Below are 57,671 nucleotides of genomic sequence, written 5' to 3' on the forward strand. Positions count from 1 at the left end.
GCGTTATTTTACTGAGCGCAGGCGGCTTGTGCGCTCCGTGCCGGCCCGCCCGTCAAACGTTGCGCGAAGGTGACACAAACTTACGAAACGTAATGCTCGCCAACGCCTTGCCGCCGCCGCTCGCCGGCCGGCCCGACCCGGCCGGCCGGCGCGTTCAGGCCGAGGTTTCGGCTTCCTGCCCCGCGCCACGCCGTGTCGCGAAGTAACGATTCGGCGGTCTGCCGAGCGCACGGCGGAACATCGCGGTGAATGCGCTCGGACTGGCGTAGCCCAGTTGTCGCGCGCCGTCCCGGATCGGCGAGGATGGCGGAGCACATCGCCACCAGCCGACGATCGCGCGGCCACGGGATGTCGATCGGCACGGTGTCGGCCGCCTCGATTTCGGACAGCACCAGCGCGGCGAGATGGCTGCCGCGCCCAGGTTCCGGGTACACGATCGGCAATGCGGTCAGCGCCAGCATCAGTTCGCGCAGCAGACGGCTGACCTCCAGCAGTTGGCAATCGCCGCCCAGCTCGGGGGCCGCGTCGGATTCGATATAGGCGCTGCGCATCGTCACCGGCGTCAGCATCGTCACCGCGTGCCGCACGCCGGCCGGAATCCACAATGCGCGTTGCGGCGGCACCAGCCACAGCGCGGTGTCGGTGCTGACGCGCATCAGGCCGTCGACGGCGTACAGCAATTGCGGTCGCGGATGCACATGTTCGCGGGTGTCGGCGCCTTGCGGATAGTTCTTCGCGATCGCGATCACCGGCCGCGGCATGTGCAGCAAGGTGTTCGAGTCGAATTCAGCGGGCAAGGGTTCTGCGGCCGGCGGTGCGTCGGCCAGGCCGGGCGGCAAGCTGCCCGGCGCGACGCGCAGGGCGCCTGTCACGAACGAAGGAAAGACGACGGGTGGCGACGAGCTTGTCATTTTCTCGACGAAGATTGGCGGAGTGTCGTTGCACGACCAGCTTACACTAGCAGTCCCGTGCGCTTCCCCAAAGCGCGGACGCATTGCCAGTCGCCTCGGCAGCACGCGCGGCAATGCCATGACGAGACCTACGATGCCCATTCAGCAGACCGCGCCAGAGCGCGCCCTCGCCGGCCACAACGGTGCACCCGACACCGCCGCCGCCCCGCTCCCCCCCGCCACCGCGGCACCCGGACAACTGCCGCACCAGACCGGCACCGTCTTGAGCATGATCGGCGCGGTCAGCGTCTCGCATCTGCTGAACGACCTGATCCAGTCGACACTGCCCGCGATCTACCCGATGCTGAAGAGCCAGTTCGCACTGAGCTTCGGACAGGTCGGCATGATCACGGCGATGTTCCAATTGACCGCGTCGCTGCTGCAGCCGTGGGTCGGCCTGTACACCGACCGTCATCCGAAGCCGTATCTGCTGCCGATCGGCACGATCGCGACGCTGGTCGGTCTGTTGGCGCTTTCGATCGCGCCGTCGTTCCCGATGCTGCTGGCGGCAGCGGCGCTGATCGGCATCGGCTCGTCGACATTCCACCCGGAAGCATCGCGAGTTGCGCGGCTCGCCTCGGGCGGCCGCTATGGCCTGGCCCAGTCGTTGTTCCAGGTGGGCGGGAACGCAGGTTCGGCGCTCGGACCCGCCCTCGCGGCCGCGATCATCATGCCGCGCGGCCAAGGCAGCATCGCGTGGTTCGCGGTGTTCGCGGTGATCGCGATCGCAATCCTGACGCGGGTGAGCCGCTGGTATCAAAACCATCTGCAGGCGCTGCAGGCGAAGAAGGCGCGCAGTGCCGGACATGGCCTGACGCGCCGGCAGGTTGCCGCCGCGTTGATCGTGCTGGGCGTGCTGGTCTTCTCGAAATACTTCTACATGGCCAGCCTGACCAGCTACTACACGTTCTATCTCATTTCCCGCTTCGGCCTGAGCGTGCAAAGCGCGCAATTGCACCTGTTCCTGTTCCTCGCCGCGGTCGCCGTCGGGACGCTCGTCGGCGGTCCGATCGGGGACCGCATCGGCCGCAAATACGTGATCTGGGTGTCGATTCTGGGCGTCGCGCCGTTCACGCTGGCCCTGCCCTACGCGAACCTCTTCTGGACCGGCGTGCTGAGCGTCGTGATCGGTCTGGTGCTGGCGTCGGCCTTCTCCGCCATCGTGGTGTTCGCGCAGGAACTGGTGCCGGGCCGCGTGGGCATGGTCGCCGGGGTCTTCTTCGGCCTGATGTTCGGCATCAGCGGCATCGGCGCCGCGCTGCTCGGCCATCTCGCCGACACCACCAGCATCGCCTTCGTCTACAAGGTGTGCAGCTTCCTGCCGCTGATCGGCGTCCTGACCGTGCTGCTGCCGAACATGGAGAAGCTGTCCAAAGGGCGGTGACGGACTGTCCCTGGCGCGCCTGACGCCACTGGCGCGCCGGCTGGTGTCGGTGGCGCCGTGGCCGCCAACAAGGGAACGATGCGAGTGGGGATTCGACGCGCGTGACACGGCGCGCGTGCTACACTGCCCTCGTTCATGGGGAGTAGCCTGCCTTCTTCGAAGGCGCTCGCGTCAACACACTCGGCCGTCACTGGCCGTGGCGCGCGCAGCAAACCTGCCTGGCGAGACCATAGACATGCCGACGCAAGCTGCCCGGGCCGGGCACGCGGCATGTCATGGTCCACCTGCCCGGCCGTGGAATGTTGCGATGAATCTGCTCTCAACCTTCATGCTCGCCTTCGCGATGTCGACCGACGCCTTCGCGGCCTCGATCGGCAAGGGTGCCGCGCTGCACCGGCCATGTCTGCGCGAGGCGTTGCGCACCGGCTTGATCTTCGGCGTCATCGAGGCGCTCACCCCGCTGCTGGGTTGGGCGATCGGCCTTGCCGCCGCGCGCTACGTCGCGCGGTGGGACCACTGGATCGCCTTCAGCCTGCTCGGCGTACTCGGGCTTCGCATGATCTATTCGGGGCTGGCGCGCGCGCGTGCGGACGACGATCCGGCAGCCCGGCCCGGTCGTCATTCGTTCTGGGTACTCGCGCTCACCGCGTTCGCCACGAGCATCGATGCATTGACCGTGGGTGTCGGACTGGCGTTCGTCGACGTCGACATCCTGCGCACGGCGGTAGCGATCGGCACGGCGACGATGATCATGGCGACCACCGGCATCATGCTGGGCCGCATGCTGGGCTCTCGGATCGGCCGCGGCGCCGAGATCGGTGGCGGCGTCATGCTGATCGGCATCGGCGCGACGATCCTCGCGCAACACCTTCATCCGTTCTGACGGCGGCCGACCGCCTCGGCACCACCAGGCCGCCGGTCCGCCCTGCGCGGCTAGCGCGCCGTTCCGGGACTCACCGCGGGCACCGCGCTCGGCACGACGGTCGGTACGGCTGCCGGGACCGCGGCCGACAGCGGCGAGGCGGTCGAGATCACGCCGGCGAATGGCCGGTCGAACGCCACGATCAGGAACAGCAGTGTCCCGAACGAGAACGAGAACAGCGCCAGCGCGTTGACCATCTCGCGACGGCTCTTGCGATTGAGTTCGACGATCACGTAACAGGTCGAGAACATCATCAACAGCAACGCCAGCAGCTTGACCGGATGTACGTGCTCGCGCGCGAGCAGCAACCGCGTATGCCGCGCGCTCGCTGCGTCCTCCAGCCGCTTGCCCATCTCGTTCAATTCATAGCCGTCGGGCGGCGCGCCGGCATTGCCGCGATTCGCGCGAAACCAGGTTTCCTGCAGATCGCGCAGCGCGGCCTCGGACCGCGCGCTGCCCAGGCCAACCCGCATCGCCGGCCAGTCGTCGCGCACCACGCTGCCCGCATATACGCCGAGCGCATCGCCGATCGCGGTCCGATAAACGGCGTTTTCCATCGAGCCGATCAGCGAACGCACTTCCGTCAGCGCCAAGGCCTCGCGGTCGACCGCCGCCTTCGCGTGATCCCGCTGCGACCAGACATCCCCCGACACCGAAGCGAGGATGAAACCCAAGGGAACCAGCAGCCCCGCGAGCATGCCGCCGGCCATCTCGACATTGGCGGTGACAGGCCACACGGAACGGGCGACGCGTGCGACGCCCAATGCCAATGCCGCGACCAGCGCGACTGTCGCGATCGACAGCACGAACAACAACGGCAATGGCAGTTCCAGCAGGCGCTCGTAGACACTCATGTCGGCCCTCGCTCCGATCGACGGGAAGCGCGCCCGGACGAGCGCAGGCGCATGGTAAGGCGCCGCGCGATCGCTGTCGATTCTTGATGGCCGGAGCGGTGCGGCGGCCGCGCGTGGCAACAGGGACGTGGCATTGCGGCCGCACGATACGGCGGTCCGATGCGTGCTCGGCACCAAGCTTGCTTCAAGCAGGTGATCGTGACCGCGATTCGTCACGCATGCCGGGCATGCCGGGCATGCCGGGCATGCCGGCGCTTCGCTCGCAACCCTGATCGCAACCAGCAAGGAGAGGACTCGATGGGCATCTTGAATTTCATCAAAGACGCAGGCGAGAAGTTGTTCGGCGGTAACCACGCGCAAGCCGCGCCGGCTCCCAGCGCCGCGGCACCGGCGGCCGCGCCGGACGTTGCCGCGTTGAACAAGGTCGCCGGCGACGCGATTGCCAACTACGTGCGCACCCAGGGGCTGAACGCCGACAACCTGGACATCAAGTACGACGGCGCGAGCCATACGGCAACTGTCAGCGGTCAGGCGCCCGACCAGGCGACGCGCGAGAAGATCATCATCGCCGCCGGCAACGTACAGCACGTCGAGAAGGTCAACGACCAACTGACCGTCGCGGGCGCGCCAGCGGCGCCGGCCGGTGGCCAGGAAACGCGCTATCACACGGTGGTGGCTGGCGACACGCTCTGGAAGATCGCCGAGAAGTACTACGGCAGCGGCGCGAAGAACAACGTGATCTTCGAGGCCAACCGTCCGATGTTGAGCAGCCCGGACAAGATCTATCCGGGTCAGGTACTGCGCATTCCGGCAGCCTGAGCCCCGGCTCGCGAGCCCGCTTCGTGAGGCGCCCGCAATCAGCCCGGCGCGCCTCGATCGGCGGCTGCTCCGGATGTTCCGGCAGACGCCGGAACCCGGTTCCCTCAACGGTCGTGCCCGGCCTGCCACAGGCCGAGCCGGCCGTTTTGGCTATCGAACGCCACCCTGAAGTGTCGGAAGAATGCCAGACCGGAGTTGGACCGGCGCTCGTGCTTGGCCTTCACCGGCGCCATCGGACCATTGACGAAGCGCCACGCAAGCCGATCGCCGATGCGCATCGCCACCTGTCGCCCGTGGTGCAGATGTCCGCCACGGCCAAGCCAGCCACGGTCCACCGCGGGCATTTCGAAATGCATCGAATCGGCACCTGTGTCGAAAATGACCGGATAGCAGCCTGCGTCGTAGTCGTCGACGCGATAGCAGGCGTTGACCGACGCGCTGTCCCAGGCGGGTGGCGCGGTCGGCCCACGACTGGGCAGTGCCCGCATCGGCCAGAACACGTAGTCGCGCAGATGCTCGGGCGTCAGGCCGACGCGCAGATGGGGACGGTCGCCGAGCAGATCGACGATGAAACCCTGTCCCAGATTGCCGGGCAACTGCGCAAGGGGATTGAAGACAGTATCGCGCGCATGGAAGGCGACGCCCATGATGCCCACGCGGTCGCCGGACAGGCCCGGACAACGCCCGGCTCCCTGCTTGCAGCTGACCTCGGTGATCACTTCGATATCGATCGGTTCGGCCGTCGCGACCGGATGATCCGCCTCGGGAAACGCGATGCGCGCGCGGCCGACGTAGCCGCGCAAGATCGTGCCGTCGCCATATTCATCGTAGGTTTGTCGGTCCGTGCGTTCGACGGCCGGCCCAATTTGCGACGCGAGGATGCGCAGTCCGGTCGAGCCGGTATCGAGCAGCACGCGGGCGGGCGGGCCGTTACCGACGGACACCATCAGCAGATTGGCGGCGGGCTTGCGCGGCTGCCCATACATCGGAATCTCGGCGGTCCGCACCTGTGCGTCCACCCTGTCCGCCACGCCAAGCGGCCCTGCCTTCGCGGCGCCGCAGACCGTCATGCCAGCCAGCACCGCACCGGCGATGCTAGCGATACCTCCGACTGGGCGCCACCGGTCTGGCGCGCGCCAGCCGAGCCGCGCATGATCGCTGCAGCCGCCGTGGCCGAAGCAGCCGCTGCGCGGCGCACCCCATTGCAAGGAAAATGTCATAGTTGTCGTTATCCGCAGCGCATTGCGCGCCTGCCTCGAAATCCAGTCAGGTACCGATCGATGCAACCCGCGCGTAGCGGCTCAAGGCGACCAGCCGCATCCGCCACACGCCCACTACACGCACTACACGCACTACACGCACTGTACGCACCATCCGGAAGGCAATCATGAATGACCGCAGCCTGAACCAAAAATCCTTCCACATCCTGCTGGCTCTCGTCACGATTGCCTTCATCTGGACGCTGTACCCGTTTTTCGGGGCAGTTTTCTGGGGCGCGATTCTCGCAATCATTTTCCAGCCGATGCAGCGTTGGCTGACGCGCCGCTTCAAGGGCCGCCAGAATCTGGCGGCGCTGACCACGCTGCTGATCATCCTCCTCATCGTGATTCTGCCGCTGGCGCTGGTCGGCGTCACCCTCGTGCAGGAAGCCTCGCTGGTCTATCAACGCATCAAGGGCGGGCAGATCGATTTCGCCGGCTACTATCAGAGCGCATTGCACATGCTGCCGAGCGCGCTGCAGCGCATGCTGGCGAGCTTCGGGCTGACCGACATCGGCGCGCTGCAGGAACGGCTGACGGCCGGCGCGGCGCGCATCAGCCAGTACCTGGCCGCGCAGGCGCTCAGCATTGGTCAGAACACCTTCCAGTTCGTCGTCAGCTTTGGCGTGATGCTGTATCTGGTGTTCTTCCTGCTGCGCGACGGGCGTGAGATCGGCGGGCGCATCCGCCGCGCCATTCCGCTCGACGAGGAACACAAGACGCACCTGTTGCGCAAGTTCACCACCGTCGTGCGCGCCACCGTCAAGGGCAACATTGTCGTGGCCGCGGCGCAGGGCCTGCTTGGCGGCATCATCTTTGCGATCCTTGGCATCCAGGGATCCGTGCTGTGGGGCGTGTTGATGGCCTTCCTGTCGCTGCTGCCGGCAATCGGCGCCGCGCTGATCTGGGCACCCGCCGCGGTGTTCTTCCTGATGACCGGCGCGGTCTGGAAGGGCGTCGTGTTGATCTTGTTCTGCGTCTTCGTGATCGGACTGGTCGACAACGTGCTGCGTCCGATCCTGGTTGGCAAGGACACGAAATTGCCCGACTGGGTCGTGCTGATCGCGACACTCGGCGGCATGGCGCTGTTCGGCATCGACGGCTTCGTAATCGGGCCGCTGATCGCCGCCTTGTTCATTTCGAGCTGGGCCCTGTTCTCGCATCAGGGAGAACGCACCGAGGACGCGGGCGGCGAGCCGAAATAACGTCCAGCCGGACGCTGCGGCCCGTCCTCGCGGGCGGCGGCGCGCCTCGCGAGACCGGGGCGGGTGTTGCGTTTTCACCATGCCCTCATCGCTGGCTCAGTATTAATAAGAATCGCTTTCATTTAGAATCGCGTCCGCACCGGTGCTCGATGACCCGGCTGCATAACCTGAAAGACGATTCGAGAGCCAGTTCCGCCCGACGCAGCCGCCATCCGGCCGCCCGTCGTGCGCTTGCGCCATCAACGACCATGCCTTTTCGAGATGGAGATGCGGGCGGCCTCTCGGCTCTCGCCGCTGCTCCCTTTTCCATCTCGATGATGACGACCAGACGTTCACGCCCGCTGCGGCGCTCCACCCTTTCGCTCGCGGTACGGCACGCGCTGTTCCTGTCTGCCGTGCCGCTGGCGGCGGGCTTCGCGGCCCCCGCCTTCGCGCAGAGCAGCGACGCCGGCAACCCGGCAGTGGACGCCAGCGCCCTGCCGACCGTCACCGCCACGGCGCCGGCTGCGCCGAGCGATACCCCGCCGCCCTATCCGGGTGGCCAGGTCGCCAGCGGCGCGCGCCTCGGCATTTTCGGCAATCAGCGCCTGATCGACGTACCGTTCAGCGTGACCAGCTACACCGCGCAGGCGATCGAGGACCAACAGGCCCGCACCCTGGCCGATGTGCTCGACGACGATCCCGCGGTGCGAAGCGCGTTTGGCTACGGCAACTTCAGCCAGACCTTCGTGATCCGCGGCTTCCCGCTCAACGGCGACGACATCGGCCTGAACGGCCTGTTCGGGCTCGCGCCGCGCCAGCTCGTCAATGTCGACGCGGTGGAGCGCGTGCAGGTCTTCAAGGGCGCCAGCGCGTTCGTCAACGGCGTCACGCCGAGCGGCTCGGGGATCGGCGGCAGCATCGATCTGGAACTGAAGCGCGCCACCGACAAGCCGATCACCCGCATCACGGTCGAGGGCACGGCCTCGGGCGAAATCGGCGCCCACGCCGACGTGGGCCGCCGCTTCGGCAGCGAAGGCCAATTCGGGATTCGCGTCAACACCTCTGCGATGGGCGGCGAAACGGCGATCGACGGCGAACACCGCCGCAGCCGTGACACCTCGGTCGCATTGGACTACCGCGGCGACAAGCTGCGCGTGTCCGCCGACTTCATCTACCAGCGTCAGCGCATCACGGATGGACGCTCGGTGGTCTACGTGACCGGCGCCGCGCTGCCAACCGTGCCGTCGGCCACGTACAACTATGCGCAGAACTGGGTCTACAGCGAATTGGAAGACACGGTCGGCATGCTGCGCGCCGAGTACGACTTCGCGCCGAACTGGACCGTATACGCGGCGGGCGGCGCGCATCACACCAACGAACATGGCGACTACTCGTCGCCGAGCTACAACAGCACGACCGGACTGACCACCGCAAGCCGTCTTGGCGTGCCGTACAAGTCTGACTCGCTGGCGGGTGAACTGGGCGTGCGCGGCCGTTTCGCGACCGGCCCGGTCACGCACATGGTCAACGCGGCGGGCTCGATCACGCGCGTCGAAAGCGGTGCGGCCTATGATCTGTCGTACCCGAGCTTCGCGACCAGCCTTTACAACACGCCGCAGGTCGCGCGTCCGGCCGCCGCTTACGTCGGCGGCGACTTCGCCGACCCGAACACGACCAGCCGCGTGCTGATCCGCAGTCTGGCCGTCTCCGACACGCTGGGCTTCCTGAACGACCGCATCCTGTTCACCGCCGGCCTGCGGCGCCAGGAAATCAACGTCAACGGTTATAGCTACACCGGCACGCAGAACGCCGCCTACAACGACGGCATCACCACGCCGATCTTCGGCGTGGTGTTCAAGCCGCTCGACAACGTCGCGATCTATGCGAACCGCAGCGAAGGCCTGGCCCAGGGTGGTACCGCGCCGACCGGCTCGATCAATGTCGGGCAGGCCCTGCCGCCCTACCGGTCGAAGCAGGTCGAGGCCGGCGTGAAGTACGACGCGAAGACCTACGGCGCAACGCTGGCGTTCTTCCAGATCAAGCAGCCGTCGGCATACACCGATCCGACGACCCTGGTCTACGGCACCAACGGCACGCAGCGCCATCGCGGCGTCGAACTGTCGGTCTTTGGCGAACCGGTGCGGGGCGTGCGCCTGCTCGGCGGCGCCAGCTACATCGACGCGAAGCAACAGGAAACCGCCAACGGCGCCACCGACGGCAATAGTCCGATCGGCGTGCCGAACTGGCTGTTCAATCTGCGCGCCGAGTGGGACGTGCCGCAGTTGAGCGGCCTGACCCTGAGCGCGCGCATGATCCACACCGGCAGGCAGTACCTGAACGCGACGAACACCATCGAACTGTCGTCGTGGAACCGTTTCGACCTCGGCGCGCGCTATCGCACGCGCATCGCCAATCACGAGACGACGTTCCGCGCGACCGTGTTCAACGTCGCGAACAAGGCGTACTGGGCATCGAGTCTCGGCGGCTACCTGTCGCAAGGCGCACCGCGTACGCTGATGCTGTCGCTCACGACGGACTTCTGAGTCCGACCGACACCTCGCGGCGGCGCTGGCCGCCGCGAGGTCGTCATCTGGCCCGGCCATGCGCCGGGCTTTTTCTTTTCCTGGATCGGGTGCGCCACGCGCGGCGTGGTGCATTGTCCTGCACGGCGCCGCCGCGGCCGTAGCGCTGGCGTGGTGCCGCGCAGTCGACCACGTCGCGCCGCGCCACCCCCGCTGTCACCAGCACTGTCGTTAGCGCTGTCGTTAGCGCTGTCGTTAGCGCTGTCGTTAGCGCTGTCGTTAGCGCGGTGGGAACGTTCCCGCCGCAGGACGCGAAGGCGTTGACCGCGCCGCCCGAACCGGCCGACGTTATCCGCACCTTCAGGAGACGCTCCGCCCGCCTTCATTAACACAAGAATAATTCTCATTCAGGATGCTGGTTTGCCGTTCCTGACGTGAATCCGACGGCGCAGCCTACGGGCAGACGGGATCGCGCGGCTTGCCGCACGCCTTGCTTACGCCGAGCGCGTGGCACGCGCCGGCTGCCGCGTCGCGCATCGCGGGTCGCCGGCGCTGAACGCAGGCCCGCTGCGCGGCCCGCGACATCGCGACGTAAGCGAGCCAAGGGCACGCAGGGCGGCTTTCCTTCGTTTCCGCTCGATGGCCAATATTTCGCCACGCCCACTGCGGCGCGCCCTCCTGATCGCCCTTCGTCTCGCCACCGGCCCGATGACGGCTGGGCTCGCCGCATCGGCCCTCGCGCAGGTGCGCGTCCCGGACGGGCCACCGGTCGATCTGGATGCGCTGCCTGCTGTCTCGGCCTCGGCCCCCGCGCTGCCCGGCGAGCCGCCGGCCCCCTACGCGGGCGGGCAAATCGCGCGCGATGCCCGTCTCGGCATCCTGGGCAGCCAACGTCTGGTCGACGTGCCCTTCAGCGTCACCAGCTATACCGCCCGTGCCATCGAAAACCAGCAGGCCCGCACGCTCGCGGACGTGCTCGACAACGATCCAGCGGTGCGCAGCACCATCGGCTTCGGCGACTTCAGCCAGGTCTTCAATATCCGCGGCTTCCGACTCAAGGGCGACGATGTCGGCCTCAACGGGCTGTTCGGCCTTGCGCCTCAACAATTGGTCAACGTCGATGCGGTCGAGCGCGTGCAGGTGTTCAAGGGCACGAGTGCCTTCCTCAACGGTGTCACGCCGACCGGCTCCGGTATCGGCGGCACCGTCGATCTGCAAATGAAGCGTGCTGCGGAGCGGCCAGTCGCGCGTCTTACCGTCAACGGAACCGCCTCCGGCGAAGTGGGAGCACATGTGGATCTCGGGCAGCGTTTCGGCGCTGCAGGCCAGTTCGGCATCCGCGTCAACACCTCCGCAATGGGTGGTGAAACAGCGATCCGTGGCGAACACCGGCGCAGCCGGGACGCTTCGGTGTCGCTCGACTATCGCGGCGACAGCGTGCGCCTGTACGCCGATTTTCTGTATCAACGCCAACGCATCACCGGCGGCCGTCCTGGCGTGTTCGTCACTGGCGCGGCGCTGCCGCCGCTGCCGGCGGCCACATACAACTATTCGCAAACCTGGGTCTTCAGCGAATTCGAAAACAGCGTTGCCATGCTGCGCGGCGAATACGATGTGGCACCGGACTGGACCGTGTACGCCGCTGGCGGCATCCATCACGGCAACGAGCACGGCTACCATTCGACACCGAACTACGATGGCAGCACCGGACAGACCACCGCAAACCGCCTCGGCCTGCGGTATAAATCCGATGCCGCCGCTGGCGAGATCGGGATGCGCGGACGCTTTGCGACAGGCGCGATCACGCACAGCGTCAACGCAGCCGCTTCGATCACGCATGTCGAAACCCTGGGCGCCTTCAATCGGTCGCGCTATCCCACCCGCCTGTACGACCCGCCACAGATCGCCCCGCCGGCCGCCGCCGCCGCGCCGCGGACCACCGGCAGAACGCTGCTTCGCAGCGTCGCAATGTCCGACACGTTTGGTTTCCTGAACGACCGGATCCTGCTGACGGTCGGCCTTCGTCGCCAGCAAATCAACGTCAACGGCTACGCGTATGACGGTGGCCAGACCGCCGCATATGACGACGGTGTCACCACGCCGCTTCTCGGCGTCGTGTTCAAGCCGCTCGACCGTCTTGCGGTTTATGCGAATCGCAGCGAAGGGCTGACCCAAGGCGGCACAGCACCGGTTGACGCGATCAACGCCGGTCAAGTCATGCCGCCCTACCGTGCGAAACAGATCGAGGCTGGCGTGAAATACGACGCGAAAACCTACGGTGCGACGCTGGCCTTGTTCCAGATCACGCAACCATCCGCGTACACCGATCCGGTCAGCCTGATCTACGGTAGCCATGGCACCGAACGGCACCGCGGCGTCGAGATCGCGCTGTTCGGCGAACCGCTGCGCGACCTGCGCCTGCTTGGCGGCGCAAGCTATCTCGCCGCCAGGCAACTCGACACCGGCAACCCTGCCACGGATGGCAAACGTCCGATCGGCGTGCCTGACTGGCTGTTCAACCTGGGCGCGGAATGGGACGTGCCGCGCTCCGGCGGTCTGACGTTGACCGTTCGAACGATCTATACCGGCAGGCAGTATGTGGACCCCGCCAATGCGCTCAGCTTGTCGCCGTGGCAACGCCTTGACCTCGGCGCACGGTATCGAACCCGGATCGCGAACCGCGCGACAACGCTACGCGCGACGCTCTTCAATGCTACCAATCGCCCGTACTGGGCCTCCAGCCTGGGCGGCATCCTGTCCCTGGGCGCACCGCGCACCTTGATGCTATCGCTCACCACCGATTTTTGACGACACGTTGCCGGCCGCATGTGGCATCGATCAGGTCGCACGCGAAGGCATGGGCAAAAGCCGCGCGCGTGCCGACCGAAGCCGCAATGCCGTCTCTTTATGCAGCCCAAGCGGCCCGAGCAGCCGACGGTGTTGCCGGCAGTGCGCGACGTCGCGGGGACCTCGGCCCCGGCCGCCGCGGCCTTCGCAGAATCGGTTAGCGCACGGATGCTTGCGTCCGTGCGCCCGGTCGCGAGCCGCGCGGCCAGCGCAGGCGGTGGAGGCGGTGGAGGCGGTGGAGGCGGTGGAGGCGGTGGAGGCGGTGGAGATGGCACGCGCCACCTTCGGCGAGGTAGCGAAAAGGCATCGGCACGCCGGCCAGGTTTGACGGTCTCTGGACACCCGCCACGCGAGCAGGCACACAAGTCCGCGATCGCGTCCCGTCACGGCGCTTGTTCCTCCTTGCCGGACGCATCCTCGCAGAACAGCAGTGGCGTCTCGTCGGCATCGTAACGCTGGCTGCAGTCGCGCACGAGCTTGTATGCACTGCCGTCGTAGGCATGGTAAGCGACCGCATGCTCGCAGCAACTCGTATGCTGCTGGGTACGCAGCACCGGCAGGCCATTGCGCACCACCCCGGTGACCTCCAGCGGACGCAGATAGCCGGCATAGCCGGAGAAGATCGGGTCCCAGCCGCCGCGTCGATTGCGTACCAGAAGCCAGATCGGTCCATTGTGACCGCTGGTTGCAGCGACAGCCAGGATCGCGTGCCGACGGCCGAGCATCATCGGATGGAAGCTGATCGAAGCCTGACCGTCGCCGTCGGACAAGTCGTCGCCACGCGCCGCCGCATCGGCAATCAAACGCTTGCTCAGGCTGGCGCCTAACGAAGCCGTGAGCGGCCGCTCCTCGATGCCGGGCCGTTGCGACGGCGCGCATTGGCGCGTGCCGTCCGCAATCTCGCGCGCAAACGCGTGCATCGCGTCGGCCAGGCATGCGTTGCCGTTACAGTCGGCGATCGCGCGGTCGTACGCCGGACGCATCGCAAGGAACACGTCGGGTAGGCAAGCGCCGGCCTGAGCGCTGCGCCAGGCCTTTTCCGTCGCGCGAGAAAGACGGCGCAACATCGGATCGCCGCAGATCTTCCGGGCCGCGGGCCGTTGGACTGGCTTCTCCTCGGGTTCGGCAGTGGGATCGGGATCGATACAACGATCGAGCGCCTGATCGACCTGATCGATGCCGCCGAGATTCGCAAATTCGGGGAATGCCGTGGCGAAGCGGGTGATCGTCTTGCCGTTCCGGCCCAGCAGAACGACATCGCCGCTCGCGTCGCGGACGACCGCGGCACCATCGCGAAATGGCGCGACCAACTCCGTGAACTGCGGCTCGACAATGATCTGGCCCGTGGCATCGGCAAAGCCGATCTTCGGCTGCGCCCCGGCGGTGGTCAGTGCGATGAATCCGTCGCCGGCATCGGCCAGCGTCTGGTAGGCCGCCGGAATCACGACCTTGCCGCTCATGTCCGCCATGCCGTTGAACAGACGCTTGTCCGCCCCGTCGCGTTCGCGGCGCCAGAACAGGAAGCCGGTCGGCCGTGCCGCGCCTCGCCAGCGCGAGGGCTCGCCGTCGCTGACCAGCGGGAGTGGCTGTCCGTCAGCCGTGAAGAAATTATAACGGTCGTCCGCGTCGCGCATCGCGACCAGATTGGCCGACAGCTCGCGTGCCGCCTTGTACCGCGCGGGGACCCGCCACCTGCCATCCAGCCCGAGCAGCCCGGTGGCGCCTTCGGCCGTGACGCCGAGCAACGCGTCGCGCAGATCCCTGGGGCCGGCGCAACAGCCTGCCGAGTAGTCCTTGATCCGGATCGTATCCAGCGGCAGGACCACGGTGCCAGCGCGGTCCACCAGCCCGAAACGCTTCGGCCGCTGCGCGTCGTCGCCGAACACCAGATAACCATCGCTGACGGCGCGCAACCACGGATACGTCGGGCGGATCAGCACGGTTCCCGAGGCGTCGACGATGCCCTTGCGCCCTTCCTCGTCGCGGATGAACGCATAGCCGAGCGTCTCGACGTATTCGGCGTCGACCGCGCAAACGCCCGAGTGCATCCGCAATGCGCTGCCGTCGGGCCGCACGAAGACCGGGCAATTCGGCTGATCGGCGCGGAAAGCGGTGATTAGCGGCGTGAGCGCCGAAGGATAGAGGCTGATGTAGCGGCCCGCCTTGACCACCTCGCGCCCCGCCCGATCGATCAGGGCAGGGCCTGCCTGCGTTCGCACCTTGGCGACATCGCGGATGAATGGTTCGGCAGCGGTGTAGCGTGGCGGAATCACGAAGCGCAGCGTGGCGTCGACGTAGCCGTAAGTGCGGCCGTCGAGACTGGCCACGGCCAGGCGATCGCGGTCCCGTCCGTCGAACGTCGCGAAGCGCGCGATCTGTTTGCCCTGGCCATCGATGAAGATCGTCGGGCAAGCACTGTCGCCGTTGCAGCGCGACCGGTAATAAACGTGGCCCGCCCACGCGTCGACAGTGAAGCTGCCCTCGAAGCGCAGCAGTGCTTTGCCGCGCTCGTCGAAGACCGTGTAGGCGGCCGGGCCGTCGGCGCCGGCATCCGCGCCCTGCTGCCGGTCCTCGGCGACCAGAACACCATTTGCGGGCGACCATAGTGCGTCGTGCGTGGGCTTTACGATGCGCTGGCCCGCCCGGTCGATCGCGCCGTACTTGCCGTGCCGGCGATAGATCGCTACCGATCCCTTGAAGTCGTCCAACTGCTCGAAGACGCGCTCGGTCACCCGCGCGCCGGTGCCGTCGACAAGCCCGCAGTAGGCACCGCACAGTACGAAACGGGCCGCCGCGCCGGGCGCCGTGGCGTCGCTTCGCGACCACGCTGGCGGCGGCACGAACGCGGTTGCCGCCGCGATCAGCAGCAGACCGATGCGGCGTCTCGCTCGACGCGCGCGACGTCGTCCTGCGTCGGCGTCGGTTGAAATTTGCATGGTTGATTCGTGAATCGTGGAGGGGCGGCTCGAAGTACGTTGCGTCGTATGGCAATGCTGAACTGCTGTAGTGCTGTAGTGCTGTAGTGCTGCCGAGGTGAGCTGCATGGTGGTGCCCATCGTGGTACCACATCGCGGCGCCGCGGTGTGCGCTGTTCGGGGTGGTCCGGTCCGCGCACGCCTGCATCGCCACGTCACCCGTACGCGAATCTGCGAATCTGCGAATCTGCCGACCTGCGACCGCGCCAGCACGCACCACGCCGCCGCGCGACCACGCGCCATCACGGCGCCGACCACGAAGGAAGTCCCGATCGCACCGCTCGAATCGTCAGGCGCGGCCAATGCGGGGGCGTGGCAGGCAGATTGTAATGGTCTGCCTTGTGGTGGTCCAAGCAACGGATCGGCCGTCCATCGGTACGGCAGTGACCGCCGTGCGGCAGATTGGCGCCATCCGCGCCGCCGCTGCGACGGTAAGATCGCTGGCACTGGCGAGCCGAGTAGCGCGCAAGCGCCGATGGTCGATCAGCGCTTTGACGGTACGCGCCGCGGCCGCGCTTCCCTGCCGCCGCAATCCAGCCGATAATCCGCCTTGGCTGCGCACAGCGGTCGCCCGGCGCGACGCGCTATCCTGTACGGCGGGCGAGACTGATCTCTCCTGCCTCGAAGTCGTGCACGACCGGCCTGCCCTCGTTGGCACCGTCGTCCGCACACGCCTGTTCCTGCTCTGGAGTCCCCCGATGATCCGCGGTTTCCCGCGCCCCGGCGCCTGCCGTTACCTGTCCTTGCTGGTTGCACTGCACGTGCTGGCGGGCTGTACGGTGTTCCGGCCATCGGCGGCGCCCGAGCCCGTGTTACCGCCTCCGGCACGCAGCGAAGTGCCGCTCGACGCGCTGCCGGTTCCTCTGGCGCCACCGCCGCCGGCGCCGCCGCAGGCCGCCGCGCCGCCGCCGCCGAAACCCCGGCCCAAGCCGAGGCCGACGCACAAGCGCCCGACGCCAAGCAAGGCGGCGGCGGCGCCGGACGCGCCCGCTTCGAGCAGTGCCGCGGCACCGGCCGGCGCGCTGTCGATCATGACGATGCGCCACGATCAACTGCATGGCCTGCTCGAGAGCCCGGTGCAGCGCGACGGCAAGGTGATCGGACGCGCGATCGACATGGCCATTGACGTGAAGGGCAATCCGCGTGAAATGATCGTGAATCTCAGTGGCTTTCTCGGCGTGGGCGACCGCCGCGTCGCGTTCCCCTGGCGCATCTTCAAGATCGAGCCAAGCCAGAAGGTCGCCATCACGCTAGAAGGCGCGGCCAGCGGCGTGGCGCTCACGTCCGACCGCGAAACCGGCGACGCGGCGCTCGCGCCGCTCATCGACAGCAGCGTCGAGCGGCGCAACGGCGAGAAGATCGGGCGTGTCGTCGATGTGCTGGTCAACGCCGAGGCCCGCCCCCAGGGCATCGTGGTCGACACCAGCCAGAGCCTGGGCGACAGCAAGCGAAACTTCGCCGCGAACTGGACCGCGCTGTCGTTCCGGCATCGCGAGGGCGTACACACCGTCCTGCTCGACCTGAACCGCGCGCAGATCGAAGCGGTCCCGCCCTACGCGGCAACCGCAGCGATTCGTCTGGTCTCACCTCCCGCGCCCGCGGCGGCATCCGCCGCCGCCACCCCGGTCGCCAAAGCAGTCGCCACGTCAGCCGCCTCCGCACCGGCACCGGCCGCTCGCGCGTCCGATGCCGCCGCTCGCCCGAAGGCCGCTGCCCAGGCGGCGCGACCGGCCAGTCCCGCCTCCGCCGCTCGGCGCACGTCTCGCTAGGAAGCTCGAATTCATGGCACTTCCGCGAAGCCTGCGCGCGCTCGACTGGCTGAATTTCTTCGTTGCCGATGTCCAGACCGGATTCGGCCCCTTTGTCGCGTCCTACCTCGCCTCCCACAAGTGGACCCAGGGCGAGATCGGCCTGGCGTTGAGCGTCGGCACCATCACCGCAATGGTCAGCCAGTTGCCTGGCGGCGCGGTCGTCGATGCGATCCGCAGCAAGCATCTGGCCGCCGTGGCGGCCCTGGTCGCGATCACCATCAGCGCGTTGATGCTGGCGGCGAGTCCGACGCTGATGTCGGTACTCGGCGCCGAAGTGCTGCACGGCTTCGCGAGTTGCATGCTGACGCCGGCGATCGCCGCCATCTCGCTGGCCCTGGTCGGCCGGCAAGGCATGGGCGACCGCCTTGGCCGCAATGCCCGCTGGGCCTCGATCGGCGGTGCCCTCGCCGCTGCCGCGATGGGGGCCTGTGCCGAGTATTTCTCGGTGCGCTCGGTGTTCTGGTTGACAGCCGCACTGGCCCTGCCGGCGCTGGTGGCGCTGTGGTTGATCGAGCGCTCGCCCGCGGTCGTGCCCGCGCCGTTGCCACCGGTCGGCCGGACCGGACCACCGGCCGCCCGCGCCGGCGCGCCGCGCGAGAGCCTGCGCGAGCTGCTGCGCGACCGGCGCATGCTGATCTTCGCGGCCTGCGTCGTGCTCTTCCATCTGGCCAATGCCGCGATGCTCAATCTTGCCGCCGGCGAGGTCACCGTCAACATGGGCAACAATGTGCAGTTGGTGATCGCCGCCTGCATCATCGTGCCCCAGGCCGTGGTGGCGATGTTCTCGCCGTGGGTCGGGCGCACCGCGCAGCGTCTGGGCCGCAGGCCGGTGTTGCTGATCGGTTTCGCGGCGCTGCCGCTGCGCGCGCTGCTGTTCGCCGGCGTGCGCGACCCCTACCTGCTGGTACCGATCCAACTGCTCGACGGCATCAGCGCCGCCGTGTTCGGCGTGATGATGCCGTTGATCGCAGCGGACGTCGCAGGCGGCAAGGGCCGGTATAACCTGTGTCTCGGCTTCTTCGGTCTGGCCGCAGGCATCGGTGCGACCCTCAGCACCACCCTCGCCGGCTTCGCGGCCGACCATTTCGGACTGGCCACCAGCTTCTGCGGACTCGCGGTGGCCGGTGGCCTGGCCGTCGCCCTGGTCTGGCTGGCGATGCCCGAAACACGCGACGATCCTGAGCAGGCCGTCGACGGCCCGCAGCGCATCGACGACGAGCCGCGGCCGACCGCCTGAACGGCTGGTGGCCTGCCGCTCATGGCCTGCCGCTCATGGCGTGCCAGTCAAGGGCTGCGGGCCGCGAGCCGTCGGACGCGGGTTCAGCCCTCGATGCCGTCGAGGGCCTTGGCGATCGCGTTCGGATCGCTGGGCCGCACCAGCCGGGACACTTCCCGCCCATCGCGCAGAAACACCAGGGTCGGCCACAACTTGACCGCGAAACTGCGCCCCAGCGGCCGCCCCTTGCCGTCGGCGATTTTCAGGTGGCGCACGCCCGTCCGATCGTCGAACGCCGCCGCGATCGCCGGCTGTGCGGCGCGACAGAAGCCGCACCAGTTGGCACCAAACTCGATGACTGTCGATCCCTGCATCGCTTCGACCTCGGCACGCGTCGGCTCCTGTTCCGTATAGCCCTGATCGCTCATCGTTCCTCCTCCGCGGTTGCTTGAACACCCGTCATCCGTGCATCCGTCGTGCCACCCTGCCGGCGACGCGGCTCGGCCGCCGACCGGGTGCGCGCGTCGACCGCTTCCGCAACCGGTTCAGCGCCCGCTCCAGCGACCGGCTCGGCGACCGGCTCGGCGACCGGCGGCGGCGCGCGCGGCGGCATCCTTACGACGACATGCGCTTCCAGATCGTGCCGCACCACGTTCGCCGGCTGGGCCAAAGCCCGTGCCTGCGCAGGCGAACAAATCGATCCATCGAAGTGCAGCGAGACGTCGCGCGCGATTTCGACCATGCGTCGGGCGGCGTCGTAGCGGTAGCGCGACGCGTAATCGAGATGCGGCACGTGCACCGACACGTCGTCCGGCAGATAGGCCAGCGTCGCGCCCTCGGGCAGGACGATCCGGACCGATGACCGAAGCGCGTCCGACAGGCAGCGGAACGGCTCCGTGCGGACTGCGCGGATCGTCAGCGAGGCCATGGTCGGCGCCAACGAAGCCTGCACGACCGCGTCCGGTCGAATCTCCGTGTTGCCGGCCGGCAGCACCAAGCCTGGCAGCGCGCCATGCATGGCAGCCTGGAAGGCGCCCCGCATCAGCGCGACGTCGGATGTGTCGAAGGTTGCGACGGCCTGGATGCCGTTCTCGGCAAACCAGGCGTTCGCCAAGCTGGGCCTGCTCGCGGCCGGGACGTTGCGGATCGCCGAGCGTTGAAACTCGCTCGCATAGCCATCCCACTCCAGCCGCAACGCAAACTTTGCGTCGCCGCCCGGCTGCAGGTCGATCTCGAAGCGCGATCGGGTCATGCTTTCCTGGCGCGCCGGCAGGTGCACCACGGCCCCGTCGCCGACTCGAACGCCGGCGGCACCGAGCAACTGCGGCGGCAGATAGCCGAAACCCACGGCCGAGCCCGTCAAGTCCGCGTAAGTGCCGCTGTCGGGAAGGTAGGCGATGACGTGATCGAAGAAGGCCAGCGCCGGTACGCGGGGCAGTTGGGCAGCACCCTCGGCGCGCAGCAACACCGCGTCGTGCCGGATGCCGACCGCATCGAGCAGCGCACCGTACAAACCGACCACGTCCTTGCAGTCGCCATAGCCGTCGCGTAGCACATCGACCGGTGCGCGAGGCACCAGGTCGCTGCGTCCGAGATGAATCGCGACATAGCGGATATGCGATCGGACCCAGTCATAAAGCGTCGCGGCGCGAGCATGATCGTCGGCATCGTGGGCGGTAAGCGTCCGCGCCAACGCGACCACCGCGGGGTCCGGCGCCGGCGGAGCGCCCAGCAAAGCCCGGTATGCCGCGGCGAACGCCGCGTAGTCCGGGAAAGTCGAGACGATCAGGTAGTCGCCGACGTTCGGCGCCTGCACCGTATCGGCGAGCCGCTGCCGCGCGCTGTCGCGCCGGTACGTGAACCCGTAGCGCGTTCGTCCGTCATGCTCGACCGGCGGCACTGCCTCATACCCCCTCGCGTCGGCATACAACCGCATGTCCGACGGCAGATCGTAGACGATGCGACTTTCCATCACCGGCCAGACCGGCGCCGACATTGCATCGCTGAACGTGCCAGGCAGCTGTGGCTGCAAGTCCACGCGATAGCGGATGACCTGCCGCCCTCCGGTAGTCAGGTAGGGAAACAACACGACGCGCTGGCGCACATTGTTGAAAATCGGCGCGCTGCCGGTGGTATCCGCCGAGATATCGCGCATCGCGGTAGGCGGCACGTCGTGCCGCTTTCCCTGGCTGTCGACGGTGTAGGCCGCCAGCACGGCGAGCGTCGCAAGCCCGGTTTCGTAACCGAGGTAGAGGGGCGAGATCTCGGCTGCGCCGAGCACCGAATTGGCGCGCTGCATCCGCTCGACGGTGGCGACCAACGAACCGTCGCGCTGCACCACCTTCGTCGTGTCGAGGCGCTCGATGACCACACTCGCCCGATCGCTCGCGTCGCCCGACTGGACGAGATTTGGATGCACCGGGTTCGGATGCACTACCGCTGAAGCCACGACGGCCGGCGACGCGGCCGGTTGGGCCGCGGGTTGGGCCGCGGGTTGGGCCGCGGGTTGGGCCACGGGTTGGGCCACGGGTTGGGCCACGGGTTGGGCCACGGGTTGGGCCGCGGGTTGGGCCACGGGTTGGGCCACGGGTTGGGCCACGGGTTGGGCCACGGGTTCGGCCGCGCGCTGCGCTGTGGGCTGCGCGGCGAAGCACAACGCCGCGTGCAGCCCGAGCGCGCCGCCCACCATCACCGAAACGAGTCTTGCCACAGCGCATTCCCCTGAAGAGCACGGTGCCTCGCCTGTCTGAGACGGCGCCTTCCCGCGCAGAAGGCCACGGCCATGCAGATACACCTGCCCTGCGGAGCGATCGTTGCGAGCGCGTCATGACAGCGATCATACCTGCGAGGCGCACCTCGGCCGGAAGAACCGCCCGCGCGCCGCTCTGGCCGTCGTGACGCCGGGCTGGCGCCCGCCTGCAAGGGGGTGCCCACGGGTCGCCAGTGGGGCACCGACAACCCGGCGACGCTTCCCGGCGGGCTCGGACGGTGTCTGGAAAGGCGCGGATGAACCGCGCATTGAGCGACTTGATAAGCGACTTGATAAGCGACTTGATGGGCGACGTGAAGAACGACGCCGTGAACGACTCATTAGACGGCGCGTTGAACGACTCATCAAGCGACGCGACGAAGGGCGTACCAAACGGGGGGCCAAACCGGGTACCAAACCGGGTACCAAACGGCGTAACGAGCGGCGTAACGAGCGGCGTGATGAACGGTGTGATGAAAGGCACCGCCAACCGCGCAGACCGCGGCGGCTGGACGAACAGCGCGCATCGGCGCCCGCGCCCGCTCGAGTCGCTCACGGACTTTACCGATGACAGCGCTGGTGCCGAGGCGCCCCGACGTCCGGCCACATCGCGCACTGCCCGATGGCCTGGCTTTTCTCGGGAACAGCACAATGCCGGACGGGACCGCAACCGGCCAAGAATTGGCAAGAATCGGCATTGCTTAGGAATTAAGACGAATATGAATTGACCGGCATGCGGCGGCTACGCGACGATGACATCGCGCCCACCGAAGTCGGACGCTCGTCTGTCTTTCAATCACTTCGCCTGGAGGTAGCATGGGAGCGAATGTCTGGAACCTGAGTACGCAGTGCGATTACGCGACGCCAGAGAAAGTCACCACCGTCGAACTGCACATGTCATTGCATATGCCCTACAACGATCTGGCCAGGATGCAGGAATGGCTGGGCAGCGGTGACTGGGACGCCGCGACGCAATATCTGTCCGAGCGCCATCCGAGACACCGCGTGCTGCTTGCGCACTGGATGTCATCGAGCCAGCAGCGCAGCGAGCGCCGGACCGTGCCGGAATTGGCCACCGCCGCTTGATCGAATCACCTGGCGGCGCGGGTCCGGCGGCGCTGCGGCGCGCCACCCGCGCGATCGTCTGGCGCTACGTCGCGGTCGCGCTTTTCTTCGACTCCTTGCCGACGCTCACGCCGCAACTGGCGCTGGCCTTCGGACTGTCCAGCAACGCATTTCAAACGGTCCTGGGCAGCGCCTTCGTCGCGTTCGCACTCGCCCAGCTCGCCTCGGCGCCGGTCATCGCACGCGTCGGGACGCGGACCGCGATCGTCTGCGCAACGTTGTACCTCGGCGTTGGCGCGACCCTGGTCTGCCTCGTCACCGCGCCATTTGCATTCGTGCTGATCTTTCTGTCGATGTTTGCGGTCAACAGCATCGGCTCGAACGCCACCCGACTGCTGACCGCCCGGCTCGAACAGGGCGGTGGACGAGGCGTCCTGTTCGCGCGGGCATACGGCTGGGCGCAAGCGAAAAACGTCGTCGCGCCGCTGCTCGTCGGCGCGATCGCCGCGACTTTCGGCTGGCGAATGGCGCTGCTGATGGCCATTGCGCCGGTCATCGCGGTGGGCATCTGGGTCGGGTCCGCGATGCAACGCATCGACGGCATCTCGCCCGATTGTTCGCCTCGCACGCGTTGCTGGCTGGCCGTGCTCCGATCGCGATCGTTCATCGTTCCGACCCTGATTGCGGCGGCTTTCCAACCCGCTTTTGGTTGCGCAGCGGCGCGCCTGCCCTTCCATCTCGCCGATCGGGTCGGCGCGGATGCGTTCGCGATCGGGTTGACGGTCGCGCTTGCAAGTGCCGCGATCGCGACCGGCGTCGTGGTCGGAAGCCGCCTCGCGAGACGATGGTCGAGCCGTCGATCGATCGCAGTGGGCAGCCTGATGATGGGCGCGGGCCTGATCTGCCTGTTGCTCGCGCAAACAGACGCACCACCAATCATCGCCACCACCGGCCTCATCGCCATCCAGTCGGCGTACGGGTTCATCGTCGTTCCCTGCCTCGGTGAGGCACTCGACACCACGGACGAGCGACGGTTGCCGGCGTCAAGCCTGTTCGGCTTCGTTCAACCAGCGATCGGCGGGCTGTCGGTTGCGCTATCCGGCACGTCGCCACTGTCCGACGTCGCAACGGTCACCGTGCTCGGCACGCTATCGCTCACCGCAATCGTGGCACTGCTGTTCGCCGCGCGGCCGCGCACGATGGCGCTCTGACGCGATTGCACCGGTCTGCATGCCCTCGACTCCTGCCGCCCCTTCGACCTTGCGGCTGGCAGGGCCGCGGCGGCGCATCCGCGTCACCCTGTTTCAGGTCAGCTTGCCCGGTACCGCGCCAGCAATGCGTAAAGCACGGCAGCGGTCTCGACATCGACCACGCCGTCGAGCTTGGCTGGTCTGAAATGCAGTTGGAATGCGCGGACCAGGTGCGCGAGGCCGCTGGTGCTGGTGGCGGCAGCGGTGTCGTAGCCGTACCGGCCGAGTCCGGCAATCAGTTCAGCCGTGGACGGGATTCCGTTGCGCTCGAATGCTTGTGCAAAGCGCTGTTTGTCGTTCTCGTCGTACCACGCGCCGATGCCGGCCTGATGCAGGTCGTGCCAGGGAAACGCCGGCCCCGGATCGCTTTTGCGGCCCGGCGCGATATCGCTATGCCCGATCACATGGGTGGCGTCGATGTCGGGATAACGCTGCAGGATATTCAATGCGATCTGCTTCACTGCCGCCATCTGTCGTGGCTCGAACGGAGGAAAGTGCCACTGCCCGCCCGTGTCCGACGCGCGATTCACGATTTCGATGCCGATCGACGAATCGTTCAGGTTGGTACGCCCTGCCCAGCTACTGACGCCCGCATGCCACGCACGCTCCCCCTCGTCGACCAGATTGAAGATCCGCACCTCGTCGTAGCCGGCCGCCGCGTAGCTTGCGTCGGTCGGGTCGGGAATCAGATAGTGCGCGCTGACCACGCTTTTGCCGGACAGCGCCCGCACCGAGCCAGCGAAATCCAGCGCCGTGTAGTGGAAGACCAGGAATCGGACCCGGCGGTTGTAGGCGCTCAACGCGCGATAGCTGTTGTAGTCGATCTTGAACATTGCTTTCCCCTTCGACGAGACCGGGCGGGCGGCCCGCGCCTTCAAGAGGAATGCTAAGTTGCTGCCACGCCCGCCGATACAGGCCATGTGCCAGGTGTCGATGCGATCTATCCGCAGCCCGGATGCGCCCTCGGTAGGATGTTATCGGACCCTGGACCTGCGTCGTGCCCCGTCCGACCGAGGAACGCGTGCACACAAGCGTCGGTAGTGACGGGCGGGCTGGAAGGAAGCCGCTTCCGGCCGTTGCGGCGCAACGCCGGAGATGCAGTGGCCTGCCCAGACAACGGCAGCCGCACTGGCGTTGGCCACTCCACCGAGCCCGGTTCGCCCGCGCGAACGCGGCAGGCCGCGCTCCCACGCGACGTTGTCCTGGCCCGCGAACCGAGGACGAGCCCGCTTGCCGACCTATCGGCGATGGACATGTGCCATCCGCGCCGCGCGCTGCAGCCGAAGTGTCGTCGGCCGCGCCGTCGACCGCGCCCGAGCAGGTCGGTCGCCGCCGGCAATGGTCGGCACCCCGCATTGCAAACTTCGATCTGATGACTGTGCCGGTGGGCGGCGCGGCATGCGTCAGTCGCCGACCGAGCGGTGCCGCATTGCCGGGCGCGGTCGCGCGGGACCGCCCCAGCGCGGGTGGGACCAATGCTTGCAAAAGCGCCCCAAACCCTTATACTTCGGGCTGCCGCGGGCGTCGTATAATGGCTATTACCTTAGCTTCCCAAGCTAAAGACGTGGGTTCGATTCCCATCGCCCGCTCCACTTTCCGAGCTCCGCCTGGCGGGGCTTTTGTTTTTTCCGCTGGCCCGACACGACGGCGCGCGGTTCCGATGCCATGATTCCTGCCGATTCCCTGCCCGATCCGGACCGCGACGCGACCGATGCGGACGACCCGATTGCGCCGACGGAAACGAACGACCCGGCATCCGGCGCGCCCGCTGAGTCCGCCGAGTCCGCTGCAACGCCGCGGCGGCGCATCAAGAGTTTCGTGACGCGGGCTGGTCGCGTCTCGACCGGTCAGCAACGCGCTGTCGAGACCCTGGGTCCGCGCTTCATGCTGCCTTACCAGCCGGCGCCAGCCGATTGGCCGTTGCTCTACGGCCGCACCGCGCCGCTCATCCTCGAAATCGGTTTCGGGATGGGCAAGACCACCGCCGAAATCGCCCGCACCCGTCCCGACGACGATTTTCTTGGCGTGGAAGTGCATGGTCCCGGCATCGGCGCGCTGTTGAAACTGATCGGCGAACACGAACTCGGCAACATCCGCATCATCCAGCACGACGCTGTCGAAGTGCTGGAACACATGATCGCGCCGGGCTCCCTGCAGGGGGTGCACGTATTCTTTCCGGATCCGTGGCACAAGGCGCGTCATAACAAGCGACGCCTGATTCAGGCACCGTTCGCCGCGCTGCTTGCCTCGCGGCTGGCGCCGGGCGGCTATCTGCACTGTGCGACGGACTGGGAACCGTATGCTCAGCAGATGCTGGAAGTCCTCGAGGCAGAGCCGATGCTGCGCAACACGGTGTCGGGCTTCGCGCCACGGCCGGACTACCGGCCGATCACCAAGTTCGAGGCACGCGGCCTGCGACTCGGTCACGGCGTCTGGGATCTGATCTACCAGCGCGTCTGAGCCGGCAGCGGTCCGCGCGGACCGTTTGAAGCGGATGCGGAGAGCCACCGGCGTCGCGCCACTCCGCGCGCGTCGGCTGCTGCATAGGGCGCCGCGTAGGGAGCCCCGCGCTAGGAGCCGCGTTAGGAGCCGCGTTAGGAGCCGCACAGCGGGCCGCAGGCTGCCCCACGTCGCGCGCAGGCGGTACCGGCCGGGGAGGAAACGGGGCTTGGGCCGGGCGCGTGCCCGCATGCGCTATGTCGATGCGGCCGCTACCTTGGCCGGTCCGCCTGGCGCGCTCGGTCCACCGTCTCGCCAACGGCGGTCGGCCCGGCGCAGAAGGCCGCGCCGACGCGCCGCTCACTGCCAGTCGACCCAGCCCGCGTAGCTGGTCGCCAGGATCAGCACACCGAAGATGATGCGATACCAGGCAAAGCCGGTGAAATCGTGCGTCGCGATAAAGCGCATTAGCCAGCGCACGCACACGATCGCGCTGACGAACGCCGCGAACAGACCCAACAGCAGCACGCCGACATCGGAGACGTCGAACAGGCCGCGCGCCTTGTAGAGGTCGTGCACGGTCGCGCCGAAGATGATCGGAATCGCAAGGAAGAACGAGAACTCGGTCGCGACCTTGCGGTCGAGTCCGAACAGCATGCCGCCGATGATCGTCGAGCCCGACCGCGAGGTGCCCGGGATCAACGCGAAGCATTGTGCGATACCCACCTTGAGCGCATCCGCCAGCGTCAGGTCGTCGATCGAATGCACGCGCGCCGCAGTGTTGACCGCCGTGCGGCGGTCGCCGATCTCGCCGCTGCCCGCTCCCGCCTGCGCCGCCAGGCGACGATTGCGCGCCTCCGCGAACAGGATCACGATGCCGCCGACCACCAGCGCGATCGCGACCGGTACCGGCGCGAAAAGCGACGCCTTGATGCGGCTTGCGAAGGCCAGGCCGAGCAGCACCGCCGGAATGCAGGCCACGACGACGTTCAGCGCGAAGCGCTGCGCGCGCCGGTCGCTGGCCAGCCCTGTCGTCACCGCGGCGATGCGGGCGCGGAATTCCCAGCACACCGCGAGGATCGCGCCGAACTGGATGACCACATCGAAAATCTTGGCTTTCTCGCTGTGTTCGCCAAGCAGGCTGCCGGCAAGAATCAGATGCCCGGTACTGGAGACTGGCAGGAATTCGGTCAGTCCTTCGACGATGCCCAGGATGATCGCGTGCAGCGCGGCAGTGAGGTCCAAGCGGGTGACTCCGAGAAGAAAATATTAAGAAAAGGCGGCTCGCCGCGCACCGAAGGGGCCGAGATCCGGAGCGCCGGCATCGCGGCCTGGGCGGATCCTGCAGCTGCAGCCGCACCGGCGCGGCGTCGGATGAACCTCATGGCGGCGCGCGGCGATTATTGCTCGACGATTGTGACACGCACACCGTCGCGTAGCACCGTCATCGTGCCGGGCCGGTAATGCACCCCAGCGAAGCTCAGTTCCTCCGGCTTGAAGGTGTGCACCGGATAGTTTTCCAACAGCGACTGCACCAGGCTCGCGATCGCGGTGTTGATCTGGCCGGTATAGGGCCCCGCGTAGTCGCCCATGTCGATGCGATCGACCGCGGCGTTGCGCAGCACGATCGCGCGGGCGTCCGCATCGTAGGCCGGCGTGGCCGACAGGCGCAATGCGCCGGCCGCGGGCTGGGCGAGCAACGCGGTGGCCACGCGCGCGGCCACGTCGATCGCCAGGCGGTTGTTGTCGGGCAGCAAGGTCAGCCGCGGATCGGTCAGCGTAAGGTCGGCGATCTGCGCAACCTGCTGTCGGTAGGGAAACTTGCGCTCGACCGCGCGCTGCAACTGGGCGCGCGAGAACGTGTACTGCTGCGGAATGAACGGAAAGGTCTGGCTCCTTGCGCCGGGTAATGCGCAGGCAAGTCCGGCGAAGACGCCGGCCTTCAGCAGGCGGCGACGCGGCAGGGGATCGAACGTCATGGCGGCAGGCGTGGCAGCGATGCCCGAGATCTTACCGGAAGCGGCTGCCGTGCCGGAGGCCCCCTGCCGACCCGGCATTTGTTACAATCCGGGGGTTTGTCCGCCCGCATCGTAGCCAGCAGCCATCATGAACATCGAGAAAGCACGTTTCAATATGATCGAGCAACAGATCCGGCCGTGGGACGTGCTGGATCAGGACGTGCTCGAACTGCTGTCGGTCGTCAAGCGCGAGCATTTCGTGCCGGAGGCATATCGCAATCTGGCCTTCGCGGATCTCGAAGTGCCGCTGCCCGCCGGTCAGAAGATGCTGCCGCCGAGAATCGAGGCCCGCATCCTGCAGGAATTGGGGGTCCAGAAACACGAAACGGTGCTTGAAGTCGGCACCGGCTCCGGTTTCATGGCGGCTCTGCTCGGCCGGCGCGCGTTGCGCGTCGTGACGGTGGAACGCGTTGCCGAGCTGGCGAGCTTCGCGCAGCAGAACCTGTTGGCCGAAGGCGCCGGCAATGTCGAAGTGGTCGTCGGCAACGGCGCTCAGGGTTGGCCCGACGCGGCGCCGTACGATGTGATCGTGATGTCCGGCGGCCTGCCGGTCCTGCCGCAGTCGCTGTTGGAGCAGTTGAAGATCGGCGGCCGCCTGTCCGCTTTCGTCGGCAGCGCGCCGATCATGAAGGCGCAGATTGTCCGGCGCGTCAGCGAGACCGAATATCGGATCACCGACGTGTTCGAAACGTACGTCGAGCCGCTGGTCGACGCAATCGAGCCGTCTCGTTTCACGTTCTGAACGGTCCCCGCGACAGGAGTTGCCCGCATGCGCCAGATGACTGCCCCCGAATTGGCCGAGCGGCTCGCGGACCCGAGCCGGCCCGCGCCGCTGCTGCTGGATGTGCGAGAGCCTTGGGAAGTGGCACGGTGTGCGCTGCCTGGCATTGTCTCGATTCCGCTCCAGCAACTGCCAGCCCGCAGTGAGGAACTGGATCCGGACGCCGAAGTGGTCTGCATCTGCCACCACGGCGCCCGCAGTGCCAGTGCGGCGATGTTCCTCGAACGCGAGCGCGGTTTCACGCAGACCATCAACCTGTCGGGCGGCATCGACGCTTGGGCCCTGCAGGTCGATCCCTCGACGCCGCGCTACTGACGCATCGCGCGAACGCTGACGCCGGCCGCCATCAGGGAACGCCGACCGGGTGTCCGGCCAACGCCCGACCCGCCATCGGTGGGCGAAGGACCAAGTAAGCGCACCAAGTACGCGCGCCACGTCATGGCCATCGCACGATCGGACCAGTGGCGCGTGCCTACCGCTTTTTGACGCAAGCGGCGACCGCACCGTGCACTGGGCACCGTGCATCGGGCATCGGGCATCGGGCATCGGGCATCGGGCATCGGCAGCGACGGACCAGCGGCGCGGGCCGTTGCCTGACGTCAGCCCGCCGCCGCCCTCGTGCGCCTCCTCCGCCCCCAACGGACTGGCGGACTCGTTTGCATAAGCACGCCCTGGCGGCGTTTGCGCGATGGCCCTAGCGGGCTCGCGCGGGACTGCCCGACCGCTCGGGCAACCACTGCGCGAGCGCCGCTACGGTCCGCTCGGTCGCGCCCCGGTGGGCTGCCGCGAAATCGCGGGCCGCGGCCGCCATCGCGTCGCGACGGGCGCGATCCTCGAGCAGACCGATCAGCGCCTCGCCCAGCGCGGCAGAATCGGCCACCTGCACCGCCGCCCCGGCCGCGAGCGCGTCCGCGCTGGCGCGCGAGAAATTGAACATGCTCGGCCCGAACAGCACGGGTGTTCCCGCCGCACAGCTCTCGATCAAATTCTGGCCGCCGGTCGGCACCAGGCTGCCGCCGATGAAGGCCAGCCGAGCGCAGGCATAGTAAGCGGTCATCTCACCCATCGAGTCGCCCAGCCAGACCTGCGTCGACGGATCCACGGGCGCGCCGTCGCGCCACTGCGAACGGCGCGCGACGCGCCAGCGGGTCTGCGCGAGCCGCGCCACCTCGTCGAAGCGCTGCGGATGCCGCGGCACCAGCACCAGCAACGCGTCGGGACGCGCCGCCTGAAGCCGGTCGAAGGCCTCCAGCACCAATGCTTCTTCACCGTCGCGGGTGCTCGCCGCGACCCACACCGGGCGGTCGCCGAATGCGGCGCGCCAGGCCTCGCCCAACATCAGCAGCCTCGGCGACGGCGCGATGTCGAACTTCAGATTGCCGAAGACGCGGGGCGATGCGACTCCGAGGGCGCGAAAGCGCGCGGCGTCCGCCTCGCTCTGCGCATAGACGTCGGCCAGGCCGCCGAACACGGTGAGCGTGGCGCGGCCGAAGCGCGACGCGCGGGCGGCCGAGCGCGCCGACATTCGCGCGTTGGCAAGGATCAACGGCATGCGCCGAGCGGCGCAGCACTCGATCAAGGTCGGCCAGACCTCGGTTTCCATCAGCACGCCGACCGTGGGCCGCGCCTTCACCAGAAAACGCCCGACAGCACCCGGCGTATCGTAGGGAAGGTAGCACCGCAATACGGCGTCGCCGAACAGCGCCTCGCCGGTGGCGCGTCCCGACGGCGTCATATGGGTCAGCAGCAGGTCGCACTCGGGGTGCGCGGCGAGCAGCGCCCGTACGAGCGGCTCGGCGGCGCGCGTTTCGCCGACCGACACCGCGTGCACCCAGATCAGCGCACGCCGTGCATCGCGGCGCAGGTCGATCCGGCCGAAACGCTCGGCGACGTGATATCGATAGCCGGGCTCGCGGCGGCTGCGCCACAGCAAGCGAAGCACCGCGGCAGGCGCGATCAGCCACCAGGCGGCGCGGTAGAGCAGTCTGAGCATGGTGGCCGCCCGCAGCGCTCAGACCAACGCGCGGCCGCTCAGCCGTTCGAGGACCCGCAGCGGCGAACAATCCGGCTCCACCATCGCGGCAGCCGGCAGGAAGAAGGTCTGTTCGAGCATGAACTGACCCGACATCACCGCGTGCGACGCCTGATCCGAAAAACAGACCCAGACGCTGCCGGGCAGAAAAGGCATCGTCACCTGCGAGCAGTCGCGCTGATAGTCCATGTCGGCCTTCATCGCATCGTGCAGCGCCAGCATCAGGTGATCGTAGGCGCTGCGGCGCGTCTTGGTAATGCCCAGGACATCGAGCAGCCAGGCACTGCCGGGCGTCTGGCGCGGCAGCCGCGGCAGGAACCGCGCGGCCACGTCGTCGAAGGCCTCGCCGACACGCCAGACGCGCGGCTCGCCGAGCGGATTCACGTTGGCGAAGACGCGCAGGATCCGCTCGCCGTAGTTCGGGCGCGACGGAAACGCGTCGATGTGCAGCCGGCTGTCGTCCTTGCGCCAGGAGGTCTGGCGGGTTTCGACGCGATGCAGACGCAGGCTGGTCGGTGCGGCGCGCAAGCGGCCGCGGTACTCGGGCAGCAGGCCATCGATCAGGCCGGCCGCCTGCGCCGCATAGCGCGCGACGAGCGCACGCACGGCGGCCTGGCGGGTCTCGTCGCCGACCACGCCAACCAGCTTGCCGCCAGCGTCGAGACTGATGTTCTTGCGCTTCGGATCCGCGATCGCCGGATCGAGCAAGGCGCGCTCGTCGTCGGCCAGCGCGAATTCGAGACGCGGGAAATGCAGCACGCGGCCGCGCTCGAGCGAGGCGACCAGTTGGGTTCTCGGCACCGACAGGTTGCCGCCGTGCCAATCGCCGGCGACTTCGATGATCTGAGCTTCAGGCATCGGATGAGCTTCCGTGGCAAAGAGGGAAAACGGGCGTCACAGCAGTCCGAAGCCCGCCAGCGCGCGCTTCACGTCGACGATGTGCGGCGGCCGGTTGCTGGCGCCCAGTTCCACCACCGCGGAGGACCAATAGCCGCCAGTGCGCCATGCCGTCGAGAAATTGTAGAGCTCGACGGTTGGGCGACGCAGCGCGGCGGCGATGTGTACCAGGCCGGTGTCGACGCCCACCGTCGCCGCCGCCTGATCGATCAGGCCAACCACCGCGGCCAGCGACAGACGGGGCGGGACGACTGCCGCCTGGCCGAACTCGGCGGCGATGCGCTCCGAGACGACGCGCTCCGCCTCGTTGCCCCAGGGCAGGATCAACGATGCGCCGCGGCGTACCAGGGCCTGGCCCAGTTCGATCCAGTTCTGCTCGCCCCACGCCTTGTCCTCGCGAGACGTCGCGTGCACGAAGACGACCGACGGCACCGGCGGGTTCAGACCCGATTCCGCGAGCGCGCGCGCCGCAAGCCGGGTATCGAGACCGAAATCGACGCTGCCTGGATCCTCGTCCGGCAGCGGATCGCCGAGTGCGGCCGCGACCAGTTGGCGGGAGCGTTCGACCACGTGCGTACGCGGTTCGATCGCGACCTTGCGGTCGTAGTACCAGCGCGCCGGACGTTCATACCCGGCCCCGTCGGTGCGGTTGCCAAGGCCGATCACCGGCCCGCGCGCGCGCGAGGCGATCCATGCGGTCTTGAACAGCCCCTGGCAGTCGATGACGGCGTCGTACTCGCGCTCGCGCAAGGTGGCGACGAACGCGCGCCACTCGCGCCACGTGGCGCCGGCGACCGGGCGTTTGCGCCAGCGGCGCAAAGCGACCGGAATGACCCGATCGACGCCTCGCACCAACCGGACCAGGTCGACGAAGGCCTCCTCGACGATCCAATCGATCTGAGCGTCCGGATGCCGGCGCCGGATGTCCGCGATCACCGGCATGTTGTGAACGACGTCGCCCAGCGACGACACTCTGACGATCGCGATCTTCAAGCGTTTGCCGTGGGGAACGGAAGCATCTTCCCCGAATTGAGAAACCGACATAGTACCCGTGAAAGCACAGCGCCGGCCGCGGCGTTCCAACGCGACGGCCGGCGTGCAAAGCTGCATGAAAGCGTTGTGGCGGCAACCCTGGAACGGGCGCCGGACCGCGCGCGCCACGCCAACGCGGCGCGCGTGCCGCTCCGATGCGTCAGAAAGGCAGGGCTGCGTCCGGCTTCTCGGCGAGGATGACCTGCTTGAACTGAGCCTTGATCCGCTCGAGCGCCGCCTCGTTGTCGGCCTCGAAACGCATCACGACCACGGGCGTCGTGTTCGACGAACGTGCCAGGCCGAACCCGTCCGGATATTCGACGCGCAAGCCGTCGATGGTGATCACGTCGTCCGCACCCTCGAATGTCGCATTCTGCTGCAAACGGGAGATCAGCTCGAAGTTTTCGCCTTCCGCGCACTTGAGCTGCAGTTCGGGCGTGCACAGCGAGTTCGGCAGGCTGTTGAGCAGTTCGCTCGGCTTGTCGACACGCGACAGGATTTCCAGCATGCGGGCGCCGGTGTACAGGCCATCGTCGAAACCGTACCAACGATCCTTGAAGAACACGTGCCCGCTCATCTCGCCGGCCAGCGGCGCGCCGGTTTCCTTCAGTTTGGCCTTGACCAGCGAATGGCCGGTCTTCCACATCAGCGGCTCGCCGCCCTTCTCGCGCACCCAGGTGCCGAGATTGCGGGTACATTTCACGTCGTAGATCACCTGGCCGCCCGGGTTGCGCGACAGCACTTCCTCGGCGAACAGCATCAACTGGCGGTCCGGGAAGATGACCTGTCCGTCCTTGGTCACGACGCCGAGCCGGTCGCCGTCGCCGTCGAACGCGAAGCCGACCTCCGCGTCGCCCTCGGCCAGCGCCTGGATCACGTCCTGCAGATTCTCGACGTGCGCCGGGTCGGGATGGTGGTTCGGGAAGTGTCCGTCGACATCGCAGAACAGCTCGGTGATTTCACAGCCCAGCGCCTTGAACAGACGCGGCGCGAACGCGCCGGCCACGCCGTTGCCGGCGTCGAGCACCAGCTTCATCGCGCGCGCCGGCTTGATGTCGCCGACGATGCGCTCGATGTACTGATCGGTGATGTCGTACTGGTGGAGCTGGCCCGTACCTTCGGCAAAGCGGCCGGCGGCGATGCGCTGATAGAGACCCTGGATCGCGTCGCCATAGATTGCCTGGCCGCGCAACACCATCTTGAAACCGTTGTAGTCCGGCGGGTTGTGGCTGCCGGTGACGACGATGCACGAATCGACATTGCGCTCGGCGCCGTCGATCTGCAGCGGCACGTTCGTCGCGAAATAGCCCATCGGGGTCGCGACCATGCCGATGTCGATCACGTCGACGCCCGCCGCACGCAGACCGTCCGCCAACGCCGCCGACAGTTCGGGGCCCGACAGACGCCCGTCTCGACCGATCACGACGGCATCACCGCCCTGCTCGCGAACCTCGCTGCCGAACGCGCGGCCAATGCTGCGTGCGACGTCGGCATCCAGCGTCTTGCCAACCACGCCACGGATGTCATACGCCTTGAAGATCGAATTCGAGATCATCGTTTGACTGACCCTTTAATCAAGATAGTAGAAAAAACCGGCTGCCCATGCCATGCCGGACCGCGCTCCAACGAGACGGCACCGGCGCGGCCGCCCGCTCGGCAGCAATTGACTTCTATAATTGCAGGTTTTGCGCGGCGCCGCTTGGCTCGTGTCGCCGACGCATGATCCAGATCATGGGCGGCGCGGTCGGTGCGGCCGCCATCGCAACCGCACGCCGCCATGCTGCCGCGTCTGCGTCATGCCGCGCGCGGCGCCCGGGCCGGCGCACTCACCGTACACGATACCCGCGGCCCACTCGCCTGCCATTCTACTGCCCGATGCCTGCTCCGCACCTTCAAGCCGTCCGCGCCGCGCGGCGCCCCGCCCCAGCGCGGCGCGCCACGCGAGTGCGGGCGCGCCGGCCGTCCGCGCCGGAGCTACGATGCGACTGAACCATCCCGACGTGCGCCGGGCGCTCGCCAATCTGTTCTGGCTTGCCGCGGAGCGCGGCACGCAGATCGTCGTGGCGATCGTCATCGCCGGTGTCATGGCGCGCTACTTCGGCGCCGAGGCGTTCGGCAAGTGGCAGTATGCGTCGACGTTGCTGCTGGTCCTCGCGCCGCTGACCTGGGTGTGCGGCGCGGAGTTGATCGTGCCGGCGATGGTCGGCGCGTCGCCGGCACGGCTCGCGACGATGATGGGCAGCGCCTTCGCGCTGCGCTTCGGCGTGTCGGTGGCGGCCCTGATCGTGACATGGGCCGGACTGGCCGTTCTCGACGTCGACCCGGTGGTCGCGACGATGCTCGCCGGACTGGCGGTCACGTTGCTGACGCGCGAACCGTTCGGCGTGGTCAACGCCTGGCTGCAGAGCCGCACGCATTCGCGGCCCGCGCTGATGATCAGCGCCACGACGGCCGTGCTGAAGGCCGGCGCTGTGTGCGTTGCCGCACACATGCTGCTCGCACCATCCCGTTTTGGCTGGCTTTGGGCCGCGGAAGGCGTGCTGGGCGCCATTCTCCTCAGCGGCTACTACGCGCGCGCGCGCAACGGCCGCTGGAATTGGCGTCTCGACTGGCATGTCGACATGTCGCTGCTGAAGCACTATGCGCGCGCCGGCGTGGTGTTCTGGCTGGCGCTGGTCTGCATGTACGTGTTCCTGAAGCTCGATCGCCTGATGCTGAAGCACTACATCGACTACACGACGCTGGGGCGCTACGGCGCCGCTCAGCAGCTCAACGAGAACTGGAGCCTGATGGCGTCGATGCTCGCGCAGACGCTGGCGCCGGCCTTCATCTATCGGGTTAGCGATCCGCGCCGCCTGCTGCGCAATGTGCTGCGACTGAGCATGCTGACCGGCATCGCGATGGCATTTGGCGCGCTGCTGTTGAGCGCGGCGGCGCCGATGATCGTGCGCATCGTGTTCGGTCCCGGTTTCGGGACGGCGGTCGTGATCTTTCGGTGGGCCGTGTGGCTGTCGGTGCTCGCGGGCGTCGAGGCGGTCGGCAATCTCCTGCTTCTGAAGGATCAGGCACGTCACACGGTTCTGTTCAAATGGCTCGGAGCGCTGCTCGCCAGCGCGGTGGCGAACCTGTACTTGATCCCGCGCTTCGGCGTGTTCGGTGCCGTCCTCGGGCTGGCGATCGGCTATGGGGTCGCGATCGGCGTGAACCTCTGCTACTTCGGCTGGCGCCGCCAGCAACTGCGATGACGCGAAACGAAACCGGTCCGCTCGACGACGTCGCGGTCCTGATGCCGGTCTACAACTGCCAGGAGGATGCGTGGCGTACGTTGGCCTCGCTGCGCGAGACGGCCCCGCTGCGCGTGCTGGTGGTCGACGACGGCAGCGAGCCGCCCTTCGCCGCGCCGCCCGCGCGCGACCTGCCGGGTCTGCGCATCGAGGTGCTGCGCCTCACGCCCAATGGCGGCATCGAAGCAGCGCTCGCGGCGGGCGTCGAGCATTTGCATGCGCAGGGCGTCGAATTCGTCGCGCGCATCGACGGTGGCGATCTCGCGCGGCCCGGCAGGATCGCCGCGCAGCGCGCCGCGTTCGTCACGGCGCCTCGGCTGGGCGCGCTTGGCACCTGGGCGCAAGCCGTCAGCCGCGACGGACGCCCGCGCTTCGTGATGGCGCCGCCGACCGAGGCCGCGGCGATCCGCCGGGTGCGCTTCGCGCGCAGTTGCTTCATTCATCCGGCGATGATGTTGCGCATGCGGGCCGTGCGCGCCGCCGGCAGCTACCGGGACCGTTATCCAGCCGCGGAGGATCTCGACCTGTTTCTGCGCATCATGCGCGAATGGGACTGCGCAAACCTGCCGCTGATCGGCATCGACTACGAGTTGAACGAGAGCGGCATCAGCGCGAGCCGGCGGCGGCGCCAGATCCTCTCGACGTTGCGCCTGCAGTGCGTCTACTTCGAACCCGGCAACCCGTTATACTGGGTCGGCTTCGCGAAACACCTGCTTCATCTGCTGACGCCCTACGCGGTGCTCTCGAACGTCAAGCGCATGCTGCGCCCGCGTGAGTCCGCCTCTCGACCGATCCGAAGATGAAGTCGCTCTCCGGACAGCCCGTCTGTCTCGTCTCGAATACCGCCTGGTCGATCTACAACTACCGGCGCAGGTTGCTGCATCGCCTGCTCGACGGCGGCTGGCCGGTAGTCGTGATCGCGCCGCGCGATGCAACGTTCCCGGCGCTCGAAGCGCTGGGCTGCGTGTGCGTCGACCTGCCGCTGGCGTCGAAAGGCACCCGCGTCAAGGAAGACCTGCGCACGCTGCTGGCGCTTCGTGCGCACTATCGGCGCCTGCGGCCGCGCCTGATCTTCCACTACACGATCAAGCCGAACATCTACGGCACGCTGGCGGCGGCACTGGCCGGCCGGCCCTCGGTAGCGGTGACCACCGGCCTGGGCTACGTCTTCCTGCATCGCAACCGGACGGCCCAGATCGCGAAGACACTGTACCGCCTGGCCTTCCGCTTCCCGCGCGAAGTGTGGTTCCTGAACCGGGACGACCACGAGACCTTCCTGCGCGAGAAGCTGCTGGCGCACCCGGAGCGCGCGCGCCTGCTGGATGGCGAAGGCATCGATCTGGAGCATTTCGGCTACAGCGAGATGCCGTCGGCGCCACCGTTTACCTTCGTGCTGATCGGCCGCCTGTTGTGGGACAAGGGTGTCGGCGAATATGTCGAGGCGGCGCGGCAGCTGCGTGCGCGCTACCCGCACGCGCGCTTCCAGCTGCTCGGTCCCGCCGGCGTCGACAATCCCAGCGCGATCTCGTCTGCGCAGGTAGCCGCCTGGGCCGACGAGGGCGTGATCGAATACCTCGGCCAGGCCGACGACGTGCGCCCGGCGATTGCGGCCGCGCACTGCGTGGTCCTGCCGTCGTATCGCGAGGGCATGCCGCGCACGCTGCTCGAGGCCGCCGCGATGGGTCGACCGATCGTCGCCACCGACGTGCCCGGCTGCCGCGACATCGTGCGCGATGGCGTGACCGGCCTGCTGTGCGCGGCTCGCGACGCCTCGGCGCTGGCCGCGGCGATGGCGCGCCTGCTCGACATGACGCCTGTCGAACGGACCGCGCTGGCGCAGCGCGCCCGCGACGACGCAACGCGGCGTTTCGACGAGAACCGTGTCGTCGCGCGCTATCTGACCTTACTGAACGATACAACCGGCGCCGCGGCGCCCCTTCCAACCACCCATCCCGAAACGAAACAGGACTAGACGATGCCTTCCACCCAATCGAGCATGCAAGCCACCGACACGCGCGGCACGGTGCTGGTCACCGGCGGCGCGGGTTTCATCGGCGCGCATACCGCTGTCGAGTTGCTCGAAGCCGGCTACGACGTCGTCATCGCCGACAATCTCGTCAACAGCAAGCGCGAAGCGATTGCACGCATTGCCGCCATCACTGGCCGGCAGCCGGCGTTTCACGAGATCGACGTCAGCGATCCGAGCGCGGTCGACAAGGTGTTCACCACCCACCGCATCGACGCCGTGATCCATTTCGCCGCGCTGAAGGCGGTCGGCGAATCGGTCGCCAAGCCGCTGGCCTACTACCGCAACAACATCGACAGCCTGTTGACCGTGCTCGCTGCCATGCAGCGCCATGGCGTGCGGCAATTCGTGTTCAGCTCGTCCGCGACGGTCTATGGCGATCCGCACTGCGTGCCGATCCTCGAGCATTTCCCGCTCTCCGCGACCAATCCGTACGGCCAGACCAAACTGCTTGCGGAGCGCATCCTGGCCGACATCGTCAAGGCCGAGCCGGACTGGCGCGTCGCGACGCTGCGCTACTTCAACCCGGTCGGCGCCCATCCAAGCGGGCAGATCGGCGAGGATCCGCAAGGCATCCCGAACAACCTGATGCCGTACATCGCCCAGGTCGCCGTTGGTCGTCGCGAATCGCTACGGGTGTTCGGCGGCGACTATCCGACCCCGGACGGCACTGGCGTGCGCGACTACATCCACGTCGTGGATCTGGCGCGCGGGCACCTGGCCGCGCTGGCCCGACTCGAAACGAAGGGCGATTCCTTCACCGTCAACCTCGGCACCGGGCGCGGCTACAGTGTGCTGGAGGCAGTCGCGGCCTTCGAACAGGCAAGCGGCCGTTCGGTTCCTTATGAAATCGTGGCGCGTCGGCCCGGCGACATCGCGACCTGCTACGCCGACCCGACCGCCGCCTACGAAATGCTCGCGTGGCGCGCTGAATACGGACTAGAGCGCATGTGTGTCGACCAATGGCGCTGGCAATCGCAGAATCCGGACGGCCTCGGCTGAGGCGCTGCGCAACGGCCCACGACGTCGGCGCGCAACACCGGCGGGGCCGACACGAGGCCGTCGCCTGCGCGCGGTCCGCGCCCGTATAATCGCGCGCAGGCCCCAAACCGACACCTTCCATGCAAAGCCTCGCCCTGGGCTTCCTGATTTCGCTGCTGGCGACGCTGGCGATCGTGCGCTACGCCCATCTGCACAAGCGGTTCTCGGCGGACAGCGATCTGGTCGGCGTGCAGAAATTCCATTCGCGGCCCGTGCCGCGGGTCGGCGGAATCGGCATCGTGCTCGGCTTGCTGGTATCGGCTGCGCAACTGTGGTTCAGTTATCCGGTGGTCGCGCAGCAGATTCTGTTGCTCGCGGCGTGCGGAGCGCCCGCCTTCCTGTCCGGACTGATCGAGGACCTGACGAAGCGCGTTTCACCGCTGCTGCGGCTGCTCGCGACGATGGCCGCCGCGCTGCTGGCCTATCTCGCGCTGGGCATCCACGCCAACCGGGCGGACCTGCCCTTTCTCGACATCGCGCTGCAGTATGCGGCACCCAGCGTGCTGCTGACCGTCGTCGCAGTGGCCGGTCTCGCCAACGCGGTCAATATCATCGACGGCTTCAACGGCCTGGCCTCGATGGTTTCGATGATGATGCTGGTGTCGCTCGCCTACGTGGCGTTCCAGGTATCCGATCCGGTCGTGCTGTCGTCCTCGCTGATCCTGATGGGCGCAGTGTTCGGCTTCTTCGTCTGGAACTTTCCGGCCGGACTGATTTTCCTCGGCGACGGCGGCGCGTACTTCCTCGGTTTCGTGTTGGGCGAACTGTCGATCCTGCTCGTGATGCGCAATCCACAGGTGTCCGCCTGGTATCCGGTCCTGATGGCGATGTATCCGATTTTCGAAACCTGCTTTTCGATCTACAGAAAGCGCTTCGTGCGCGGCATGTCGCCAGGCATTCCCGACGGCGTGCATCTGCACATGCTGGTGTACAAGCGCCTGATGCGATGGGCGGTCGGCACGCGTGAAGCCAGCGCGTTGACCCAGCGCAATTCCTATACGTCGCCGTATCTGTGGATGTTATGCCTGATGGCGGTGCTGCCCGCCACGCTGTTTTGGCGCCACACTGTCGTGCTGGTGTTCTTCGTGGCGATCTTCGCCGCCACCTACGTCTGGCTCTACGTCAGCATCGTGCGCTTTCGCACGCCGCGCTGGATGGTCATCCGGCGCCACGACCGGCAGTGATGAGCGCGCTCAGCCGACGGCCGCTTGATGCTGCTTGGTGTCGCTTAATGCCATCAGACGCCATCTGACGCCGTCTGATGCGGCCTGACGCCTTCCGTCGCGGTTCGGCGGCTGGCGCCCAGTTGCTTGTGTATTGCAGTGCGCGACGCTTCGTGACGCGACTTGCAATCGCCCCCGCAGCGCACGCCCGTGTCGCCGTCGACCACGCTCAGCCGTTTGCCGACACCGATGTTGCGACGGTGCGAAGCGTCACCGCGCGTGCCGGCGCATATTCGGGCACCCACCGCCGCAGGTCGCGGCGAACCTCGTCGTCCGGCACGATGCGGGGCTGGCCAAGCCATTGCAGCATCTCGTCGAGCAGGCGTGGCGGCACCTCCCGCGCGCGCGCGATACGCAGCTTCGCATGGTGCGTCGGGCGGGTCGTCTCGTCGCAGGCCAACAGTTCCTCGTACAGCTTCTCGCCGGGCCGCAGTCCGGTGAAGTCGATGCGGATCTCGTCCTCGGTGAAACCGTAGAGACGGATCAGATCCTTGGCAAGGTCGACGATGCGGACCGGCTTGCCCATGTCGAGCACGAATATTTCGCCGCCCTGCCCCATGCTGGACGCCTGCAGCACCAACTGCACGGCTTCCGGGATCGTCATGAAGAAGCGTGTGATCTCCGGGTGCGTGACGGTGACCGGTCCGCCCTTGGCGATCTGTGCCTGGAATTTCGGAATGACGCTGCCGGCGCTGCCGAGCACGTTGCCGAAACGAACGGTCTCGAAATGGGTCCGCTCGGTCGTCTGCTGCAAGGCCTGGCAGATCATTTCCGCCAGACGCTTGCTGGCCCCCATCACATTGGTCGGATTGACCGCCTTGTCGGTCGAGATCAGCACGAAGTGGCCGACCCCCGCGGCAATCGCCGCGCGTGCGACCCGGTAGGTGCCGAGCGCGTTGTTGCGTACCGCCTGCCACGCGTTGACCTCCTCCATCAACGGCACATGCTTGTAGGCGGCCGCATGGAACACCACTGACGGCAGATAACGCTGCATCGTCTCGGCGAGCAATAGCGAATCTTTCGCGTCGCCGATCACCGAGACCAGTGCGACGTGCGGATGACGTTCGCGCAGTTCCTCGCTCAAGCGGTAACTCGCGAATTCCGAGATATCGTAGGCGATCAGTTGCGCCGGTCCAAAGCGCAGGATCTGGCGGCAGAGTTCCGAGCCGATCGAGCCACCGGCGCCAGTGACCATCACCACGCGGGAAGTGAGCAGCGCCTGCACATGGGCGGTGTCGATCGAGATCGGATCGCGCCCAAGCAGATCCTCCAGATCGATGTCGCGAACCTGCGACAGGATGTTCTGCTCGGGCACCGCGCTGCTCAGTTCGGGCAGCACCATCACATGGATGCCGGCGTCCACGCAGAGCGCCGCGATGCGCCGACGCACCTCCGGCTCCGCCGAGGGCAGCGCGATGATCGCATCGCTCACGCGCAGCCGGCTCGCCCACTCCGCCACCTCGTCGATCGGGCCATGCACCCGGAAACCGTAGACTTCGCGACCGATCTTGACCGGGTCGTCGTCGAGCAGACCGACCAGACGCCATTCGCCGACACGCGACAGTTCGCGAGCCAGTGACGCGCCGGCCTGCCCGGCACCGATCACCAGCACCGGCCGCCCCTTGCCGAGCAGTCCGCCATGTTTCAGATATTCCTTGCTGGCACGGTAAACGGCGCGCGCGCCGCCGGTCAGCAACAGGATCAGCATCGGTGAGACGAGCAGCACCGAGCGCGGCACGATTGGATCGGGCTGGAACAGCAGCATCGCGATCATCGTGCACAGCGCGCCCGCCAACGTCGCACGCGCGATCCGCATCAGGTCCGGCAGGCTGGCGAATACCCAGATGCCACGGTAGAGCCCGAAGACCCGGAACGAGATCGCATAAATGGGGATCACGCCGATCAGGCAGCGCCACGCGCTGTCCATGAAGGCGGGCGGCACGGCCGCATTGAACCGTAGTGCATAGGCTAGCAGCCACGACAGCGCAACGACGCAGAGATCGAAGACGAATACGGTGACCGAAGCCACTCTGCCCCTGGACGACGCTTTCATTGCTTGCCTGCGCTCCCCGCGCTCTCCTGCGCCGATACGCTCGAATGGACCTGCCAGCGGCGATCGACGCGCCGCCCGAGCCAGACCAGCACGACGAACCACAGCGCGCACATCGCGAAGCTGGCCAGCGCATGACGCCCGTGTCCCGCCGGGGCATCGGCAGTCGCCGCCACTCGGCAGGCCAGCCACGCGACCGCGTTGCCCGCCAGCATCAGCGCATACCACTGGAACAGGACCCGACGGCGGTCGCCGGTCATCAACATCATACGCTGGTAGAAATGCTCCCGATGCGCCTCCCACACCTTTTCGCGGCGCGCCGCGCGTCGCAGCAGGGTCGTCGTCGCGTCGAGCAGGAATGGCGCGAAACCGGTCAGCGGCACCCACCATGGCCAACACCCGAGCCGCCAGCCGATCAGCGACAACGCGGCAACGGCGAAACCGAGCGGGATCGAGCCGGCATCGCCAAGAAACAGCCTCGCCGGTGGCAAGTTGAAGAACAGGAAACCGAGCGCGGCGCCCGCCAGCGCGGCGCAAGCGCAGGCCAGCGCCGGCTCGGTCGGCAGCGCGGCCAACGCCAGCGCGCCGAAACCGGACACGGCCATGCCGCCGGCGAGACCATCGGCGCCGTCCATGAAATTATAGAGATTGGTGGTCCAGACGACCGCCACGACCAGGACCGGCGCGCTCAGCCAGGGCCATGGCAAGCCCGCGACGCCGCCCGGCGAGCCCGCCAGCAGCGCGCCCGCGGCAAGCAACTGACAGCCGAAACGATACCGCGCGCTCAATCCGCGCCGATCGTCGATGAACGAAACGGCGGCCAGCACGAGCATCAACCAGGCAACGTAATGCAGCGCCGGGGCAAGCAGGACGATCGATAGCGCCGCGGCGGGCGTGACGCCCCACCCGCCGGAGCGCGGCGTCGGCCGCTGATGCATCGACCGATGATTGGGCTGGTCAACCGCCAACCGCCACGCCCAGCCGGTCCAGAGCAGGATGGCCAGAATCACGGCCGCAACGGCCATCGCCGCGAGCCCGGCCGACAGCAATGGCCAGCTCGCCGCGCTAGCGCCGCCGGCGATCATCTTCTTTCCTCCGAGCGCTGCCCGTAGGTGAGGTACCACTCGGCCGTTGCATGGAGGGCATCCCGCATCGCAATCGGCGGCTCCCAGCCGAGCACCCGGCGGATCTTGCCGATGTCGATCCGCAACGGCGTCGTCAAGCGCTGAATCTGGGCTCGCCTTCCGCTCAGACGTCCCGCCAGATCGAGCAGGGGCAGCGGCACCGCGATCAGGCGCGGCGGGCGACCGAGATGCATCGCGAGCGACCGGACCAGATCGGGTACGCTGAGATCCACGCCGTCGGAAACATTGAACGTGTGTCCGGCCGCCTCTGGGCGGACCACGCACTGCAGCAGCGCATCGACAAGATTGTCGATGAATATCATGCTGCGTCGCGCGTCGCTGGCACCGATCGGCAGACGGCGCGCTTCGGACACCGCGCGCAGCAACTGGCGGAAGTTGGCTCCGACGCCCGGACCGTAGACCAGCGGCGGACGCACGATCACCAGTTCCATGCCCAGCCGTTGCGCGCACTCGGCGAGCGCCTGTTCGGTTTCCCACTTCGAGATGCCGTAGGGATCCTCCGGCGCCGGTGCGTCCGACTCGCGCCACGGATGCGCACCGCTATCCGGCTCGTGCTCGCCCATCGCCTTGACACTGCTCACATACACGAACCGACGCACGCCGGCGGCCGCCGCGGCTTCCGCCAATCGCACGCTGCCCGCGACATTGGTGCGGCGAAATGCGGCGAGCGGTTCGCGATCCCGTTCATTCATCACATGAACCCGAGCGGCCAGATGCACGACGCAATCGGTGGCCCGGGCCGGCCATCCCCCCGTCATGCCCGCAAAGTCGTCGCCGACCGGCGGCAGCGCGGTCACGCCGGCCGGCAGTGCGACGGGTCGCCGCGTCAATGCCGCGACGCAATGGCCCTGCCCGCAGAGCGCGGCGGCCAGCGCCCGGCCGACAAAACCATTGGCTCCGCTCATCACGATATTCATCAGCACCACCGCCAGCCGAAGCGATTGAAGAAACGCACGGCGGAGGCTCCGAACATGCGGATGTGACGGAAGCCCTTGCGCGCCGCGCCGCCGCCGTGGTGCACGATACGTACGGTCGGCACGTAAGCGATGGCGGCCTCGCGCGCGGTGCGCAGGCTCAGGTCGTAGTCTTCGAAATAAAGGAAATAGCGGTCGTCGAAACCGCCCAGCCGACGCAGTACCGGCCGACGGAACAGCATGAAGCAACCGCTGACGATGGCGGGCGAGAACGGCCGACCGTGGCGGTCCGCCTCGCGCGTGGCGTCGCGCATCTCGTAGTCGGCCAGCCGCGCGTCGAACAGCGCGCGCAGGCGACGCGGCAGGAAGCCACGGATCACCAGATCGGCAACGGTCGGCATGCGCCGGCACAGGTATTGAGATGCACCGGTCTCATCCAACGTGCGGGGTGCCAGCAGCGCGACCGCCGGTTGCCGCTCGAGATAACGCACCGCACGCGTCAGCGCCTGCGGATCCAGTTCGACGTCAGGGTTCAGAATCAGGAAGTAATCGTTCGGGCGCTGGTCCGCACCGGTGTTGCCGCTGGCCGCGAAAGCCAGATTATGGCCCGCGCCATAGCCGACATTACCCTGCCCTTCGATGCAGGAAAGTGCCATTGCGCCCGCCGCCTGCCGGCCGATCAAAGCCCGCACCGACGGGTCGAGCGCACTGTTCGCCACCACGAACAGTTCGGCGTCCGACATGAGCGCGCCAGCGGCGACGGCTTGCTGCGTCGCCTCACGCAGGCTGTGCAGCGTTCGTTCGAGCAAGCGCGGGTCGGGCCGATATACGACGATCGAGACCGTCAGGCGGGCAAGCGCGGAGGTGGCGTTCAAACCGAAGAGCGAAGGAAACGGTGCGTGTCTTCGAGACAGGCGCTGGGGAACAAGGGCTTGCCGGTCGACGTCGCACGCACGGCAGGCTCCACGCTTCCGGCCGTCTGAGCGGCCGTTCCGCCGGATTATCTCGTAAACGGGGAGTCGGGGAACCGGAGGCGCCGCAATGGCGCGTCGGCACCTGGGCACTGACGCTAGGCTTGGGTCCCGGCGTGCAGTCCGGCGAGCGCCGTGCAAAGGTGATACGGCGTCGTCGAAGGCATGTCGTCGCGCTCGATCGTGCCATCCGCCGCGCGGCTCTCGATCCAGCCCACCGGCCGCAGGAAGTGCTCACGGAAGGCATGCAGCGCACGTGCCAAGGTCGGCGTCGCGCCTTCATGCAACGCAAGCGCGCGCAGATATTCGGTCTGTGCCCAGATGCGTTGCCCTGCTTCACGTACGCCACCGTCCGCGTTCAGCGCCGCGCGTACGCCGAGGTTTCGCGGTTCGATGCCGTGCTGCACCGCATGACGATAAGCACGACCGATGTCTTTGGCGAGCGCGCGGGGTGCCCAGGGCTTGCCAGCGCCGTGTACCAGAAAGTACCACTCGAACTGATGTCCCGGTTCCACGCGGTTGTCAGCCGCCTCTCGCGGCAGTTCGAGCACGCAACCCGTGCGACTGTCGACGAAATGGCGCCGCACTGCGTCACCGAGATGTTCGAGCCGGGCATCGAAGTCTCGCGCGGGCAATGCATCGCGCGCGCTCAGGCAAGCTTCGACCAGATGCATCAACGGGTTTTGCAGTGGCCCGGAAAGAGCGCGCGCGAAGTGACGATCCAGCGACGCGTTCAATAGCCCACTGCCGTCTGTCGTTCCGAACCTGTCGTCCACGATTTGCAACGTGTCCAGCAGCAGCGCCGACGCCTGCGGCGTGCCGAAGCGGCGCAGCAATTCGGCGCTGGCGAAGACGATGAAGGCGTGCGTATAGAGATCCTTCGATGTATCGAGCGGCGCACCGTTCGCATCGATGCTGTAGAACCACCCGCCGCTCTCGCTGTCTCGAAAGCGCTCGGCAAGGCTTGCCAGCAGACGTTCCGCGTGCGCCTGATCGCCGGCTTGCGCGAACACATACGCCTGACGCGCGCATGCCATCGCGCGGTAGCGTTGTGCCGGCAGCGCCTGCCCTTGCGCGTCCAGCGCTTCGAACGGCAGGCCCATCTCGCGGTCGAAACCCGCCTCACGCCACGCCGGCAGAATCACATCGCGGTAGTGTCGGGCCACTGCCGCAACGGCGTCGGCTACGTCGCGCGCGGCTTGCTCGGGTGTCGTCATCGGCTTGTCTCGGTTCCGCCAACCTTATGGGTCAATTTCATGGCTCAATTCGCCTCGCGCCAAGCCGGGCCGGCCAGCGCGTCCCGTGCGTGCCGCCGCGAGGAAGCTTTCGATGGCAGGCACATCAAGCGCATATCCGGTGCAATCCGCGCGTCCGGGAAACGCCAGACAGTGCAGCGAATTGCACGGCGAACAGTTGACGATTGGTCCCATGTCGAGACAGACGGACGACTGATGCGCGAACCATCGCTTGCTGCTGACATGGTGTGGGTGCGTCGATCCGTAGAAGCAGACCTGCGGAATATCGAGGATCGCGCCGAAGTGCGCGCTCCATGAGTCGACGCCCAGCAGCGCCGTGCCGCGCTCAAGAATCTCCCGCCACTGCGCGGGTTTGAAATTCTCGAGAATGGCGTCGTCGCAATGCGGGCTTCGCGCATCGGACGCCCCGCCGATCTGCACCAGCGCCATGCCCGCGGCGTGGACCCTGTGTGCCACGTCGGCCAGCAGTGCTTCCGGCAACGATTTGAGCCGCCAGCCGCCGAGCGGATGAACGAAGACGACCGGGCCGGCGAAACGCGCGAAGATGGCGTCGGCGACGTCGCGCTCCGTCTGCGTGACCGTGGGCAGTGCATTGGGCAGCCGCGCATCGCGTGGCAATCCAACTTCCTGCAGCATGAACTCAACCAGGTTGCAGCCGGTGTCGGACAGACTCTGGCTGGGATGGCAGCGCGCCAGCCAGGGCGAAGCATCCGGCCGCTGCGCGACGTAGCGGTAGCTGACCATCAGTTGCGACCAGGTTTCCTCGGCCGCAACGATCGGCACCGGCACCGTCGCGACTTCGAAGGCCGGCGCGAATTGCGCGACCCAGGAACGAAGCGATTCAGCGACGTGGAGACGTATCCTGCGCCCCTGCGACGCGACCAGTTGTGCAACCTGGATTGCGATCATCACGTCGCCCCGGTGGAACGGACACACCAGTTCGATGCGGTCCGGATCCGCGACCGAACCGGCGCGTTTGTCGACAAGCCAACGCCAGTCGTGCAACGCTGCCCAGGGCGCCGCGGCATCGCTCGAACCGACGCGCAGCGAGCGGGCTGCGGCAGTATGCGCGATCTGGACGTTCACGCCACGTTCGTGCAAGCGCAGCGCCATGTCGGGCACCGCCAGATTGGTCACGAAGCGGCGATCGAACACGTGGCCGCGTTCATCGACCAGCAGCCGACGTGCGCCACCGAACAGACTGTCCGGGAAACCGTTTGTCGCCCGCAGCAACGGCCCGCTCTCGCGCGTCACCGGCGCGGCGGCGAGGTCGAATGGCAGATCGCTCACGGCGCTGAGCTGTTGGCTGACGGACGGTTGCAGCGTCGCCGGGTCCAACGCGGTTGCGCGAACGCCGAAGTGCGGATCGACGCCGACAGCGACGATGACCGCATCGTCCTGTTCGCGGACGCAGGCCTTCAACAGATATTCGAAGCAGCCGGCCAGCGGCACGAAGTGCCGGCCCGCGATCCATACATGATCGGCGTCGGTCGCCGCCAACCCTTGCTCGACCGCGTCGGCAAAGCGCAGCTCCTGACGGTCATACGCGTGCACGATCAGCCGCGTCAGCGGCAACACGAAACGCCAGGCCCGCAACCGATCGCGAATCGCAACCCCTTGAGGCACCTCGGGCGTGGCATCGACGATCACGAGCTCACGCAACGTGACCCGCTCCTGCTTCAGCGCGTCCACCAGACGGTCGAGATTCTCGAACGGCGCCGCGCTCACCACCACCACCGCCGAACGCGCGGCCAGCGCCTGCACTGCCGCCGCATCGGCCGGTCGCGCCTGGTCGTACGCGGTGCGAGCATCCCGTATGGCGGTGTCGAGCGCCCGGCGCTGCATGCGGCGCTGCGACGCCGTCGCCAGGCGCTCCGCACGATCGAAGGTCGCGGCCAGAGCGGGGGAGCGTCGTGCGAGCCATCGCTTCGCCCGGCCCGCGAACTGACGCATCGTCACGTTTCCACTCCACTTTGCGCCCACGGACGTGGCACGCGCGGTGGAAAGGACAGCGTGAAATCTTCGTTCGCGGTCGACAGATTCGGGTTGTAGAACGGATCGCGCGAAATCACGCTCGGCCATCTTGCGATCATCGTCGCACGCTCCTTGGCATCGCGTGCAATCTGCGCCGCGCTCCGGTTCTCGCCGCGCGATACGGATTCCAGATGGCGCAACTCGGCGAACGGCGTGTAAACGATGTCGTAGCCGCGTTCGCGTATGCGCAGGCACAGGTCGACGTCGTTGTAGCCGACAGTCAGGCCTTCCTCGTCGTAGCCGCCGACCGCCTCGAAAACAGCGCGCGGCACCAGCATGCATGCGGCGGTCACGGCGGACAGGTTCTGCACCAGCACCGGGCGGCCGAAGTAGCCCACCGAATTGCGCGCGAAATGCCGGTGACTGTGCGCCGCGACGCCATAGATGCCGAGAATCACGCCTGCGTGCTGCAGGGTGTCGTTGGCATAATACAGCCGCGCGCCAACCGCACCGACATTGGGCCGGCTGACCTGCGCAACCATTTCGCCCAGCCAACCGGCATCGATCACCTCGATGTCGTTGTTGACGAAGCCCAGAATGGCGCCGTCGGCTACCTCCAACGCGCGGTTGTTCAACGCCGAGAAATTGAAAGGACCCGGTACGCGCAGAACGGTGACGCGCGGATCCGCGCGCAGCGTCTCGAAATAGGCGAGCGTCGCCGGTTCCACGCTGTCGTTGTCCACCACGATCACTTGCAGGTTGGCGTAGTCCGTTTCGTTCAGCAGACCGTCCACCGCCACCTTCAGCACGTCGAGCCGGTCGCGCGTCGGCACGATCAACGAGACCCGCGGCAGCGGTGACGGCAACGGACGCTTGATGCGCCACCAGCCGTGCCCGACCGGCACCACGTCGGCCTCCGGCTCGGCGGTCGCGAAATAGTCGCGCATCGCGCGCCGCGCGGTGTCCAGCGAAGCGTCCGGGTTATCGGTCGAGAAACTCGTCACGCCCGGGAAGATGCGCCAGTGATACAACACATGCGGGATGTGGCGAATGCGCGCGGCCTCCGTGTGCGGCAGAAAACGCAACACGAAGTCGTAGTCCTGACTACCCTCGAAGCCGACGCGGAAACCGCCGATGCGACGCACCAGATCGGTTCGGTAAACGCCGAGGTGCGCGACCATGTTCTGCGAATAGAAAAGCTCGCGGTTCCAGTCCGTCTTGAAATGTGGATCGTGCCGGTGATCGTCCGCATCGACCTTGTCCTCGTCGGTATAAATCATGTCGACGTCGGGATGATCGTTGATTTCCTTCGCGATCATGTAGAGCGCGTGCGGTGGCAGCGCGTCGTCGTGATCCATCAGCGCCACGAAGTCGCCGGCGACCAGCTCCAACGCACTGTTGCTCGCCGCGCAGATGTGTCCGTTCGACTCCCGGAACACGACCTTGACGCGGCGATCGTGCACCGCGTATTCGTTCAGGATCGCGCGCACCTCGCCGTTCGGCGACGCATCGTCCGCGATGCACAGTTCCCAGTTGCCGTACGTCTGCCGGCACACACTGTCGAGCGCCTTGCGCAGGTACTGCGGCCGCGTGTTGTAGACCGGCATCAGTATCGAAATCAGCGGCTGACGCGGCAAGGCCGCGCCCAGGGCCCGCAGGCGTTCGAGGTCGGCGTCGGTGGGCGTGTCGTACAACGCGACCCAGGTGCGGTAAGCATCGCTGCCCGCGCCCGCCGCGAGCGCGCCGCGCAACTGCATCAATGCGCGCCCTGGATGACCATGCAACAGCGCGCCGAGAAAATGGCGGCGCTGGTCGACATCGAGCATCCGATAGGCTTTCAACGCCAGGCCGACACGGCCCAGCGGCGCGAACGACAGGCGATGCACCTTGATGCGCGCGCCGGCGGCGTCGATCAGTTCGAATCGCAAGCTGCGCACACCGGCCGGCAAGGCAACCAGACGGGACGCCAGCCCGTGCCCGAGCACGAGCGAATGCGCGACCCGATGGCCGTCCTCGCACACCGAGAAGAGCGTTGCGTTCAAGGCCGGTCGGTCGCTTTCGATCTCTGCCTCGAGCCATGCCCAGCCGGGACGCAGTGCGCCGCCGCGCGGGCTCAACCCGAAAACCGGTCGCTCGCCGGCGCGCAGGAAGCCGTCCTCGGCCAACGTCAGGTCTTGCAGCGCGGTATAGGCGGCGCCGCGTCCGAGTAGGCCTGACAAGGGACCGGCCACGCGGCGGCCAGTCGAGACAAGCCAGCGAAGCGGCGCGGAAATGCGCCAACTCATCGAGTGCCGCAGTGCCTGGACCGTGGCGGCGAGTTCGGCATTGCTGGCCGAAAGTCGCTGCACCGCCTGTTCGAGTGCCGCGCTTTGCGCCTCGGCGCCGGTGGCTTCGACCCGCGCCGCCGCAGCCTGCCCTTTGGTCGAACCACCCTCGACCGACCCTGCCAAGCGCGATGGTCCAGCGATCGCGCGCGGCATGGCATCGTTCGCATCGTTCGCATCGTTCGCATCGTTCGCATCGCTCGCATCGGTCACTTCGGCAGCTTCAGCCGCAGGTCCGAACACCTGCGGCGAGACACGCGGCAATGGACCGTCGGAAGCCACTGCGCACACATATGCCGCCGCGCCCGCTTCGCCGTCCGGACGCCTCGTATCCGCCAGCGCCTCGGCGAGCGTCCCAAACGCGTCGCCGCCCGGCCAGCGGTAGAACGCGAGATGCTGAAATGCGCCGCGCAACTGTGTCTCGGTCGCCGCTTCGTCGAGCGTGCCGACGGAGCGGCCAGCGCCGTCGCGACGCGACAGATCGAGCAGCAGCACGCCACCGGGGCGCAGCAAGCGCCGGCTGTCCACGATGCTGGACACGGCGCGTTGCGCCGCCTGCGGCGCCGAGCAGGTCGCGTAATCGACGACCAGGTCGCAGCACGCGTCCATCAGCGGCAGCGCGCGTGCCTCGCCAGGCTGGTGCCGGGGGCTCGCGTCGCCTGACAGGTCGGTCGGGCCTGCGTCCGAGAACACGCCGCATACCGAACGTGCCGTGGCAATCAACCGCCCGAGGCCGGGCACCGGTTCGCGGGCCAGCACGACCACATCCTTGCAAGGCGCCAGGCCGATGGCGCCCATATCGCATCCTGCCGGTTCGATGGTCACGCCGCGACGCGGCGCCGACCGCTCAGCGGTGTATTCCATTTGGGGCTTACCCTGAGGCGAGCATGTGGACCGGCAGCACGCGGGGCGGACTGGCCAGTCGGAACAGCTTGCCATGTTCTAGACTGAGATTCGGATTGTAGTGAGGATCGGCGTCGAGCACGGTGCTCCAGCGCGCGCGCATCACCTGCGCCTCGCGCGCCAGACGCTGCGCGGCGGCGCCCGAATCGTCCCGCCCCCGGCTGGCCGATTCGTGGTGGTACAGCGGCACGTATGGCACGAAGACGTTGTGCCAGCCCGCTGCCTGCAGTTTGAGACACAGATCGACGTCGTTGTACGCAATCTGCAACTGGGCCGCATCCATGCCGCCCACCTCCTGATACGCCGCCTTGCTCACCACCAGGCAGGCCGCGGTGACCGCCGCTACCCGTTGCGCCAGCAGCGCTCGCCCGAAGTAGCCGGGCGCGCCCTTCGGCAGCAGATGGTGCATGTGTGCGGCGATCGACTCGCCGGTCAACACGACACCGCCGTGCTGCAGGCGATCGTCAGGATAGCAGAGCGCTGCGCCCACCGCGCTGACGCCGGGCTGAGTCGCGTAACCGCACAACGTGTCGAGCCAGTCGCTGGCGGTCACTTCGATGTCGTTGTTCAGCAGGCACAGCAGGCTGCCCCGCGCGCATGCGACCGCGGCGTTGTTGAGCGCCGCGAAATTGAACGGCGCATCGATGCGCATGACCCGGACCGACTCGCGAGCCGCGTAGCCAGCCATCAATTCCAATGCGTCCGCGTCGGTCGAGCCGTTGTCGACGATGATCACTTCGAAAGGCACGCCGCGCGTGTGGGCGAACACGCTGTCGACGCACTGGCGCAGCAACGGCGCGCGGTCGCGCGTCGGAATGATGATCGAGACCAGCGGCGGCGGCTCAGGCAACGCGTAACGGACTGCCAGCATCGACGCGCCGGCCTGCACCGCCTGCACGCTGGCGCGCACGCCGCGCCGCGCCAGGTGCTCGCGCACTGCGCGCAGCGCTGCGTCGACGACGTACGGCTTGGCGCCGACGGCGCGCGCCGTGCTTTCCCCGCTCAGGCGCCAGTGGTACAGCACGTGCGGGATATGAACGATTTGCGACGGTGCGACCCGCTCCGCGCAACGCAGTACCAGATCGAGATCCTGGCTGCCTTCGAAGCCGGTCCGGAAGCCACCGACCTCGCGCATCAACGCCGTTTCGATCACGCCGAGATGCGAGAACACGTTCTGTCCCAGAATCAGCACCGGGTCCCAGTCGGGCTTGAAGTACGGTTCGACGCGCTGGCCGTCGGCGGTGAGCTTGTCCTCGTCGCTGTAGAACAGCCGCGCGCCCGGATTACGCGCAGCGTACAACGCGATCATCGCAAGCGCGTGCGGCGCGAGTTCGTCGTCGTGGTCGAGCAAGGCGACGAAGCGGCCCGTGGCAAGCACAAGCGCGTCGTTGCTGGCGGCGCTGATGTGTCCGTTTTGGCTGCGATGCACCACCTTGATGCGTGAATCGCGTGCCGCGTAGCGATCCAACAGCGGCGCGACGTGCGGCGCGGTCGACGCATCGTTGCACAGACACAGTTCCCAGTCGGAATAGCACTGCTCGCGGACCGATTCGATGGCGCGTCGCAGAAAGGCTTCGGGCGCATTGAACACCGGCACGATGACCGAGATCCGCGGCCGTTCGGGCAATGCCGACAGCGCCGTCTGCAACGCGGCGCGCCAAGGACCGTCGTGACGGTCGAAGCGCTCGACCCACGCGTCGTAGTCGTCGGCGCCGGCCGCCCGCGCGGCGAGCTGGCGCATGCCGCGCCAGCCCTCGGCGCGCAGCTTGCGATACACGTCGCGGAGCAGCGCCAGCGGACCGCCCCGCGCGCGGCTCACTTGAGCGAGCGCGCGGAGCATGCGGGGCGCAGCCGAGAGCCGCCGTCTCATCGGCTCAGACCTGTGCCTCGTACGCCGCGACGACGTCCTCGACCGGCCCGAACCCCCTGACCTTGCCGTGATCCATCCACAGCGCCTTGTTGCATACGCGGCGTATCTCGGAATTCGAGTGCATCGCAAGCACGACGATCTCGGCGCGGCTGTGCAGGTCGTTCAAGCGGGCATTTGCCTTCGCCTGGAACGACGCGTCGCCGACGCCCATCACTTCGTCGAGCAGCAGGATCTGCGCATCCACCGCCGTCGAGACGGCAAAGGCCAGACGCACGCGCATGCCGCTCGAATAGGTGCGCAGCGGCAGATCGAGATAATCGCCGAGCTCGCAGAACTCGGCGATCTCCGCCGTCTTGCGCTTGATCTCGTCGCTGTGCATGCCCAGCAGCAGGCCGCGCAGGCGGATGTTCTGCATGCCGGTCGAGTTCTCGTCCATGCCCAGGCTGATGTCGAGCAGCGGCACCGTCTTGCCCTCGGTTCTGACCACGCCAGAGCTGGGTGTATAAATGCCGGCCATGGTACGCAGCAGCGTCGACTTGCCCGCGCCGTTGTGCCCGATCAGGCCGACCCGGTCGCCGCTGTCGAAACGCAGATCGACGTTGTCGAGCGCGCGCACGGTGATCACACCGTCCTGATTCTCGGCGATCGCGTTGCGCCGGCCCAACCGCATCAGTTTCTTCTTGAGCGAGCGTCCCTGCACGTCGTAGATCGGCAGGTCGAGGGTCGCCCCCTTGAATTCGATGAATGCCATGCTGTTCCTCGGACTCCTCTGCCGGTCAGACCCAGTACGGGATGCGCTTCGAGAACCGGCCGGTCATCGTCAGCGCGACGATCCAGCCGACCACCGCCATGCCGATCGTGACTTCCCAAGTGAGCGCGCTTGGAAACTGCCCGATCAGCGGCGCCCGCACCAGTTCGATCAGGTGCGCCAGCGGATTCCAATCGACGATGAACGAGAAACGGGTCAATGCGCTTGGCCGATAGATGATCGGCGTGACGTAGAACGCCACCTGGATCAACGCGGAAATGATTTGCGGCAGGTCGCGGAAGCGCGCCGAAAGCAGCCCGACGAGCATCGCCAGCCACAGCGCGTTGAGCAGATACAGCAGCAAGGCCGGGATGAATACGGGCAGCGCTGTCCAGTCCTTCACGCCGAAGACGACGAGCAACAGCAGCACGATCACGAAGTTGTGCGCGAGCACCACCAGATTGCGCCATACCACTTGCAGGATGTAGATCAGGCGTGGCGTCGCCGCCTGCCGGATGTAGGTGCCGCTGTTGATGTACGCCAGGCTGCCTTCCTGCACGGTCTGCGCGAACATGCTCCACATCACCAGGCTGACCGAGAGAAACGGCAGGTAATCGCTCATCTTCTGGCCGAACAACGTGCCATACACGACGCCGATCGAACCGATCATCACGCCCATGCTGATCGTCAGCCAGAACGGCCCGACCCGCGAGCGGGCATAACGCTGCCGGATTTCCAGCCAGCCCAGCAACGCCCACAGGCGCCAGAGCTTCGCGCTCCGCACCAAATCGTTTACACCTGCAAACAAGGGACCCTCACTATCTTTTTAAGTATCGTCCGACCGCGTGGCACGCACCGGCATCGGCCCGCTGCGCCCTCTCAGGCCATCGCAGATGCCCCGCAGCGCGCTTGTCACATGCGCGCTGCGGGGCCTCAGCCATATGCCGTAGATCACCAGGCGGGCCGGCATCTTGAGCAACTCGTTACACTTCCACGCGGCCGGCATGTAGGCGCGCCGGATGAGCGCGACCGCGTTGCGAAACAAATAATAGTGGCGTACCGGACCGTGGCTCGGATACCGGCGCCCCAGCACGCGGATCGGCTCGCCGCCGAGCGCGTGCGCCAGACGCAGCCATGGCGCGCCCAGCACCGCGTAGCCGGCCCGGCGCGCGCGCACACACCACTCGACGTCGACGAAATCGATGAACAACCCTTCGTCCATCTCACCGATGTCGGTCCATGCGTGCAGATTCACACACGAACCCGACGTAATCAGGAAATCGATCTCGACCAGCTCGCTTCCTTCCGCCGGCACGCGCTGCAGCCGCGGAAAACCGAAGCGGACGAATGGCGCGACGCCGCCGAGACGCGCGTCCTCGTAGGCGGGCCCGACGACCGCCACCCGGCGCCCTGCCGCGCGCGCGTCTGACAGTGCCGCCACGAGCCCGCGCCACAATGCAGCCGAGGGCTCGCTGTCCTGGTCGAACAGCAGCGCCGCGTCGCACGCCAGTGCCCGCAGCTGCGCCACGCCCTGGTTCAACGCCGTGGCGATCCCCAGGTTGGCGGCGTTGCCAATGTAGTGCACGTCGGCGGCCAGACCCAACTCCGCCGCGCTGGCACGGCGTGGCGTGTTATCGACCACTGCACAGGGGCCGAGCGTCGCATACCGGTTCGCGCGTGCCACGCACGCCGGGTCCGGATGAAAGAACACGACGACCGTGCCGCAGCCTGGGGAGAGAGACGCCACCGTGTGTCAGTGCCTTCGGCCAAGCCGCTGATGCGTCATGCTTGCACCCGGTGCGCCGCGACCAGTTCGTCGTAGCCGACCGGCACGGTGCCGAGCTTGCCGACCACCACGCCCGCGGCACGGTTCGCATGGACCACCGCTTCGAGCAGCGGCACGCCGGCACCGACCATCGCGGCCATCGTCGCGATCACGGTATCGCCCGCACCCGACACGTCGAAGACGTCGCGCGCCTCGGTGGGTACATGGACGGTGCCGCGGTCGTCGAACAGCGTCATGCCTTCCTCCGAGCGGGTCAACAGCAGCGCGCCGATCGACAAGTCACGTCGCAGCGTGTCGACCCGAGCGTGCAGCGCCGCCTCGCTGGACCAGCCACCGATCACGTCCCGCAATTCCTTGCGGTTCGGCGTGATCAGCGTCGCGCCGCGATAGCGCCGCCAGTCCACGCCCTTCGGATCGACCATCACCGGCCTGCCGCGGGCGCGCGCGCCCGCGATCATCTGTTCGACATGCGCCAGGCCGCCTTTCGCGTAGTCCGACAACAGCAGGACCTGGTGCGTGTCGATCAGCGCCTCGAACTGCCCGAGCGCCGCGCGCAGGATTTCCTTCGCAGGCGGCTCCTCGAAGTCGATGCGCAGCAAATGTTGATGGCGTGCCATCACGCGCAGCTTCACGATCGTCGCGATCGACGGATCGCGATGCGGATGCGCCTCCACCCGGCTGGCCGACAACAGCGCGAGTAGCCGCTCGCCCGCCTCATCGGTTCCCACCACACAGAGCAGCGATGCATGCGCACAGAGCCCGGCGACGTTGGCCGCGACATTGGCCGCGCCTCCCAGGCGTTCCTCGACCCGCTGCGCGTGCAGCACCGGCACCGGCGCCTCCGGCGAGATGCGATCGACCGTGCCGAACCAGTACCGGTCGAGGATCACGTCGCCGACCACCAGCACCCGCGCGGCGGCGAGACGCTCGCGCGCTACCGGCGCGACGGACATCGGGCCCGGCATGGCGGCAAGGGGCGACGATGAGGTTGGCATGGGCGTGGCGGCTGCGAGCGGGCAGCGTTCAGTGCGCGACGCACAGCTTCAGCGCATCCCGCCAATCGGGCGGCACCAGTCCAAATACCTGTTCCAGCTTGTCGAGGCACATGCGCGAATTGGCCGGACGCGCCGCCGGCGTCGGGTAGGAC

Annotated in this window: 45 protein-coding genes, 1 tRNA gene and 1 riboswitch (1 of these 47 cut by a window edge); of the genes, 20 read left to right on the top strand and 26 right to left on the bottom strand. The window is 67.4% G+C overall.

Annotated elements, in window-relative coordinates; all coding sequences use genetic code 11:
• Positions 1-80 precede the first annotated feature (80 nt).
• Positions 81-911 carry an AraC family ligand binding domain-containing protein gene (locus tag BLU54_RS07280; RefSeq protein ID WP_328586107.1) on the bottom strand — a complete coding sequence of 277 codons (831 nt, stop codon included), beginning with the start codon at positions 909-911 and terminating at the stop codon, positions 81-83.
• Positions 912-1,044: 133 nt separating this feature from the next.
• Between BLU54_RS07280 and BLU54_RS07285 the strand changes: the two genes are divergently transcribed.
• Positions 1,045-2,334 (top strand): MFS transporter, encoded by a 1,290-nt coding sequence (locus BLU54_RS07285; RefSeq protein WP_091906500.1) that lies wholly within the window; start codon positions 1,045-1,047, stop codon positions 2,332-2,334.
• Between the two features lie 125 nt (positions 2,335-2,459).
• Positions 2,460-2,643: riboswitch (yybP-ykoY riboswitch) on the top strand.
• Positions 2,642-3,217 carry a manganese efflux pump MntP gene (gene mntP, locus BLU54_RS07290; protein ID WP_091906502.1) on the top strand — a complete coding sequence of 192 codons (576 nt, stop codon included), beginning with the start codon at positions 2,642-2,644 and terminating at the stop codon, positions 3,215-3,217. Its footprint overlaps the riboswitch before it by 2 nt.
• A gap of 50 nt (positions 3,218-3,267) precedes the next feature.
• On the opposite strand, the gene BLU54_RS07295 is transcribed toward mntP, so the two are convergent.
• Positions 3,268-4,110 (bottom strand): bestrophin-like domain, encoded by an 843-nt coding sequence (locus BLU54_RS07295; protein ID WP_139169529.1) that lies wholly within the window; start codon positions 4,108-4,110, stop codon positions 3,268-3,270.
• Between the two features lie 297 nt (positions 4,111-4,407).
• Between BLU54_RS07295 and lysM the strand changes: the two genes are divergently transcribed.
• Complete coding sequence (gene lysM / locus BLU54_RS07300; protein ID WP_091906504.1) at positions 4,408-4,929, top strand: peptidoglycan-binding protein LysM; 522 nt, start codon at positions 4,408-4,410, stop codon at positions 4,927-4,929.
• 104 nt (positions 4,930-5,033) lie between these two features.
• Here lysM and BLU54_RS07305 read toward each other — a convergent pair whose 3' ends face one another.
• Complete coding sequence (locus BLU54_RS07305) at positions 5,034-6,149, bottom strand: hypothetical protein (protein ID WP_091906506.1); 1,116 nt, start codon at positions 6,147-6,149, stop codon at positions 5,034-5,036.
• Between the two features lie 167 nt (positions 6,150-6,316).
• On the opposite strand from BLU54_RS07305, the gene BLU54_RS07310 reads away from it, so the two are divergent.
• From BLU54_RS07310 to BLU54_RS07320, 3 genes are all read left to right on the top strand, one after another.
• Positions 6,317-7,393, top strand: coding sequence for an AI-2E family transporter (locus BLU54_RS07310; RefSeq protein WP_091906508.1), 1,077 nt, complete (start codon positions 6,317-6,319; stop codon positions 7,391-7,393).
• A gap of 314 nt (positions 7,394-7,707) precedes the next feature.
• The gene (locus tag BLU54_RS07315; protein ID WP_091906510.1) at positions 7,708-9,918 is read left to right on the top strand and encodes a TonB-dependent receptor; all 2,211 of its coding nucleotides are present in this window, start codon (positions 7,708-7,710) and stop codon (positions 9,916-9,918) included.
• 618 nt (positions 9,919-10,536) lie between these two features.
• Positions 10,537-12,705: a TonB-dependent receptor gene (locus BLU54_RS07320; RefSeq protein WP_091906512.1), complete on the top strand. Its 2,169-nt coding sequence runs from the start codon at positions 10,537-10,539 to the stop codon at positions 12,703-12,705.
• A 422-nt stretch (positions 12,706-13,127) separates the two neighbouring features.
• On the opposite strand, the gene BLU54_RS07325 is transcribed toward BLU54_RS07320, so the two are convergent.
• A complete protein-coding gene (locus BLU54_RS07325; RefSeq protein ID WP_170845060.1) occupies positions 13,128-15,680 on the bottom strand; it encodes a WG repeat-containing protein in 2,553 nt (850 codons plus the stop codon).
• Between the two features lie 737 nt (positions 15,681-16,417).
• On the opposite strand from BLU54_RS07325, the gene BLU54_RS07330 reads away from it, so the two are divergent.
• Positions 16,418-17,488, top strand: coding sequence for a PRC-barrel domain-containing protein (locus tag BLU54_RS07330; RefSeq protein ID WP_139169531.1), 1,071 nt, complete (start codon positions 16,418-16,420; stop codon positions 17,486-17,488).
• A 13-nt stretch (positions 17,489-17,501) separates the two neighbouring features.
• Positions 17,502-18,767 carry an MFS transporter gene (locus BLU54_RS07335; RefSeq protein ID WP_091906518.1) on the top strand — a complete coding sequence of 422 codons (1,266 nt, stop codon included), beginning with the start codon at positions 17,502-17,504 and terminating at the stop codon, positions 18,765-18,767.
• An 83-nt stretch (positions 18,768-18,850) separates the two neighbouring features.
• On the opposite strand, the gene BLU54_RS07340 is transcribed toward BLU54_RS07335, so the two are convergent.
• Both BLU54_RS07340 and BLU54_RS07345 read right to left on the bottom strand, forming a co-directional pair.
• Complete coding sequence (locus tag BLU54_RS07340) at positions 18,851-19,174, bottom strand: thioredoxin family protein (RefSeq protein ID WP_091906520.1); 324 nt, start codon at positions 19,172-19,174, stop codon at positions 18,851-18,853.
• On the bottom strand, positions 19,171-21,165 hold the full coding sequence (locus BLU54_RS07345) for a DUF3857 domain-containing transglutaminase family protein (protein ID WP_139169533.1): 1,995 nt from the start codon (positions 21,163-21,165) through the stop codon (positions 19,171-19,173). Before BLU54_RS07345 ends, BLU54_RS07340 begins: the two co-directional genes overlap by 4 nt.
• A gap of 587 nt (positions 21,166-21,752) precedes the next feature.
• Between BLU54_RS07345 and BLU54_RS23155 the strand changes: the two genes are divergently transcribed.
• The 3 genes from BLU54_RS23155 to BLU54_RS07355 all read left to right on the top strand — a co-directional run bounded on the left by BLU54_RS23155 (position 21,753) and on the right by BLU54_RS07355 (position 23,771).
• Positions 21,753-22,223, top strand: coding sequence for a hypothetical protein (locus BLU54_RS23155; RefSeq protein ID WP_139169535.1), 471 nt, complete (start codon positions 21,753-21,755; stop codon positions 22,221-22,223).
• A gap of 88 nt (positions 22,224-22,311) precedes the next feature.
• Positions 22,312-22,581 carry a hypothetical protein gene (locus tag BLU54_RS23655; RefSeq protein ID WP_170845061.1) on the top strand — a complete coding sequence of 90 codons (270 nt, stop codon included), beginning with the start codon at positions 22,312-22,314 and terminating at the stop codon, positions 22,579-22,581.
• On the top strand, positions 22,578-23,771 hold the full coding sequence (locus BLU54_RS07355) for an MFS transporter (protein ID WP_170845062.1): 1,194 nt from the start codon (positions 22,578-22,580) through the stop codon (positions 23,769-23,771). The genes BLU54_RS23655 and BLU54_RS07355 overlap by 4 nt, the downstream gene beginning before the upstream one ends.
• A gap of 98 nt (positions 23,772-23,869) precedes the next feature.
• Here BLU54_RS07355 and BLU54_RS07360 read toward each other — a convergent pair whose 3' ends face one another.
• Positions 23,870-24,643, bottom strand: a complete 774-nt coding sequence (locus BLU54_RS07360; protein WP_091906529.1) for an N-acetylmuramoyl-L-alanine amidase — start codon at positions 24,641-24,643, stop codon at positions 23,870-23,872.
• A 684-nt stretch (positions 24,644-25,327) separates the two neighbouring features.
• Between BLU54_RS07360 and BLU54_RS07365 the strand changes: the two genes are divergently transcribed.
• A tRNA-Gly gene (locus BLU54_RS07365) sits at positions 25,328-25,402 on the top strand.
• A 73-nt stretch (positions 25,403-25,475) separates the two neighbouring features.
• On the top strand, positions 25,476-26,270 hold the full coding sequence (trmB, locus tag BLU54_RS07370; RefSeq protein ID WP_091906531.1) for a tRNA (guanosine(46)-N7)-methyltransferase TrmB: 795 nt from the start codon (positions 25,476-25,478) through the stop codon (positions 26,268-26,270).
• A 339-nt stretch (positions 26,271-26,609) separates the two neighbouring features.
• Here the strand turns inward: trmB and BLU54_RS07375 are convergent, their stop codons facing one another.
• A complete protein-coding gene (locus BLU54_RS07375; protein WP_091906533.1) occupies positions 26,610-27,494 on the bottom strand; it encodes an undecaprenyl-diphosphate phosphatase in 885 nt (294 codons plus the stop codon).
• Positions 27,495-27,649: 155 nt separating this feature from the next.
• Positions 27,650-28,228, bottom strand: coding sequence for a DUF1439 domain-containing protein (locus BLU54_RS07380; protein ID WP_170845063.1), 579 nt, complete (start codon positions 28,226-28,228; stop codon positions 27,650-27,652).
• A gap of 127 nt (positions 28,229-28,355) precedes the next feature.
• Here BLU54_RS07380 and BLU54_RS07385 point away from each other — a divergent pair, with 127 nt between their 5' ends.
• Together BLU54_RS07385 and BLU54_RS07390 are read left to right on the top strand one after the other, a co-directional pair.
• Entirely contained in the window at positions 28,356-29,009 is a 654-nt protein-coding gene (locus BLU54_RS07385) for a protein-L-isoaspartate O-methyltransferase family protein (protein WP_091906537.1), read from the top strand.
• 27 nt (positions 29,010-29,036) lie between these two features.
• On the top strand, positions 29,037-29,363 hold the full coding sequence (locus tag BLU54_RS07390) for a rhodanese-like domain-containing protein (protein WP_091906539.1): 327 nt from the start codon (positions 29,037-29,039) through the stop codon (positions 29,361-29,363).
• A 379-nt stretch (positions 29,364-29,742) separates the two neighbouring features.
• Here BLU54_RS07390 and waaA read toward each other — a convergent pair whose 3' ends face one another.
• The 4 genes from waaA to BLU54_RS07410 form a co-directional block, all read right to left on the bottom strand.
• On the bottom strand, positions 29,743-31,041 hold the full coding sequence (gene waaA / locus BLU54_RS07395) for a lipid IV(A) 3-deoxy-D-manno-octulosonic acid transferase (protein ID WP_091906541.1): 1,299 nt from the start codon (positions 31,039-31,041) through the stop codon (positions 29,743-29,745).
• Positions 31,042-31,059: 18 nt separating this feature from the next.
• Positions 31,060-31,938, bottom strand: coding sequence for a Kdo hydroxylase family protein (locus BLU54_RS07400; RefSeq protein ID WP_091906543.1), 879 nt, complete (start codon positions 31,936-31,938; stop codon positions 31,060-31,062).
• A 36-nt stretch (positions 31,939-31,974) separates the two neighbouring features.
• Positions 31,975-32,970 carry a lipopolysaccharide heptosyltransferase I gene (waaC, locus tag BLU54_RS07405; protein WP_268874508.1) on the bottom strand — a complete coding sequence of 332 codons (996 nt, stop codon included), beginning with the start codon at positions 32,968-32,970 and terminating at the stop codon, positions 31,975-31,977.
• Positions 32,971-33,169: 199 nt separating this feature from the next.
• Complete coding sequence (locus BLU54_RS07410) at positions 33,170-34,564, bottom strand: phosphomannomutase/phosphoglucomutase (RefSeq protein WP_091906546.1); 1,395 nt, start codon at positions 34,562-34,564, stop codon at positions 33,170-33,172.
• A gap of 424 nt (positions 34,565-34,988) precedes the next feature.
• Here BLU54_RS07410 and BLU54_RS07415 point away from each other — a divergent pair, with 424 nt between their 5' ends.
• From BLU54_RS07415 to BLU54_RS07435, 5 genes are all read left to right on the top strand, one after another.
• Complete coding sequence (locus BLU54_RS07415; protein ID WP_139169539.1) at positions 34,989-36,254, top strand: lipopolysaccharide biosynthesis protein; 1,266 nt, start codon at positions 34,989-34,991, stop codon at positions 36,252-36,254.
• Positions 36,251-37,096, top strand: coding sequence for a glycosyltransferase (locus BLU54_RS07420; protein ID WP_139169541.1), 846 nt, complete (start codon positions 36,251-36,253; stop codon positions 37,094-37,096). The genes BLU54_RS07415 and BLU54_RS07420 overlap by 4 nt, the downstream gene beginning before the upstream one ends.
• Positions 37,093-38,265 carry a glycosyltransferase family 4 protein gene (locus BLU54_RS07425; RefSeq protein WP_091906551.1) on the top strand — a complete coding sequence of 391 codons (1,173 nt, stop codon included), beginning with the start codon at positions 37,093-37,095 and terminating at the stop codon, positions 38,263-38,265. The genes BLU54_RS07420 and BLU54_RS07425 overlap by 4 nt, the downstream gene beginning before the upstream one ends.
• A gap of 24 nt (positions 38,266-38,289) precedes the next feature.
• The gene (gene galE, locus BLU54_RS07430) at positions 38,290-39,321 is read left to right on the top strand and encodes a UDP-glucose 4-epimerase GalE (protein WP_091906553.1); all 1,032 of its coding nucleotides are present in this window, start codon (positions 38,290-38,292) and stop codon (positions 39,319-39,321) included.
• A gap of 119 nt (positions 39,322-39,440) precedes the next feature.
• On the top strand, positions 39,441-40,544 hold the full coding sequence (locus BLU54_RS07435; RefSeq protein ID WP_091906556.1) for an MraY family glycosyltransferase: 1,104 nt from the start codon (positions 39,441-39,443) through the stop codon (positions 40,542-40,544).
• A 208-nt stretch (positions 40,545-40,752) separates the two neighbouring features.
• Here BLU54_RS07435 and BLU54_RS07440 read toward each other — a convergent pair whose 3' ends face one another.
• The 13 genes from BLU54_RS07440 to rfbD all read right to left on the bottom strand — a co-directional run.
• Complete coding sequence (locus BLU54_RS07440) at positions 40,753-42,636, bottom strand: polysaccharide biosynthesis protein (RefSeq protein WP_091906558.1); 1,884 nt, start codon at positions 42,634-42,636, stop codon at positions 40,753-40,755.
• Complete coding sequence (locus BLU54_RS07445) at positions 42,633-43,718, bottom strand: MraY family glycosyltransferase (RefSeq protein WP_091906560.1); 1,086 nt, start codon at positions 43,716-43,718, stop codon at positions 42,633-42,635. The genes BLU54_RS07440 and BLU54_RS07445 overlap by 4 nt, the downstream gene beginning before the upstream one ends.
• Entirely contained in the window at positions 43,715-44,683 is a 969-nt protein-coding gene (locus BLU54_RS07450) for an NAD-dependent epimerase/dehydratase family protein (protein ID WP_235837831.1), read from the bottom strand. The genes BLU54_RS07445 and BLU54_RS07450 overlap by 4 nt, the downstream gene beginning before the upstream one ends.
• An 11-nt stretch (positions 44,684-44,694) precedes the next feature.
• Entirely contained in the window at positions 44,695-45,567 is an 873-nt protein-coding gene (locus BLU54_RS07455; RefSeq protein ID WP_091906562.1) for a glycosyltransferase family 2 protein, read from the bottom strand.
• Between the two features lie 194 nt (positions 45,568-45,761).
• On the bottom strand, positions 45,762-46,880 hold the full coding sequence (locus BLU54_RS07460; protein ID WP_091906565.1) for an AGE family epimerase/isomerase: 1,119 nt from the start codon (positions 46,878-46,880) through the stop codon (positions 45,762-45,764).
• 24 nt (positions 46,881-46,904) lie between these two features.
• The gene (locus tag BLU54_RS07465; RefSeq protein WP_139169543.1) at positions 46,905-48,878 is read right to left on the bottom strand and encodes a glycosyltransferase family protein; all 1,974 of its coding nucleotides are present in this window, start codon (positions 48,876-48,878) and stop codon (positions 46,905-46,907) included.
• Positions 48,875-52,081, bottom strand: coding sequence for a glycosyltransferase family 2 protein (locus BLU54_RS07470; RefSeq protein WP_170845064.1), 3,207 nt, complete (start codon positions 52,079-52,081; stop codon positions 48,875-48,877). Before BLU54_RS07470 ends, BLU54_RS07465 begins: the two co-directional genes overlap by 4 nt.
• Before the next feature lie 7 nt (positions 52,082-52,088).
• The gene (locus tag BLU54_RS07475) at positions 52,089-53,960 is read right to left on the bottom strand and encodes a glycosyltransferase family 2 protein (RefSeq protein WP_091906572.1); all 1,872 of its coding nucleotides are present in this window, start codon (positions 53,958-53,960) and stop codon (positions 52,089-52,091) included.
• A gap of 34 nt (positions 53,961-53,994) precedes the next feature.
• Positions 53,995-54,741 (bottom strand): ABC transporter ATP-binding protein, encoded by a 747-nt coding sequence (locus BLU54_RS07480; RefSeq protein ID WP_091906574.1) that lies wholly within the window; start codon positions 54,739-54,741, stop codon positions 53,995-53,997.
• A gap of 25 nt (positions 54,742-54,766) precedes the next feature.
• A complete protein-coding gene (locus BLU54_RS07485; RefSeq protein ID WP_091906576.1) occupies positions 54,767-55,546 on the bottom strand; it encodes an ABC transporter permease in 780 nt (259 codons plus the stop codon).
• An 18-nt stretch (positions 55,547-55,564) separates the two neighbouring features.
• Positions 55,565-56,485 carry a glycosyltransferase family 2 protein gene (locus BLU54_RS07490; protein ID WP_091906578.1) on the bottom strand — a complete coding sequence of 307 codons (921 nt, stop codon included), beginning with the start codon at positions 56,483-56,485 and terminating at the stop codon, positions 55,565-55,567.
• 35 nt (positions 56,486-56,520) lie between these two features.
• Entirely contained in the window at positions 56,521-57,519 is a 999-nt protein-coding gene (gene rfaE1, locus BLU54_RS07495) for a D-glycero-beta-D-manno-heptose-7-phosphate kinase (RefSeq protein ID WP_407919399.1), read from the bottom strand.
• A gap of 28 nt (positions 57,520-57,547) precedes the next feature.
• A protein-coding gene (gene rfbD / locus BLU54_RS07500; RefSeq protein WP_091906582.1) for a dTDP-4-dehydrorhamnose reductase crosses the window boundary here: on the bottom strand, positions 57,548-57,671 show its 3' end. It continues 782 nt past the right edge of the window; only the last 124 of its 906 coding nucleotides appear in the window; its start codon lies off the right edge, out of view — the gene reads right to left on this strand; its stop codon occupies positions 57,548-57,550.

The organism is Chitinasiproducens palmae, assembly GCF_900095735.1.
Taxonomy (GTDB): Bacteria; Pseudomonadota; Gammaproteobacteria; order Burkholderiales; family Burkholderiaceae; genus Chitinasiproducens; species Chitinasiproducens palmae.

What these genes read in the sequence shown, in the direction of transcription:
- waaA (WP_091906541.1), bottom strand. Translation starts at nt 31,041, where the DNA reads ATGCTCAGACTGCTCTACCGCGCCGCCTGGTGGCTGATCGCGCCTGCC.
- BLU54_RS07330 (WP_139169531.1), top strand. Translation starts at nt 16,418, where the DNA reads ATGATCCGCGGTTTCCCGCGCCCCGGCGCCTGCCGTTACCTGTCCTTG.
- BLU54_RS07460 (WP_091906565.1), bottom strand. Translation starts at nt 46,880, where the DNA reads ATGACGACACCCGAGCAAGCCGCGCGCGACGTAGCCGACGCCGTTGCG.
- BLU54_RS07280 (WP_328586107.1), bottom strand. Translation starts at nt 911, where the DNA reads ATGACAAGCTCGTCGCCACCCGTCGTCTTTCCTTCGTTCGTGACAGGC.
- rfaE1 (WP_407919399.1), bottom strand. Translation starts at nt 57,519, where the DNA reads ATGCCAACCTCATCGTCGCCCCTTGCCGCCATGCCGGGCCCGATGTCC.
- galE (WP_091906553.1), top strand. Translation starts at nt 38,290, where the DNA reads ATGCAAGCCACCGACACGCGCGGCACGGTGCTGGTCACCGGCGGCGCG.
- BLU54_RS07295 (WP_139169529.1), bottom strand. Translation starts at nt 4,110, where the DNA reads ATGAGTGTCTACGAGCGCCTGCTGGAACTGCCATTGCCGTTGTTGTTC.
- BLU54_RS07380 (WP_170845063.1), bottom strand. Translation starts at nt 28,228, where the DNA reads ATGACGTTCGATCCCCTGCCGCGTCGCCGCCTGCTGAAGGCCGGCGTC.
- BLU54_RS07360 (WP_091906529.1), bottom strand. Translation starts at nt 24,643, where the DNA reads ATGTTCAAGATCGACTACAACAGCTATCGCGCGTTGAGCGCCTACAAC.
- BLU54_RS07425 (WP_091906551.1), top strand. Translation starts at nt 37,093, where the DNA reads ATGAAGTCGCTCTCCGGACAGCCCGTCTGTCTCGTCTCGAATACCGCC.
- BLU54_RS07420 (WP_139169541.1), top strand. Translation starts at nt 36,251, where the DNA reads ATGACGCGAAACGAAACCGGTCCGCTCGACGACGTCGCGGTCCTGATG.
- BLU54_RS07310 (WP_091906508.1), top strand. Translation starts at nt 6,317, where the DNA reads ATGAATGACCGCAGCCTGAACCAAAAATCCTTCCACATCCTGCTGGCT.
- BLU54_RS07325 (WP_170845060.1), bottom strand. Translation starts at nt 15,680, where the DNA reads ATGCAAATTTCAACCGACGCCGACGCAGGACGACGTCGCGCGCGTCGA.
- BLU54_RS07285 (WP_091906500.1), top strand. Translation starts at nt 1,045, where the DNA reads ATGCCCATTCAGCAGACCGCGCCAGAGCGCGCCCTCGCCGGCCACAAC.
- BLU54_RS23655 (WP_170845061.1), top strand. Translation starts at nt 22,312, where the DNA reads ATGGGAGCGAATGTCTGGAACCTGAGTACGCAGTGCGATTACGCGACG.
- BLU54_RS07480 (WP_091906574.1), bottom strand. Translation starts at nt 54,741, where the DNA reads ATGGCATTCATCGAATTCAAGGGGGCGACCCTCGACCTGCCGATCTAC.
- BLU54_RS07440 (WP_091906558.1), bottom strand. Translation starts at nt 42,636, where the DNA reads ATGAAAGCGTCGTCCAGGGGCAGAGTGGCTTCGGTCACCGTATTCGTC.
- BLU54_RS23155 (WP_139169535.1), top strand. Translation starts at nt 21,753, where the DNA reads ATGAACCGCGCATTGAGCGACTTGATAAGCGACTTGATAAGCGACTTG.
- lysM (WP_091906504.1), top strand. Translation starts at nt 4,408, where the DNA reads ATGGGCATCTTGAATTTCATCAAAGACGCAGGCGAGAAGTTGTTCGGC.
- BLU54_RS07410 (WP_091906546.1), bottom strand. Translation starts at nt 34,564, where the DNA reads ATGATCTCGAATTCGATCTTCAAGGCGTATGACATCCGTGGCGTGGTT.
- mntP (WP_091906502.1), top strand. Translation starts at nt 2,642, where the DNA reads ATGAATCTGCTCTCAACCTTCATGCTCGCCTTCGCGATGTCGACCGAC.
- BLU54_RS07470 (WP_170845064.1), bottom strand. Translation starts at nt 52,081, where the DNA reads ATGGAATACACCGCTGAGCGGTCGGCGCCGCGTCGCGGCGTGACCATC.
- BLU54_RS07335 (WP_091906518.1), top strand. Translation starts at nt 17,502, where the DNA reads ATGGCACTTCCGCGAAGCCTGCGCGCGCTCGACTGGCTGAATTTCTTC.
- BLU54_RS07400 (WP_091906543.1), bottom strand. Translation starts at nt 31,938, where the DNA reads ATGCCTGAAGCTCAGATCATCGAAGTCGCCGGCGATTGGCACGGCGGC.
- BLU54_RS07475 (WP_091906572.1), bottom strand. Translation starts at nt 53,960, where the DNA reads ATGCTCCGCGCGCTCGCTCAAGTGAGCCGCGCGCGGGGCGGTCCGCTG.
- BLU54_RS07340 (WP_091906520.1), bottom strand. Translation starts at nt 19,174, where the DNA reads ATGAGCGATCAGGGCTATACGGAACAGGAGCCGACGCGTGCCGAGGTC.
- BLU54_RS07445 (WP_091906560.1), bottom strand. Translation starts at nt 43,718, where the DNA reads ATGATCGCCGGCGGCGCTAGCGCGGCGAGCTGGCCATTGCTGTCGGCC.
- BLU54_RS07450 (WP_235837831.1), bottom strand. Translation starts at nt 44,683, where the DNA reads ATGAGCGGAGCCAATGGTTTTGTCGGCCGGGCGCTGGCCGCCGCGCTC.
- BLU54_RS07435 (WP_091906556.1), top strand. Translation starts at nt 39,441, where the DNA reads ATGCAAAGCCTCGCCCTGGGCTTCCTGATTTCGCTGCTGGCGACGCTG.
- BLU54_RS07305 (WP_091906506.1), bottom strand. Translation starts at nt 6,149, where the DNA reads ATGACATTTTCCTTGCAATGGGGTGCGCCGCGCAGCGGCTGCTTCGGC.
- BLU54_RS07390 (WP_091906539.1), top strand. Translation starts at nt 29,037, where the DNA reads ATGCGCCAGATGACTGCCCCCGAATTGGCCGAGCGGCTCGCGGACCCG.
- BLU54_RS07320 (WP_091906512.1), top strand. Translation starts at nt 10,537, where the DNA reads ATGGCCAATATTTCGCCACGCCCACTGCGGCGCGCCCTCCTGATCGCC.
- trmB (WP_091906531.1), top strand. Translation starts at nt 25,476, where the DNA reads ATGATTCCTGCCGATTCCCTGCCCGATCCGGACCGCGACGCGACCGAT.
- BLU54_RS07315 (WP_091906510.1), top strand. Translation starts at nt 7,708, where the DNA reads ATGATGACGACCAGACGTTCACGCCCGCTGCGGCGCTCCACCCTTTCG.
- BLU54_RS07385 (WP_091906537.1), top strand. Translation starts at nt 28,356, where the DNA reads ATGAACATCGAGAAAGCACGTTTCAATATGATCGAGCAACAGATCCGG.
- BLU54_RS07415 (WP_139169539.1), top strand. Translation starts at nt 34,989, where the DNA reads ATGCGACTGAACCATCCCGACGTGCGCCGGGCGCTCGCCAATCTGTTC.